The organism is Acidobacteriota bacterium, from assembly GCA_040754075.1.
Taxonomy (GTDB): Bacteria; Acidobacteriota; Blastocatellia; order UBA7656; family UBA7656; genus JBFMDH01.
This window is the reverse complement of record JBFMDH010000042.1, coordinates 1-57671: the sequence shown is the minus strand read 5'-3', so window position 1 is coordinate 57671 and position 57671 is coordinate 1. Positions and strand designations below refer to the sequence as shown.

General features: G+C 46.2%; 38 protein-coding genes and 1 other RNA gene (1 of these 39 running past the window's edge). 6 read left to right on the top strand and 33 right to left on the bottom strand.

From position 1 onward, the window contains the following. The 11 genes from AB1757_28545 to AB1757_28495 form a co-directional block, all read right to left on the bottom strand. Positions 1-862, bottom strand: part of the annotated coding region (locus AB1757_28545; protein ID MEW6131014.1) for a hypothetical protein (this coding region is incomplete at its 3' end). The annotated region extends 2070 nt beyond the left edge of the window; 862 of its 2932 annotated nt are in view. A 169-nt stretch (positions 863-1031) separates the two neighbouring features. Further along, complete coding sequence (locus AB1757_28540; GenBank protein ID MEW6131013.1) at positions 1032-2561, bottom strand: hypothetical protein; 1530 nt, start codon at positions 2559-2561, stop codon at positions 1032-1034. A 517-nt stretch (positions 2562-3078) separates the two neighbouring features. After that, on the bottom strand, positions 3079-6618 hold the full coding sequence (locus tag AB1757_28535; GenBank protein MEW6131012.1) for a sigma 54-interacting transcriptional regulator: 3540 nt from the start codon (positions 6616-6618) through the stop codon (positions 3079-3081). Between the two features lie 353 nt (positions 6619-6971). Continuing rightward, positions 6972-7982, bottom strand: coding sequence for a YCF48-related protein (locus AB1757_28530; protein ID MEW6131011.1), 1011 nt, complete (start codon positions 7980-7982; stop codon positions 6972-6974). Between the two features lie 34 nt (positions 7983-8016). Continuing rightward, positions 8017-9549: a benzoate-CoA ligase family protein gene (locus tag AB1757_28525; protein MEW6131010.1), complete on the bottom strand. Its 1533-nt coding sequence runs from the start codon at positions 9547-9549 to the stop codon at positions 8017-8019. Between the two features lie 129 nt (positions 9550-9678). Beyond that, positions 9679-10623, bottom strand: a complete 945-nt coding sequence (locus tag AB1757_28520) for an MBL fold metallo-hydrolase (GenBank protein ID MEW6131009.1) — start codon at positions 10621-10623, stop codon at positions 9679-9681. Positions 10624-10747: 124 nt separating this feature from the next. Continuing rightward, positions 10748-12532, bottom strand: coding sequence for an acyl-CoA dehydrogenase family protein (locus tag AB1757_28515; protein ID MEW6131008.1), 1785 nt, complete (start codon positions 12530-12532; stop codon positions 10748-10750). 168 nt (positions 12533-12700) lie between these two features. After that, positions 12701-13879, bottom strand: a complete 1179-nt coding sequence (locus AB1757_28510; protein ID MEW6131007.1) for an acetyl-CoA C-acyltransferase — start codon at positions 13877-13879, stop codon at positions 12701-12703. Positions 13880-13950: 71 nt separating this feature from the next. Further along, positions 13951-16356, bottom strand: a complete 2406-nt coding sequence (locus AB1757_28505; GenBank protein MEW6131006.1) for a 3-hydroxyacyl-CoA dehydrogenase/enoyl-CoA hydratase family protein — start codon at positions 16354-16356, stop codon at positions 13951-13953. 119 nt (positions 16357-16475) lie between these two features. Continuing rightward, on the bottom strand, positions 16476-18296 hold the full coding sequence (locus AB1757_28500; GenBank protein ID MEW6131005.1) for a long-chain fatty acid--CoA ligase: 1821 nt from the start codon (positions 18294-18296) through the stop codon (positions 16476-16478). Between the two features lie 31 nt (positions 18297-18327). Beyond that, the gene (locus AB1757_28495) at positions 18328-18936 is read right to left on the bottom strand and encodes a TetR/AcrR family transcriptional regulator (protein ID MEW6131004.1); all 609 of its coding nucleotides are present in this window, start codon (positions 18934-18936) and stop codon (positions 18328-18330) included. A gap of 134 nt (positions 18937-19070) precedes the next feature. Here AB1757_28495 and AB1757_28490 point away from each other — a divergent pair, with 134 nt between their 5' ends. From AB1757_28490 to AB1757_28470, 5 genes are all read left to right on the top strand, one after another. After that, on the top strand, positions 19071-22115 hold the full coding sequence (locus AB1757_28490; protein MEW6131003.1) for a VWA domain-containing protein: 3045 nt from the start codon (positions 19071-19073) through the stop codon (positions 22113-22115). A 218-nt stretch (positions 22116-22333) separates the two neighbouring features. Continuing rightward, positions 22334-26893 carry an HYR domain-containing protein gene (locus AB1757_28485; protein MEW6131002.1) on the top strand — a complete coding sequence of 1520 codons (4560 nt, stop codon included), beginning with the start codon at positions 22334-22336 and terminating at the stop codon, positions 26891-26893. Between the two features lie 66 nt (positions 26894-26959). Then, entirely contained in the window at positions 26960-27493 is a 534-nt protein-coding gene (locus AB1757_28480) for a hypothetical protein (protein MEW6131001.1), read from the top strand. A 45-nt stretch (positions 27494-27538) separates the two neighbouring features. Continuing rightward, complete coding sequence (locus AB1757_28475) at positions 27539-28723, top strand: serine hydrolase domain-containing protein (protein MEW6131000.1); 1185 nt, start codon at positions 27539-27541, stop codon at positions 28721-28723. 38 nt (positions 28724-28761) lie between these two features. Continuing rightward, entirely contained in the window at positions 28762-29553 is a 792-nt protein-coding gene (locus AB1757_28470) for an AMP-binding protein (GenBank protein MEW6130999.1), read from the top strand. A gap of 44 nt (positions 29554-29597) precedes the next feature. Here AB1757_28470 and AB1757_28465 read toward each other — a convergent pair whose 3' ends face one another. From AB1757_28465 to AB1757_28405, 13 genes are all read right to left on the bottom strand, one after another. Continuing rightward, positions 29598-30323, bottom strand: coding sequence for a carboxypeptidase-like regulatory domain-containing protein (locus AB1757_28465; protein ID MEW6130998.1), 726 nt, complete (start codon positions 30321-30323; stop codon positions 29598-29600). A gap of 59 nt (positions 30324-30382) precedes the next feature. Further along, complete coding sequence (locus tag AB1757_28460; protein MEW6130997.1) at positions 30383-30796, bottom strand: hypothetical protein; 414 nt, start codon at positions 30794-30796, stop codon at positions 30383-30385. A gap of 16 nt (positions 30797-30812) precedes the next feature. After that, a complete protein-coding gene (locus tag AB1757_28455) occupies positions 30813-33014 on the bottom strand; it encodes a VIT domain-containing protein (protein MEW6130996.1) in 2202 nt (733 codons plus the stop codon). A 282-nt stretch (positions 33015-33296) separates the two neighbouring features. Then, positions 33297-33719: a (4Fe-4S)-binding protein gene (locus AB1757_28450; protein MEW6130995.1), complete on the bottom strand. Its 423-nt coding sequence runs from the start codon at positions 33717-33719 to the stop codon at positions 33297-33299. A gap of 45 nt (positions 33720-33764) precedes the next feature. Then, positions 33765-34646: a hypothetical protein gene (locus AB1757_28445; protein ID MEW6130994.1), complete on the bottom strand. Its 882-nt coding sequence runs from the start codon at positions 34644-34646 to the stop codon at positions 33765-33767. 125 nt (positions 34647-34771) lie between these two features. Next, on the bottom strand, positions 34772-35578 hold the full coding sequence (locus AB1757_28440; protein MEW6130993.1) for a DUF4184 family protein: 807 nt from the start codon (positions 35576-35578) through the stop codon (positions 34772-34774). A 20-nt stretch (positions 35579-35598) separates the two neighbouring features. Continuing rightward, a complete protein-coding gene (locus AB1757_28435; protein ID MEW6130992.1) occupies positions 35599-38229 on the bottom strand; it encodes a SpoVR family protein in 2631 nt (876 codons plus the stop codon). A 16-nt stretch (positions 38230-38245) separates the two neighbouring features. After that, positions 38246-39409: a sporulation protein YhbH gene (gene yhbH / locus AB1757_28430; protein MEW6130991.1), complete on the bottom strand. Its 1164-nt coding sequence runs from the start codon at positions 39407-39409 to the stop codon at positions 38246-38248. A gap of 76 nt (positions 39410-39485) precedes the next feature. Further along, the gene (locus tag AB1757_28425) at positions 39486-42767 is read right to left on the bottom strand and encodes an LAGLIDADG family homing endonuclease (protein MEW6130990.1); all 3282 of its coding nucleotides are present in this window, start codon (positions 42765-42767) and stop codon (positions 39486-39488) included. A gap of 159 nt (positions 42768-42926) precedes the next feature. Continuing rightward, on the bottom strand, positions 42927-43871 hold the full coding sequence (truB, locus tag AB1757_28420) for a tRNA pseudouridine(55) synthase TruB (GenBank protein MEW6130989.1): 945 nt from the start codon (positions 43869-43871) through the stop codon (positions 42927-42929). Between the two features lie 26 nt (positions 43872-43897). Next, positions 43898-44680 (bottom strand): histidine phosphatase family protein, encoded by a 783-nt coding sequence (locus tag AB1757_28415; protein MEW6130988.1) that lies wholly within the window; start codon positions 44678-44680, stop codon positions 43898-43900. After that, positions 44681-46867, bottom strand: coding sequence for a tetratricopeptide repeat protein (locus AB1757_28410; GenBank protein MEW6130987.1), 2187 nt, complete (start codon positions 46865-46867; stop codon positions 44681-44683). Positions 46868-46875: 8 nt separating this feature from the next. Beyond that, the gene (locus AB1757_28405; protein ID MEW6130986.1) at positions 46876-48573 is read right to left on the bottom strand and encodes an alkaline phosphatase family protein; all 1698 of its coding nucleotides are present in this window, start codon (positions 48571-48573) and stop codon (positions 46876-46878) included. A 213-nt stretch (positions 48574-48786) separates the two neighbouring features. On the opposite strand from AB1757_28405, the gene AB1757_28400 reads away from it, so the two are divergent. Then, the gene (locus AB1757_28400; protein MEW6130985.1) at positions 48787-49788 is read left to right on the top strand and encodes a VWA domain-containing protein; all 1002 of its coding nucleotides are present in this window, start codon (positions 48787-48789) and stop codon (positions 49786-49788) included. Positions 49789-49846: 58 nt separating this feature from the next. Here AB1757_28400 and fusA read toward each other — a convergent pair whose 3' ends face one another. From fusA to ssrA, 9 genes are all read right to left on the bottom strand, one after another. After that, positions 49847-51931 carry an elongation factor G gene (gene fusA / locus AB1757_28395; GenBank protein MEW6130984.1) on the bottom strand — a complete coding sequence of 695 codons (2085 nt, stop codon included), beginning with the start codon at positions 51929-51931 and terminating at the stop codon, positions 49847-49849. 278 nt (positions 51932-52209) lie between these two features. Continuing rightward, the gene (locus AB1757_28390; GenBank protein MEW6130983.1) at positions 52210-52728 is read right to left on the bottom strand and encodes a hypothetical protein; all 519 of its coding nucleotides are present in this window, start codon (positions 52726-52728) and stop codon (positions 52210-52212) included. A gap of 65 nt (positions 52729-52793) precedes the next feature. Beyond that, positions 52794-53318 (bottom strand): GNAT family N-acetyltransferase, encoded by a 525-nt coding sequence (locus AB1757_28385; GenBank protein MEW6130982.1) that lies wholly within the window; start codon positions 53316-53318, stop codon positions 52794-52796. Between the two features lie 53 nt (positions 53319-53371). After that, positions 53372-53833, bottom strand: a complete 462-nt coding sequence (locus AB1757_28380) for a ferritin-like domain-containing protein (GenBank protein ID MEW6130981.1) — start codon at positions 53831-53833, stop codon at positions 53372-53374. 29 nt (positions 53834-53862) lie between these two features. Further along, positions 53863-54915 carry an MBL fold metallo-hydrolase gene (locus tag AB1757_28375; protein ID MEW6130980.1) on the bottom strand — a complete coding sequence of 351 codons (1053 nt, stop codon included), beginning with the start codon at positions 54913-54915 and terminating at the stop codon, positions 53863-53865. A 32-nt stretch (positions 54916-54947) separates the two neighbouring features. Further along, positions 54948-55685, bottom strand: a complete 738-nt coding sequence (gene rph, locus AB1757_28370) for a ribonuclease PH (protein MEW6130979.1) — start codon at positions 55683-55685, stop codon at positions 54948-54950. Beyond that, positions 55682-56536, bottom strand: a complete 855-nt coding sequence (gene murI, locus AB1757_28365) for a glutamate racemase (protein ID MEW6130978.1) — start codon at positions 56534-56536, stop codon at positions 55682-55684. Before murI ends, rph begins: the two co-directional genes overlap by 4 nt. 89 nt (positions 56537-56625) lie before the next feature. Continuing rightward, positions 56626-57024: a hypothetical protein gene (locus tag AB1757_28360; GenBank protein ID MEW6130977.1), complete on the bottom strand. Its 399-nt coding sequence runs from the start codon at positions 57022-57024 to the stop codon at positions 56626-56628. Positions 57025-57126: 102 nt separating this feature from the next. Then, positions 57127-57484, bottom strand: a transfer-messenger RNA (tmRNA) gene (gene ssrA, locus AB1757_28355). Between the last annotated feature and the right edge of the window lie 187 nt (positions 57485-57671).

Here is a 57671-nt window from a genome sequence, read left to right as displayed (position 1 = left end):
TTTCGCCGGTTACACCGGTCGTTCCCGGAGCGCCGCCACCGAAATTCCCGGCATATGCGCCATTGACGTTGCCGAAGGAACCAAGGTCAGCCACCGGGTTTACGGCTAATCCGGTAATCGTTACCTGATCATCCGAGTTGATCGTGCCAAAAGCATTCAACACTGTCGGCAGGTTGATTTGCAGCAACTGGTCAACTCGACCATCGCCAGTGGTGTCTACACCGACCCACACATTGCCGACTGAATCGCCATAATAGAAAACGTTTTCGGCAAATCCGTTGGCAACGGTGTGCTCGGAAATCGCCGCTCGCGTCAACGAAAAATCAATGTCCGGTTCAATCCCGGAGAAATCGTCGACTTTTTTGGAGCGATCCGCGACACAATCTTCGCGACCATCCCAATCCGCCAGTAACGCCACTTCGCTGAATTGCGTGTCGCGTCCACCTTCGGTGGTGATTAAGGCTGCCGAGAATGCCGCGTTGCCAGCCAAAATTTCCGGTTCACCGGCTTGCGGTGAAACCGTGGCATTGTCCGCGCCGCCTTTGATTCGTTTAGCAATTTTCGCACTGGCTGCTGCCTGGTTTTTCACTTTGCGAATTCCCAGAGCATTCAGTGTTTCGCGTGAGGCTCCCGCCGCATCACCTGCGGCGCGAGTCGCATCTTGACGTTGTGGATGAGCACTGAGATTGCTGTTGCCGGCTTCCGCAGTTGCGGCAGCCACCGGTTCGGCAGTCACAGCGGTCTTAGCAATCGGCGTCGTCGACGGGGCTGCCGCGCGAGTTCGCATACTCGCAATCGGCAACGCCAACGCTACGGCTGCGATTGCCACCACCATTATTATTACCGCTCTTTTCAAACTCATAAATTCTCTTCTCCTTATTTTCTAAAAGAGTGAGGCGAAACTTACCCTCAATACCAGAAAAAATCCTGCAACTGAGGGAAATCTTATTAGAATCATTTAATTCAATAACTCTTCCAAGACAAACCTCAGAAAACTGTTTGTTAGTTGGAAAATACTATTCCAATTCCGATTACCGCAGAATATTGCAAGGTCTGCGGATTGTATTCATTAAATTGCTCGCTAGAAAATTCCCACTGGATACCCAATCAATAAACAAACTCGACCCGCTTAAAAGGCTATCTCCCTCACGAGGCTTGATTAACATTACTGCGCCTTCTTGGATGACCTGCCCTTCGGCATCAACATTCTGGGCTTTTATACCCACAAAACTATTGCGCGCAGAAAAATACGCCATCTGGTCAAGAGTTGAATCTACCTGACCGAGTGAACCGACTTTAACGGTATCAACTCCCGCACTCAAATCTGCGACAAAAACTTTACCCAGATATGAGTAAAAGTAGGCTTTATTTGAATCCTGAAGCAAAAGGCTCACGCCTTGTTCGCCAATGAAGGTTTCAGATATTTCGGCGGTTTTGGTCACTCTATTCTTCTTCCCTAATTGGGCAAAGGCAACCGCTCCATCTTCCAGGGTAAGATGCAAATTAGCCGGGCGAGTAATTTGTCCCAAACGACCACGACGCCCGTTTGCCGGACGGGTTATATTGGCGGGGCGGGTGATAAATTCCATGAAGCCTTTTTTAACAATGGTCAGAATTCGGCTCCCGCGTTCTAAATTTATCTCAACCGGGTCCATCACTTCGCGTGAACTATCCTGGACTAAGTTATTAAAGGCGACCAATTCTTCAACCGTACTATCGCTGTTTCCGTCAAATTTGAATTGATAAATTTTACCGTCGGTGCCGGTAAAATAGGCGATGTCTACAGGGCTTTCGCGGTCGGCATCCCAATTGATAATGACATTACTGCCGGTGGCAATCGAAACCCCTGAAGGAAATTCAGCAGGTAAAATTCTGCGCCTCTGGGTTAAGGTCCCACTCTTATCTACACTAAAAAAATAGAGGTCTGAAAAATGTGACCAACTTTCCTCACCGGTTTTTTCCTTAGTGTTGACCAGGACAGTCAGGATATTCGATTCTTCATTCAATCCCAAATAGGCAATGGAAGATTTACCTGAGTAAAAATTATCGGCAGTAACAAAATCGCGTCGAAAGATATATGCCTGATTAAGATTGATAGTAAAGACCGACGCGCCATTTGAACAAACCAGGATTTCACCTTTTCGCCCGACTAATAAATCATCCGGCGCGTCCAGTATGGACTCTTCTTCAAATCCTCTGATAGGAACGACCACTGATGAGCCGAAAATCGGTTTACCATCGTCATCCAAATTCACCTGTAAAAAAACAATGACTGCCTGGGCTTCATATTCGCCCGGAAATTCCTTACTTTCAAAAATCTGCGTCGCCCTGACGAAAGCCATTTCCGCTTCCGGGCTATAGTACAACTTGGTCGGATAGTAGCAATTTCCAAGGTCAGCGACTACAGGCTGGAATTTGGTCTTTTTGGTGTCAATCAAGTAGAGCTTGTTATTATCTAATAAACTTAAATCGGTGGAATCATCAACGGTAAAGGATGGCGACCTTTGAGCTAAAAAGATATAGCGGTCAAAGGCAAATTGAATATTATTATCTGCTGCCACCCCCTGTATCGCCCAAGTAGTCACCACAAAATCGGAGGAAACCGCAAACGAGTACGAAGGAATCAAAAGAGCCAACGATAAAAGCAAACACCCGCCTAAGGTTAGGAACCGTTTAAAATCACTCATTTTTCTTACCTTCATTTAAGTTATTCCAAAAATCGAATAAGTTGAATTGCCAAACTGTCAGATAACCAGTTTCCAAATGGAGGCTGAACCACGGCAACTATTTGCACAATCTATGCCAAATAAGTCATATTTCAACCAACTCTAAGGAAAATAAATCCAATTGAAAATAAATAGGTTACGGACTTGCTCCCCCTCAGATAACTGCTCAGGTTTAATCAGTCCATCGTTTTTCATGGATACAAAGTTGCCATTTTGGTGATAACTCCGTATCTATGGAACCTGAATTTACACATTTGGTCGCAAAATGGTGATGCTATTTTGCTAATTTTGAAGACACGATAATATTTTTAAATTGGGCGACTGTCAACCGCTTTGGGGGAAAATATCTTTTTTAATTCTCATCTTTAGAAATTCCCAGTTGGACCAGTTTCAATCGCAGTCCTCTTCTGGATAAGCCTAAATCGAGCGCGGTTTTTGAAAGATTATTTTTATTTTTATCCAACGCCGTTTGAATGATTTTTTTCTCCAGTTTTGCGGTCACCTCTTTTAATTTCAACGTCCCGCCTGGCGACCAGTCAAAACCATTACTGTTTGGCTCAACCGGTTCCCGTCTCTCCTCTTTTTTCGGGATATTAACGCTCAAATTGAGTTCCTCGGATTTAGGAGTTTGCCCTCTAAACTGGTGACGTTTAGGTGAAGATACTTCCGCCGACAAGTCATCGACAGAAATCATCGAACCTTCATAGGCATAAGCCACTGATCGCTCAACTTCGTTTCTCAATTGGCGAACATTTCCCGGCCAATCATAAGCTGTTAAGGCATCGATGGCATCTTGAGTTAGCCTGATACCCGGTTTACCTGACCGTGAGGCAAAGTGCTCCAAAAAGTGTGACGCAAGGATGGGAACCTCCTCTCGTCGCTCTCTCAACGGCGGCACGTGGATGCGGATGATGTTCAATCGATGAAAGAGGTCAGCGCGAAATCTTCCATCATCGACGGCTCTTTCAAGCTCAGTATTGGTAGCCGCCAGCACCCGAACATCCACGCGAATAGGTCGGGTTTCCCCTAAGGGTTGGATTTCCGATTCCTGAAGAAATCGCATTAACTTAGGCTGAACTTCCAGCGACAGGTCACCGATTTCATCGAGAAAAAGGGTGCCGCTATCGGCAGCCCGAATAATTCCCGGATAATTATCGGTGGCGCCGGTAAAGGCACCTCGACGGTGTCCGAATAACTGGCTGTCGATAATTTCTTTCGGGGTTGCCGTACAATTAAACGGTAAAAAAATGGCTCGCGCTCTGGCAGATTCCGCATGAATGTATCGCGCCACCAACTCTTTGCCGGTTCCCGATTCACCGGTAATGAGAACCGTAACATTACTCGTGCGGATTTTTTGAATCTTGTCAATCACATCGAACATCGGCGCGCTGCCGACAATAAATCCGGGCATGACGGTTTTCACCCGTTGTTCAACATCAATGGTTACACCGCCTCTTGCCGCAACCCGTAATGAACAGGTTTCCAGCCCTAATTCAGCCTGTTTCAATAACGGCATCAACCGACCACTTTCAAGCACGGTTACGGCGCGAATAAATAATAAAACCGGGGATTTCAAATCATCACAAATTTTAAACACTTGCCAGTCATTTACTCGCTCACCTTTTTCAATGCCTCTGGGGTCGAAAGCGGATAATAAGGCATCCAATTCGCCACGGGTCACGCCCTGAAACGAGAGTGGTTCGACATCCAGATTATCGACAAATTTAGAGACGATAACGCCGGTCACCGGAAAGTTATCATAAATAATTGCTGCTAATTCTCTAACCAGTAATTCGCTCGAAGCCGATGCCTCAATCAATCTTTGCATCAACAAAACATCATTGGGGAGAATGGTGTGAAAAATTTTCGGCTCATCAACTGCGGTCTTCGTGACCGCCGCCAGTTTTTTATTGGTGGCAATAATATCGGGTTTGGCTCCCAGACGTTCAAATATCTCTTTTGCCTGCACCCAATGACCTTGTGCCCCTTTTATATCATTCGAGCGTTTTAATAACCGCCCCATCTCATAATGACTTCTTGCCAATTCATAGGGGACATCTGTAGTTGTAAAAACCGAGATGCTTTGGGCGATATGTTGTTTGGCTTCGGCAAAGCGTTGCGCTTCGGATTCCAGTTGCCCGATTAATCGTTGCACCAATCCCGACATATATAACGACTTTTCTTCTTTCAATCGCCCCTGTGCCAGTTCCAGATACTCCCTAGATTGGTCGAAATTTTTCTGAAGGAAATAACATTCCGCCAGCGCGATTTGCGACAGCGCCACCCCATGCAGATCACCGATGGATGTCGATAGCTGTAACGAATCATTGAGCAAATGTAATCCCGCGTCGATTTGACCTTTGCCTTTTTGAACATTCGCCAACAGCCTCAGAGCATTACTCTCCAGCCATTTATTTTCATCCTTGCCAATCAACGACAAGCCTTTGCGCAAATGCTCTTCGGCTTCGTCAAATTCGCCCTTATCGCAAAGCAATTCCGAAAGCGTCAATCGGGCGGTCGCTTCATAATTGGGCTTCGCATAGGTCTGCGCAACCTCTATGGCTTTTCGTAAACTGGTTGTCGCCTTATCCCAAAACCCGCTGGCGCGTAAATTATCTCCAAGATTGTTATAGGCGAGGGCGAGGTAATCTTTGTGCCCTCCCTTTTCCAGATAACTGACGGCAAGCTCTAAATATTCAACCGCGCGTTTTTTCTCTTTCGCGACCTTGTCCTGCTCGATGACATAATCATCCAGAAAAGCCGCCCCGAGATTGAGATAAATCATGCCGATTAAATTGTGATTGGTTGACCCATCGACATAGCCCAAAGCTTTGAGCAGGTTTTCCTTCATACTCGCAAACGAGCCTTCTGCAAAATCAATGGTTCCGAGGCGCGAATAAATTCTGGCTAATAACTCTTTATCAATCAGTTTTCGTTGAAAACTGATGGCGGTCAACAGGTGGTCACGAGCGATACGCAATTCGTTAATCTCAATGTAGGTTCGACCGATGGCGTAATGCGCTTCGCTCACCCCCGCATCAATTTGTAAATCCAGAAATATTTTTTTGGCTTCATTAAAGGCGGCAATGGCCTCAGGATAATTACCGAGCCAACTCTCAGCCCAACCGATGCGCAGACGGACGCGGGCGCGGTTTTGCGGCGAAAGATGGGTTAATAATTTGGGGTCTTCAAATTTGCGAATCGCCGTATGGGCTTCTTCATAGCGGCTCAACTCTTCGAGCGCCTGACTGAGTAAACAACGGATATTGGCTTCATCCTCTAATTCGATAATTCCTTCTTCCAGAGCAACCTGGAAATGGGCAACCGCCTTTTCATATTCCGAATTTTTTAATGAAGCGATTCCATATTGAAAATGTGATGCGACGGCAGTGTTGGAATGGTTTTGGCTCACTGAATCTTTCTCGTTTGGGGATTTTTCCTGCTGTTCAGTTAATAATTCTTTTTTCAGCAATTGCCGAACCGTCACGTGACTGATGCGTTCGACAATGCCCTTGGACACCGCAAAATCGGCTAGTTTTTGCGGCGTCCACTCTTTGTAATTCAACCCGAAGGTTGCCGGGGTGGATTTGGCAAGTTTGATGATCTCCTTAACTTGTTGACGGGTAAACGAGGGTCTGGGTCCACCCTGTGGCCCACGCTTTTTAACCGCTATTCCTTCAACGCCGTTTTCATTAAAATTGCGTATCCACTTTTTAATATTCGTCGGGTGAAATCCTAAAAAATCACTGATTTCGCCAATTGTTTTACCTTGAGAAGATAAAAGGATGACCTCTGCGCGCTGTGACTCTTCGCGAACCCTTGAAGCCGTGCATTCCAAAAGCGCCTCTTTTTCACTTGATGAAAGTGATCGAGCAAACAGAGGTTGATACATAGTTATCACTTAAAATTTCAAATCAACGATTGTGTTTTGACCTACCTTCGGATTTTCTTATCCGAATTATATGGATAATGCCTATCCACATTGCCTCAGGGGGAAGCCTGTTTTTTTCAAACCATAGGACTAACTAAACTTACAGTTTGTAAGTGAGGTTGTGAAAATATCAAAATCAAGCCTAGTTGGTCAACACAAAATTTCCACATATTTCAAGTCGGCTGGATACTCTGTGGTCGAAATTGAAATTTCAGCTTTGCACTTTGATTTATGTACTAATAAAAAAGGCTCCAAGTTGGAGCCTTTTTTTACCAGTCTTAATCGGCAATTTAATTTTATGAGTTAATCGCTATTTACCGTTTTTCAAAATATCGCATCACCACACCATCTCGCCCGATAGCAAAACCATGATTATCCCGGAAGGACACTGAAAACAGATCAATGGTTGTATTGCTGACCTGATCGACCCAGTGCAATCCCGCGTCATAAGTTCGTATGACTCTGCCCTGATAACCGACGACCCACCCGGTTTTTTTGTCGAGAAAACTGATGCCAAAAAGCGGTTCCTGAATTCCCGTTTCGACTTTCTGCCAGATGCTTCCGGCACTATCGGTTCGCAATAAAGTCCCTTTATCTCCGGTGACTAATCCCACTTTATCATTGATAAAAAATACCCGATTCAGGTCAACATCAACGCCCGACCGTTGCGGATACCAACTCTGCCCGCCATCATTGGTGTGAAGAATCATCCCGCCGGTTCCGACAATCCACCCTTCATCTTTTAAAAAACTCAAATGAAAAAGTTGCGCTTTGGTTCCACTCGCTTGAAAAAGCCAATTGCGACCGCCATCGGTAGTATGAATAATCAACCCCTCATCGCCAACAATGTATCCTTCATCATTGCTTTCAAACTCTACGGAATATAAATCCAGGGTTTTATCTTGCGGGACACTTAGCCCTTTTCGATTTGCATCATAAGTGGTTTTAGAAAAACTTTTGCCTTTATCCGTGCTCGAAACAATTAAACCGCCATCTCCGACAATCCATATCCGATCTTTGCGGGCGAACACATCATTCAACCCTTCTTTGACGCCTACATCAACCTCATTGAAGTTTCGCCCGTCATCCGTAGACCGCATCACCAGTCCATCGGCTCCAACTAACCACAGATTGTCGCCATCGTAGAAAACCGCATTAATCGTCGCCGGTTGATCGTTTTGTTTTAATGAAGAAATTTTCGTCCACCCTTGCTGAGCGGCTATCGAAATGGCAAATAAAACCATGCTGGTTACCAAGATGATACCCCCCCTTAAATCCCCAAGCGGTTTTTTAAGGGTGGTATAAAATAAAAATCGTTTTGACATTCATTCCTCCAAGTCGCGAACCCGTCCCTTAACTTTAGTCCAACTTTCTCAACTTAAATCGTTGAACCTTTCCGGTTGTGGTTCGTGGCATTTCGTCAATAAATTCATACGCCGTAGGAATTTTGTAAGTCGGCAATCGGTCACACATAAAAGAAATGATTTCATCCGCTGTTAGAATTTCCGCTTGCTCTTTTCGGATGACTAAAAAAGCTTTTGCAGTTGCCAATCCCGTTGCGGTCGTGCCTGCGATAACCGCAGCTTCCACAATCGCCGGATGCTCTAAAAGCGCCGATTCCACCTCTATCGGTGAAACCCACAACCCTTTCACCTTAAAACAATCGTCGGTTCGTCCGATATGGTAAAAGTAATTTTCATTATCCCGACGATAAACATCGCCGGTTTTTACCCAATCATCCTGAATAACCTGTCCGGTCAAACCCTCGCGTTGCCAATATCCGAGCATCGCGCTATCGCCTTTCACATAGAGATTCCCCGTCCCTTCGCCTGCCAATTCATTACCCTGTTCATCAACCAGTTTGGCTTCGTAACCACTGACGACCTGTCCACTCGAACCGGCGCGCGCCTTGCCTGGATGATTCGAGATAAAGATGTGGAGCATTTCCGTCGAACCAATCCCATCAAGAATTTCCATACCAAACTCATGTTTCCATTCGTGGAAAATTGCGGCGGGCAGCGCCTCACCGGCAGAGACCCATAATCGAATATTAGCGACATTCAATCGCTCAATAGATTGATGAAAATCCAGTAGGGCGCGATACACCGCAGGCACGCCAAAAAACACCGTCGGCTGTTGTTGCTTGAATATCTTGGCAATCAGGGGTGGCGTTGGACGCTCAGGTTCAAGTATCACGGTGCATCCGGCTCCTAATGGAAATGACAGGCTGTTTCCTAATCCATAGGCAAAGTAGAGGCGAGAGGAAGAAAATATTTTATCGTTTTCAGTCAATCGTAAAATGTTTTTCGCATAGGTTTCTATCGTAAAAATCACATCACGCTGCCGATGAATCGCCCCCTTGGGCGTCCCTGTGCTGCCGGATGTATAAAGAATAAATGCCGGATTTTCAGGTTTCGATTGACCTTGAAATCCTTGATGTTTTACTGGCTGTTCAAGTTGAAGCGACCGGGCAAAACTGACGGATTGATTCACATCCAGACTCAAAACTTCAAGGCTCCCCGACAGCGTGTCAATTCCCTTAACGATTAAGTCATGATGGGCGATTAGGAATCTCACGCCTGCATCTTTTAGAATAAATTCAATTTCTTTTGCCGGAATGTAGGTATTTATCGGAATGGCTATCGCATCAATGGAGATGACGGCTAAAAAGAAAACGATGAAATCAGGAGAATCATGCAGCCATAATCCCACCCGATCCCCCGGAAGAATTCCTTTTCCGAGTAAAAACTCACCTGCGGAACCGATGGCTTCAGTCAATTCGCCGTAGGTTATTTTCTGGCTTCGATATTCAATCGCAATCCGGTTTTGAAGGTTTTGATTTTTAGTTTCACTAAAAAAATAGTGGGTCAGGTTGATAGCCGCATCAGTCATCGCCGCCGATTATATGACAGACCATATCATCCATCAAATTCACCCAAACAATTCGCCCTTCGCGCCACGCAACTCAATTCATACAGAAGCGAGATGTTGTCAGAGAGATGTCAACGACGAAATTCCAATCTAAACGTGAAAGTAATAATCTTTGGCATCGTGGGTTTGTAAGGTCAGTTTTTGGTCGGAAACCGCGAAATCGAGATGGGCTACAGTTTCCGATAAGGCAAGGTATTTGTGATAGCCTTTGGCATCGGGAAATAGTTTTTCAGCAGCCTCCCAGGCGGTTGTGCCGCTTTTGGGAATCAGTCCGAGAAGTTTATTTTGTCTGAGTTGGGTAAAGCGATAGAGGCGATGAAAATGTTCATCATAATCGGTCACATCATCGCCGTGTCCTCCTCGCAGCAAGGTCGGTGATAACGAACGGAGTCGCGCCATTGAAACCAGATATTCTCCCAACGATTGAAAGCGTTTCCTCTCATCAATCGGGTCAGGGCTTAAAACCGGGTTGGGAGTGATATTTTTCAGCACTGTGTCGGAAGCGAAAATTTCCCGATTACCCATTCTTGCCAAACAAATCGAACCGGGTGTATGACCGGGCGTGTGGACGACGGTCAGGCTGCCTTTTTCAAATAGAATTTCGTCTTCGTCTTCAAGGGTTTCAACCGCATCAATTTGATCAACCCAACCTAAAAATTTAGCCTGTCCCGCTTCAACTCTCTCGATGGTTGCTTCGGGAACCCCTGCAACGCTTAACAGGTTTCGGTAGGCAGCAAAATTCGCGGTAGCCAACACCGCCGGCGCATCCCACGAATGTACATGGATTGTCGCGCCGCTTTCTTCCGCCACCGTGCGCGCCAAACCATAATGGTCGGCGTGCGCGTGAGAAATAATAATCCGTTGAATATCCGATAATTTGTGACCCAATCGAAATAGCCCGTCGCGTAAGGCTTTTAAGGATTCATCACTACGCGGCCCGACATCAATCAAGGTGAGCGGGTCTTCCTGAATCAGATAGACATTAACCGGACCCACATAAAATGGCGTCGGCACGATAATGCGGTGAACTTTCATATTGCGGATTGCAGATTGCAGATTGCGGATTGTTATCTCACTAACGGCTTGCGACAAACGGATTGGATGAACCACCAAATTTCATTTGCCATTCCGCATTTCACAATCCGCAATCCGCAATCGGTTAGAGATTATATTTTCCGGCTTCGGTCATCGCTTCAGCAATTCGCCGACGCGCCGCTACGGTGTTATAGGGCGTGAATTTCATATAACGGCGGACGACTGCCATCATCATTCTGAGTTCATCGCCATCGCTCATTGCCGCGAATGCCATTTTTGCCCGCTGTTCAATATGTTGAACAGCCTCGGTAGCGAAAATTTTGGTCGCATCGATTTGTAAACCGCAATTGGCTTCGCCTTTTGCGGCAACCAGTTTTTCAGTTCTGAGGATGGCGCTTTCCATCGCATAAACATCCATCACCATTTCACTCGCTGCGCCCAACACCTCCTGCTGCTCCTGCGCTTTTTCGCGGTATTTCAAAGCGGCGGTTCCTAGTACAGCGATTACCGCTTTTTTACAGTTGGTCAATGCCGCTCGTTCTTCGGCAAATAGAGAGTCAGGAAGTTCTTCGGGCATGGATGGCGTGAGCATCTCTTCCTGCAATTTTTTCGCATAGGCAAATAAAGGATTTTCGCCTTTCATTGCCCGACGCAGTAATTGCCCGGAAATAATCAATCGATTAATTTCATTGGTTCCCTCGTAAATACGGGCGATTCTCGCATCTCTGTAAGCGCGTTCAACCGGATAATCGCTCGAATAACCATTGCCGCCGAAAACCTGTACACCTTCGTCAACACAGTAGGCGAGATATTCGCTACAGGCAGCTTTGAGTATCGAACATTCAATCGCATAATCTTCGATGGCTTTCAAAGCCTCTTTCGGAATATTGCGATCAACGGTCGCCATCATCTCTTCAATCATCCCAACCGTGCGATAAATCATGCATTCGCCGACATAAGATTTGACCGCCATCTCACCAAGTTTTTGTTTGATCAATCCGAATGAAGCGATTGGCACACCGAATTGATACCGCTGCTTGGCATAATCCGTAGCAATGGTGGTTACCCGTTTGGAACCGGCGATTGAACTGACACCGAGTTTCAATCGACCGATGTTCAATATATTGAACGCGATTAAATGACCTTTGCCGATTTCTCCGAGTAAGTTTTCAACCGGAACTTGCGCATTATCAAGATTGACTGCGCAGGTCGAAGAACCATTGAGTCCCATCTTGTGTTCATCGGGCGAGGTCGAAACTCCCGGAAAGTTTCGTTCAACGATAAACGCCGTAAATTTATCGCCATCGACTTTGGCAAAGACGATGAAGACATCGGCAAATCCACCGTTGGTAATCCACATCTTCTGTCCATTGAGGATGTAATACTTTCCATCTTCGGTTAAGGTGGCTGTCGTCTTAGCGGCAAGCGCATCGGAACCCGACCCCGACTCAGTCAATGCATATGCGCCGACCAGTTCGGCGGTTGCGAGTTTCGGCAAATATCTTTCCTTCTGTTCTTCATTACCGAAATAAGCAATCGGTAACGTCCCGATGGTGGTATGCGCACCGACGGTTCCTGAAAACGAGGATTGCAAAGATATGTTTTCAGATGCAACGAGCGAACTCAGTAAATCCAACCCTGCCCCGCCATATTGTTCGGGAATATCTATGCCAAGCAGTCCCAGTTCACCGGCTTTTCTCAATAGCTCACGGTGTACCGCATAATTTTTCTTTTCGATTTCTTCATCGAAAGGCAGCACCTCTTTTTCGGAAAACTCATAAGCGGTCTGTCCGATTAACCGATGTTCATCGCTCATATCTTCGGGTGTGAAAATATCTTCGGGCTTATGGTCTTCAAAAAGAAAACTCGCCCCGCGCAATACATTTTTTTGTGGTGAAACGCTACTCATGATAATCACTCCTTTGTTTGATGGAATTCAGGAGTCAGAATATCGGAAACGATGAAGTCTGGATGGTGAACGATGAGCATGTTTAAAACATTTGTTCAGCCTTCATCATTCATACTTCATCCTTTTTTTGATGCTGACTTTTGACTCCTGAATTCTGACTTGGTTAATTTATAGAAGTTCAAAAATCCCTGCCGCGCCCATGCCGCCGCCGACACACATCGTCACCATACCGTATCGCGCATTGCGACGCTGCATCTCATTTAAAATCGTTGCGGTGAGTTTCGCGCCGGTGCATCCCAAGGGATGACCAAGCGCCACGGCTCCGCCATTCACATTTAATTTATCCTGATTGATACCGAGTTCTTTAACGACCGCGAGCGCCTGCGCCGCAAACGCTTCGTTGAGTTCGAGCAAATCGATTTGCTCAAGCGAGAGTCCAGCGATTTTCAAAGCTTTCGGTATAGCGGCTACGGGTCCAATGCCCATATAATCCGGCGCGACTCCTGCGGTTGCATAGGCAATCAATTTGGCAACGGGTTTGATGCCTAAATCTTTGGCTTTATCAGCGGACATCACAATCGCTGCGGCTGCGCCATCCGAAGTTTGTGAAGAGTTGCCTGCAGTGACCGTGCCTTTTGCATGAAAAACCGGACGGAGTTTGGCTAATCCCTCTTGTGAGGTATCGGCTCTCGGACCCTCATCGGTATCGAAAACCCGCTCTTTGGTTTGAATCTTTCCTTTGCCATTCAATTCGTTGGTCTTGATGGTTATGGGAAGGATTTCATCTTTGAATTTGCCTTCAGAGATTGCCGCGAGAGCTTTTTGATGACTGGCTAAAGAAAAAGCGTCGGCTTCTTCACGGGAGATGGAATATTGCTGAGCTAAATTTTCCGCCGTCAGTCCCATGCTTAAAAAGTAATCGGGCCAAGTTTCAACCAACGTGGGATTCGGACGAATGACATTGCCGCCCATCGGAATCATGCTCATGGATTCAACACCGCCCGCGACAATGCAATCGCTCCAACCTGTGAGAATTCTCTCGGCGGCAAAAGCGATGGCTTGAAGTCCTGATGAGCAAAAGCGATTGATGGTAACCGCAGAAGTTTCCTTTGGAAGTCCCGCAAGCCAAGCTGCCTGCCGCGCCACATTCATTCCCTGCTCGGCTTCGGGCGTCGCGCAACCCAAAATCACATCTTCGACCAATTCGGGCGAAAAGTTATCGGTCTGTTCGATTGCAGCTTTGATAACCGCACCCGCCAGGTCATCCGGTCGGGTATCTTTCAAACTGCCGCGCGGCGCTTTGCCTATTGCAGTTCTTAATGCTTTAACGATTACTGCTTCTCTCATATTTTTGCTCCGTTTTTATTCCTCACATTTGAAATCAAATTCCCGCTTATTCGAGTGCAAATTACAATGGCTCAATTCCTCAGCGGTTTGCCGGTCTTGAGCATATGCATGATGCGCTCTTGGGTTTTGCGTTCGCCGCAAAGCGATACAAACGCCTCACGTTCAAGGTCTAGCAGGTATTGTTCGCTCACCAGGGTCTTTCTTGACAGATTACCGCCAGTGATAATGTACGCCAGTTTTTTGGCAACATGCGCGTCGTACTCCGAAATAAATCCGCCACGCTGCATCATATGTATCGCCAGCTTTATAGTCGCCAACGCCGGTTCGCCCATCACCGGAATATCGCTTCGCGGATGCGGCTGCACGTAACCTTCTTGCACCAACGCCAGCGCTGTCTGCTTGGCGTCTTCTATCAAACGGTCACGGTTCATGGTGATGTGGTCGGTGTCACGCAGAAACCCTAATTCCTGCGCCTCAACTGCCGAGGTCGAAACTTTGGCTGTCGCAATGGTTTCTGAAACTTTGCGAATGCGCGGGAATAAATCTTCATCAGGAGTTGCGCCCTCTGTAGCTCGTAAAACCAATTCTTTGACACCACCGCCGCCGGGAATCAACCCGACACCAACCTCCACAAGCCCAATGTAACTTTCGGCATTGGCGCGCACTTTGTCGCCGTGCATGGTGATTTCACATCCACCGCCGAGCGCCATCCCCGCGGGCGCGACGACAACCGGTTTTGGCGAATATCGCAAATGCATATTGGCGTTTTGAAACTGGCGCACAGAAATAGCGATCTCATCCCATTCCCCTTCCTGTATCGCCATCACTACCATCATCAAATTAGCGCCGACCGAAAAATTATCGCTTTCATTAGCAATGACCAGAGCTTCAAAATTTTCACTAACTTCCTTAACCGCATAATTCATCATCGCAATGGTATCGCCGCCAATTGCATTCATCTTTGAATGGAATTCCAAACAAGCTACACCATCGCCAATATCAATCAACGAAGCACCGGCATTTTTCTTGATGATTTTGTTCTGCTCTTTGAAGGGTTTTAAAATCAACACACCGGAACGCGCCGGAACCTCTTTATAAGTTGCGGTCGCAAAATCATAGAACAGGTTTTTGCCATCGCGTTTTTCGTAAAAATTCTTATGACCTGCGGCAATAAATTTTTCGATGGATTCGGGAATCTGCATCCCCTCTTCACGCATTCGCGCCACCGATTTTTCAACGCCAATGGCATCCCATGATTCAAAAATCCCCAACTCAAAATTGAATCCCCATTTCACTGCGCTATCTAAGTTGACAATGTCATCGGCAATTTCAGGAATTCGATTCATCGCATAAATCAGATTGCGGCTCAGGGTTTTCCATAAAAACTGACCAACCCGGTCATCGTTATAGATTAACGCTCGCAATCGCTCAGCCGGGCTTTCCAGTTGTTTTGCAGCTTCAATAGATGGGCTGCTGAATTTCTGTGAGGCGCGATATTCAAGGGTTTTATAATCCAAAACCTGGTACTCGGGTTTTCCACCTTCGCCTCTCACCTTTTTATAAAACCCGCCGCCGGTTTTATTACCGAGCATTTTGCGTTTGACCATCTCACGCAAAAAATCCGGTGCAACCAGCATCTCGCGTTGTTCGTCATTGGGAACCGCTTTATAGAGATTGTCGGCAACATAGAGCGAAACATCGAGACCGACAATATCCGTCGTTCTGAAGGTCGCGGATTTCGGACGACCGATCAGTTGCCCGGTCATGGCGTCGATTTCTTCAACCGTATAATCGCCCTCCATCATGGTTTTGATGGTATTAAATGAACTGAAAGCGGCGATGCGATTGGCAATAAAATTGGGCGTATCTTTGGCGAGAACAATGCCTTTGCCGAGTTTGCGGTCACAAAAATCGCCGATGAACTTTACGACTTCAGATTTAGTGTCGGCGGTCGGAATCACTTCAAGCAATTTGAGGTATCTTGGAGGATTGAAAAAATGTGTGCCGAGAAAATGGGCTTTGAAATCATCCGAACGTCCTTCGCTCATCGCTTGGATGGGAATGCCCGAAGTGTTTGAACTGATAATCGAACCCGGTTTTCGCAGTTTATCGACCTTTTCATACAATGCGGATTTTATTTCAAGGTTTTCAATGACCGCTTCGATTACCCAATCGCACTGGTTAATTTTCGCCAGGTCATCTTCAAAATTTCCAATTGAAACTAAACTGGCAACCGAGGATGAAAAGAATGCTGCGGGTCTGATTTTTTTGGCGGTTTCCAATCCCGCATTAACAATGCGGTTTTTCACCGCAGGATGGTCAAGGGTTAAGCCTTTCGCCGCTTCACTCTCGGTTAATTCTTTGGGAGCGATGTCCAATAACAACACTTCGATTCCGGCATTGGCGAGATGTGCGGCAATCTGCGCCCCCATCGTCCCTGAACCCAGCACTGCAACTTTTTCAATTCGATAACTCACAGGCAGTTCCTCCGAAGACTATTAAATTCAAAGAAGAAATAATAAAAACCCGAATCAATAAAACTGAAAATTTAAACAATCTTTGTTAGAGAGCAATTTTTTTATTTTAAATAACCAACCTAGCCGACGAACGCTTTGCTTTCCGATTCAGCATAAAGCGCATCAATCACCGCAGCATATTTTTTTTCGATGATGGTTCTACGCGGTTTCAAGGTTGGAGTTAATTCGCCGGACTCTGCCGTCATTTCATTTTCCAGAAGCGCGACTTTTTTGATGCGCTCAAACTGCGCCACATCCGGCGTCGCTTTATCAATCTGACGTTGAATTAAATCCAGAATCCTGGGATTTTTTAATAAATCATCAACGGTTTGATAGTGAATATGCTTCAACTGCGCGTAGTTTTTCAGCAGTTCCAGATTCGGCACGACTAACGCCGAGGCGAATTTGCGATTATTGCCGATGACCACCACCTGAGAAATAAAGCGACTCGATTTGATTAAACTTTCGAGCGGCTGTGGAGCGATATATTTTCCGCCGCTGGTTTTAATCAAATCCTTTTTGCGGTCGGTGATAAATAAAAACCCGTCTTTATCGAAATGCCCGATGTCGCCTGTGTGAAACCACCTACCATCGGAAAACGCTTCGGCATTGAAATCCGGTCGTTTGTAATATCCCTGCATGATGATTTTTCCGCGCGCCAGGATTTCGCCATCGTCGGCAATTTTCACTTCGACATTATTAATCACTCGCCCTACTGAACCGAAACGGTTGGCTTCTTCCGTATTGCAGGTGAGCGACGGTGAGGTTTCGGTTAAACCGTAACCTTGTAAAATCATCATCCCCGCTCCCGCGAAAGTGTAAGCGATTTCCGGGGCAAGCGGCGCACCGCCTGAAATCAAGGTTCGGATTCTGCCGCCCAATGCTTCACGCCATTTTTTAAATACTAAGGCATCGGCAATTTTATGTTTTAAATTCAAAGCGAAACCGATGGTTTCCTGCTTATCTCTCTTCTCAGCCCAACGTTTACCAATATCCAGCGACCATAAAAATATCTGGCGTTTGGGAAAACCTTCAGCCATCCCCTTGGCTAAAATCCGCGCATAAATTTTTTCAAACATGCGCGGAACACTGGTCATCGCAGTCGGTTTAACCTCGGCTAAATTTGCTGCGACCTTATCCACACTTTCAGCATAGGAAATCAACGTTCCGCAATGCGCATACAGATACCAGACAGCGCGTTCAAAGATGTGCGAAAACGGCAGGTAGGTTAAGGCTTCGTCCTTTCGCCCATCCAACTTTAACCACTGAACCACATTCAATACATTCTGGGTTAAATTTTCGTGCGTGAGCATCACCCCTTTCGGGTCGCCGGTCGTCCCGGAGGTGTAAATCAAGGTCGCGAGGTCTGCGGGTTGCGATTCCCGCCACAATCGCTCGTAGAGTTTCGGGTCGGCTCCATATAATTTTCGTCCGCGATTAATCAATGCTTCGGCACTTAAAACCGTTTCGGATTTATCCGATTCCGAAACCGCGTCGAACGAAATGATGAACGCTAATGAAGGAACGCGCTCGCGAAATTGCATCGCTTCCGTAAGAAAATCGTTGGAAACGAAAATCGCGCGAGTTTCCGAATTATTTAAAATATATTCGATATGCGAGCGCGCCTGTGTGGTATAAACCGGAACGTCAACCGCGCCTATAGCTAAAATTGCCAGATCGGCAACATTCCATTCCGGTCGGTTCTCTGCCCACAGGGCAATTTTTTCATCGCGTCGAAATCCAATATCATATAGCCCCAAAGCCAGTTCGCGAACCCGACGGGCAACCTCACCATAGGTAAGTTTTTGCCAACTGCCATCCTTTTTAAAATTTAAAAGCGGCGCATCGCGTCGGCTTTCGACTGCAAAATTAAACAGTTGATTTAAGGTGGTTGGGGTCATAAAGCAATGGTAGTCGTTTCAACCCAGGCAATCAGGTTTGCGAAACGCCATGTAAAAACACATCAAATAACGGCTCGGAAGTTGAAACCAGATTGTAGCGTTTATGTGTAAGCACCCAGTTGGTCACCATCTCGTCGAGCGCGCCGAACAGAATTTTGGCAGTGATTTTTGGATTGAGGGTTTTACGAAATACGCCTCGCTTCTGTCCGTCTTCAATAACTCTGCCGATTAAATCCAGATACTCTGTGACTTTGGTGGCTGAGAACTGTTCCATAAATTTTGTCGAAGACCGCAATTCAACCTGAAAGACAATCGCCAGGTCTCTATCTTTGGCATACATTTCCAGGTGGCTTTCAACAATGCGTCTCAATTTTTCAACCGGGTCATTGATTTCCGAAAGCGCCGCGCGACCACGTTCGAGCGCCTGTTCGGCGATGGAATTAAAGATAGATACCAGAATGTCATCCTTATTTTTAAAATAGAGATAAACCGTGCCGTCGGCGACACCTGCGGCTTTCGCCACATCGGCAACCTTGGAATTAAAAAAGCCATTTCGCGCAAATACCTTGATGGCGGCGCGCAAGATGAGTTCATATTTCCCGTTGGCTTTTTCTTTTATCGCTTTACGTGTCGTTGCCATGATTTTGCTGATTGTTTAATGAATGAATGCTCATTCATTTTCTACTCCAATTCATCGCCAATATCAAGTTCTTTTCAAAAGAATCATTCAAAAAATGCAAAAGCGCGCAGGGTTTTGCTAAGATGATTCCTGAGATGGCGAGTAAAGAGACCGAATTAAAAGAGAAATTAAAACAAACCTTGAAAGATGCCGCCGGTTCGACGGTTGAAAGTTTAATGAATCGTACCAGTTCCCTGCCTTATGAAGCTGTTTTGCTAACCACTGAATTAGGAATTTCAATCGCTGCCACCAATTTACGGGCTTCGGTTGAATTTCTCAAAGCCGTCCCGGATGTTGCAAAACTAATCGACGCCAGCGACCTTCGCATCTGGGGCGAAGCCGGTAAACGCATCGCTACCACCAGCGCCGATACGGCGATTGAATTTTTTCAATCCAGCGCCAAAATTATTACCGCAATTCCGCCAGGCTCGCGACCTTATGTTTTGAAATTGATTAATAAACAGGCGGCGCTTTCTGCCAATACGGCGGTTGAAAGTTTCAAAACATCACCTCAAATTATCTCTACTATCAATGATGCCGAATCGATTGGCAAAATCCTTTCTATCTGTATCGAAATGGCGCGTCATTCGGTAAAACACAGCAACGATTTGTTGCAGTCCGCGCCTAAAGTGATTGCCGATTTAAAAGCCGCAGGTGAACATTGCGGTTATTCATTGGTTGACCGGGTTTTATCTCTGACTTCGGCGTTCGCCTTCCGTTCGGGTGGCACCGCTGCGGAATTTTTTATCGATTTGCCGAACGCCATTTCGACCTCTGACCCCAAAGCCGTTACTAAATTATTTGATATAACCGAAGAATACCTCGAACGCTCGGGCGGCGTCGCTTTGCAGTATTTCAAAGCCGCCAGCCGGGTGCTGAAAATTGCCGACGAATCGGCATTCGACCGTTGGACCTCGCTTGCCAAAAAAGTCGCGCTGCAAGGCAATGCTGCAAGTTATCATTTTATGAAAGCCAGTCCGCAAATCATTGCTGACCTTGCCGCAAGATTTGGCGCAGAGCGCCGGGCACAAGTCATTGCTTCGGTGTTACAAGTCGTCGAAGAAATTGCCGAAAGAAATACCACGGCGGCTGTCGAATGTTTTAAGGCGAGTCCCATCGCCTTGCGCGCCGCAAGCCTTGGGCAATTTCGCGCCTGGGCACTCAGAGGAATTGAAAAACCCGAAGAAACCTCCAGAAAAATCCAAGCTTATTACGCCTTGGAATCGAAAGCCAGTCAAGAGGCGCTGTTTAGAATCGAAGGTGGCTTGACGCTTGATGCCATCGCGCAAACTCTCAGGCTTTATGTCGAAGGGCTGACCGGAAAAAGTTTACACATAGCCCCGCTAAGCGCCATTCCTGATGAAGTGAGAATCAGCGATGGCAAAACTATTTACTTACCTTCGGTCGTTGCCGAGTTTGAAAGTGAAGCGGAAAATTTCCGCTTGTTTAAAGTGCTTGCCGCGCACGGCGCTGGACAGATTGAGTTTGAAACCTATTCGGAAAATACCGAAGGGTTGAAAGCCGCGTGGAATGAAGTTCGAGCGTCCTTTAATGGGCAAAAGCAAAAATCTAAAACCTCACAAAAAATCCCCGATTCGATTGGCTTTTTAAATGTGCTGGATGAATTTCGCAATCAGGACATCGCTTTAAAATTATTCACCACGGTGGAAAATGGTCGCATCGATTTTTTACTCAGGCAGGCTTATCGTGGAATCCGTCGGGATTTGGATTTCGTGCAATCACGCCTGCTTGAACGGCGTCCCAAGATAGAAGAATTAAGCGAAGAATATGTTCCCTTTGAACTGCTTTTCCAAATCGCGCTTTGCGGGGGCGCAACCCCGGAAGCTCGCCAGGTTTATCCGACGATTGTCGGGCAACTTGAAAGCATTTTCGCAGCATTCATATTTAGACCCGATGCATCAGTTGCCGAATCACTGATTGCCACTCGACATATTTACGATTTATTCCTCGAACAACCACGCGCTTCTGACACCCAGAGCAATGATTCATCGCAAACCACCGATGAAGGTGAAGGCGAAGGTGAATCTCAGGGTGAGCAGGACGAAGGCGCAGAGGCACAACAAAAACAACCGGCAGAGGCACAACCCGACCCATTCAGTTTCTGGGCAGCCAATCAAACCCAGGAAATTACCGCCGACCAGGAATTATTTAATCAATGGAATAGCCGTGAAACCAGCGAACAGGATTTGGAAAAAGGCGACCGCGCCTTTTTTTATGATGAATGGGATAGAGAACTTGGTGACCACCGCACGCGCTGGTGCCGGGTAATCGAACGCCTTGGAGTTCGCGGCGCGCGTGGCTTTGTTGAATCGGTTCGCTCAAAATATGCGGGAGTCATTTCATCGATTCGCTATCAATTTCAGTTGATGCGACCTGAAAATTTACAAAAGATTCGCGGCGAAGTTGATGGCGAAGATTACGATTTACAAAAGGTCATTGATTACGCGCTTGATAAACGCAGCACAGGATTGATTGATGAGCGATTATACATCCGCAAGCTGCGCCGTGAACGCGATGTTGCCGTCTCATTTTTATTGGATATGTCGAGTTCAACGGCGCGAACCATCAGTCGATTGCCCAACCGCCCATACACCCAGCCCGGTCAACGCATCATTGATATTGAAAAAGAAGGCTTGGTATTGATGAGCGAAGCTTTGGAAGCCGTAGGTGATGCTTACTCAATGCAAGGGTTCACCAGCGAGGGACGTCGCAATGTGAAATTTTTTATCATCAAAGATTTCGATGAACGCTATTCGCCGGATGTTGAAAAACGAATTGGCGGAATTACTTATCAAAATAATACTCGGCTTGGCGCAGCGATTCGCCATGCCATCACCCGACTTGCCGCGCAGGATGCGCGAACCAAATTGTTAATCGTATTATCCGATGGCAGACCTTACGACCACGATTATGGCGATAGCCGATATGCCCGCGAAGATACGCGCATCGCGCTCAGGCAGGCGCGAATCGAAGGCATCACGCCTTTTTGTATCACCATCGACCGTGAATCCGAAGACCAATTGAAAGATATGTACGGCGAAGTCGGTTATACGATTATTGATGATGTGTTGAGTTTGCCTGAACGTATGCCCGGCATTTACCGACGGTTGACCACTTGAATCTAAATTACAAAAACCAAGTGAACATTTAACATTATCCCTTTACGCCTATACGGAAATTGCGTATGCTCCCTGCGAATGAATTAGATGTAGCCGTAAATCATGGCATTCAAGGTTATCAATAAAATCAGTTGATAATTCCAGTCTTAATAGTATTCGTCATTATTTACTTATTCGTTGATTTTTTACCGATAAAAAGACTCCTTGAAAGGCTCGCCATGAACAGAACCAGCGCCCTCACCTTATTGATTCGCTTCGTCGTAATCGCTACCAAGCGCCTTTGCTCAAAAACCCGCCTCGGTTTTATCCCCATCATACTTTGTGTAATGTTTAGCCATCCGGTGTCTCAAGCTACAGGTATAAAACAAATATCAACGCCCGTTTCATTCAGAAATCAACGCGCCCAATGGTATCAATCCAACGATGCGCAATTCCGAAATTTGCTAAACCGGCGAATCGCATTAAGTGGGGTTCGGGATTTATTCTTCGACGACTTTGCCGACTCCGAGTTTTCAAGCCAGTTGCCAACCAGCGAAGCGCAACCCCTGGCTCTCGCTGCCAGTGATTTCGATGAAGACGGCACACCTGATATCATCTGCGGCTTTGCGACCTCAACCGGAGGAAAATTAACTTTACATAAAGGGAATGTGGATGCGGTTTTTCCGAATCACCCAGAAGCGCAACTGGGAAAAATGGAAGGCATTTTCAGTGACGCGCCTTTTTTGGCAAAGGTCACGACTTTTGCAACTAACGAAGCGCCGGAATTTCTTGCAACAGGCGATTTCAATGCCGACGGTCACATCGACCTGGTTATTGCCAATCGCAACTCAAACGTCTTGCATTTCCTGCTCGGTGACGGACAAGGCAACCTCTATTCGGAACTCGCCAAAAATTTACCCGGATACGTGACGGCGCTTGTCAGTGGCGATGTCAATCGTCGCAATGGCTTAGCTGATCTGGTTATCGGCACTCGCTCATCAAGTGGCGCAAAGTTACTTATCTTTGAATCAATCGAAGGCGCGATGAATGCAACCCCCGAAGAGATGAATTTTCCGTCAGCCGTATCGGCATTGACCATCGCGGAATTGAACGGCGACGCGCTGATGGACATTGCCGTAGCCGCTGGCAAAACCGTATCGGTGATTGCTGGGCACAACAGGGATTGGCGATTTAAAAACTCAGCTATTTCGCCAAGCCTACCCCTTGAGGTTTATCAGCACACCTTTGATTGTAAAATCCGCTCAATAGTCAGTGACCAATTTCACCAAACACGCGGACGAGAATTGGCATTGCTAACCGAAGACGGCTCCATTTATATCTGCGAAAAATCACCGGCAAAAGCCAATCCATTAATCAATATCAGGGTTTTAGCATCCCGTCAGTTCCCTACGGCTAACCATTTAATCAGCGCGCCAGTATCCAGTCATTCTCCCGTAAATCTAATGGTTTTGGATTCGACCGAAGATAAATTACAGGTTATGGCATCCGACGAAATAAATGAGAATCAACCGAATCAGCAAATCAATTTTGAGTCTGACGCCTCTTGCGAAATCGCATTTGCAAGCAAACCAATCGCGGTTTTGCCAATGCGATTGAATAATGATGGATTGAGCGATCTGGTCATTTTGCGAGAAGGAAAAAACTTTCTGAGCGTTGCCCCATCAGCGCCTCAAAGCGTTTTCACAGTCACCAACACCAATGATAGCGGAGCGGGGTCGCTTAGACAGGCAATCAACAATGCCAACGTCACGGCTGGCGCGGATGTGATTATCTTTAACATTGCCATCGGGCCACAAAGCATCGCTTTGTTATCGCCGCTTCCTTCACTTTCAGAAACCGTTGCCATCGATGCAACGACGCAAATCGGCTTTGCCGGGAATCCGATTATCGAATTGAATGGGGCGGGCGCAGGCGCGGGTGCTTCGGGATTGACAGTGTCCGCAAGTAATTGCACGGTGCAAGGGTTGGTCATCAATCGTTTCAGCGCCGCCGGAATTACCATTACCAATATAACCGGCAGCATCATCCAAAATAATTTTATCGGCACCAATTTGAGCGGCAACGCTGCCATCGGCAATTTTATCGGCGTCGGGTTAAATGGAGCCTTAAATTCAATCATCGGAGGGACGACATCCAATGCCCGCAATATTATTTCCGGCAACCTTGGTGATGGTATCGCTTTAAGCGGTGACGCAACCTTTACGCAAATTCAGGGCAATTTCATCGGTCTTGATGTGACCGGAACGCTTGCCATTCCGAATGTCAATGGGGTTCAAGCATTCAATTCGGGAAATAACCTTATCGGCGGAACTAGCGCCGGAGTGCGAAATATTATTTCCGGCAATAGCGCTGAGGGAGTTTTCTTGAGCGGGGCACTGGCTTCGGGCAATTTGGTGCAGGGCAATTTCATCGGAACCAATGCCAGCGGAAATGCCGCAATATCAAATAATCTCAATGGCATTCGCTGCGATGCTGTGACTGAAAATACCATCGGGGGAAATACCTCTACCGCCGGAAATCTTATTTCCGGAAACCCTAACGGAATCGTGCTGCTCAATAACGCAGCCAATACTTTTATACAAAATAATCGGATTGGCACTCAGGCTAATGGCATTGCGGCGCTTCCCAATACCAAAGACGGCGTAGCAATTGTTAATAGCTCGAACAATACAATCAATAGCAATATCATCGCGTTTAACAATGATCGTGGAGTTAATTTATTAAGCGGGACGAGCAATCTCATTCAGAACAATTCGATTTTTTCTAATAACGCTCTTGGCATTGACCTCAATAACGATGGGCTTACCGCCAACGATGCGGGAGACCCAGACGCCGGAGCGAACACCTCACAAAATTTTCCGGTCATCACCTCAGTTACACTTGGCGTGAGTAGCACAACTATTATCGGCTCACTAAACAGCACGCCAAACTCGACATTTCAAATTGATTTTTATTCCAACACCGCCTGTGACCCCAGTGGCAACGGTGAAGGTCAGAGGTTTATCGGTTCAACAAACGTCTTGACCGATGCCGCCGGTAATGCGCCAATCAATGCATCATTTCCTGTCGTCGTATCATTAACCAGTGTGGTGACGGCAACCGCCATCGACTCACTGGCAAATACCTCGGAATTTTCGGAATGTACAGTCGTCACCGTGCCTCCCTGCGATATTATCTGTTCTCCGGGTATGGTCGTATCAGCTTCGGAAAATCAATGTGGCACAGTCGTCAATTATCCTCTACCAACGGTTGTTGGCGTTTGTCTGACAATTACCTGCACCCCGCCGACCGGTTCGGTTTTCAATGTCGGCAATACGCAAGTTGATTGCATATCCGAAGTGGGACCCTCGTGTTCATTCTTTGTCACTGTGGTTGATCAAACACCCCCAACCATCACCTGCCCGCAAAATATCACTCAACTTGCGGAATCAGGAAAGGCGAGCGCAGTGGTCAATTATTCCCTGCCAACGCCCGCCGACAATTGCCCGAATCCGACGATTAACTGTACACCGCCTTCGGGAACAGCGTTTCCTTTAGGCATTACCGGCGTGGTTTGCCAGAGCCGTGATCAATCCAATAATTTATCAACCTGCGCTTTTTCCATCATAGTTACGGATAACCAATCACCAATCATTCAATGTCCGCCGAATCAAACCGTGAATGCGGCAAGCGGACAAACTTCGGCAACCGTAACTTACCCTGCGCCGCAGGTGTCAGATATTGACACGAAAACCACAGTTACCTGTGTTCCGCCATCCGGTTCATCTTTCGCACTCGGCATCACTATAGTTACCTGCACAGCAACCGATTCGGGGGAAAACAAAGCGAGTTGCAGTTTTACGGTTACGGTAATCGGGGGCACGCCGACGCTTTCAATAACCCCTCAGCCTCTTATCTTCGGCGTGCCGACGCCTTTGACCGTCAAGCGCAAACCGATTAAGGAAAAAAATCTTTCGTGTCAGGCATTCACTATTGAAAATCGCGGCTTTGTTTCATTGACTCTCTCTCTCGAATCGATTATGCGAATTGGCGCGGATGTCACCAATCGCAAAATCACAGACCCGAGTGAAGGCAATCTCTATTCGATTACCCAAGTGAATGCAGATGGCAGCCAATCAATTTTGCCAATCGGCACGACAATGGCTTTTGCCATTGGGCAACGAAGGAATTTTTGTTTAAGGATAAATCCGGTGATTCCGGCAGTCACAACCATTAAAACCGGATTGAGCGCACCGCAGGCTTTACCCGACGTCATCAATTCACAAGTGAATTTCCGCATTGTCGGAGGCGGATTGTTGACCCTCAACGTCACCGCGCAACTCTCAACCAAAGTTATTTTGATCAACGGCAATAATCCGCGACTGCCTGCCGAAACTATTTTTGAGCGAGCCGGTGACGAATTCATCGTGACCTATTCGGCATATGATTCCAACCTTGACGTGAATAAAACCCGTTATGAATTTCTCGACGCCAACGGCAACCTCGTCGGCAATGCCATAGAGGTTGATTTGCGGCAGTTTTTAAGTGACGCCAATTTGGTCAGAGGGCAAAGTTTTACGGTGATTCAACGATTTTCCGGCGCGCAAAGTAATCCGCAAGTGGCAAGCGCACGGGTAACGGTTTTTGACGCGGAGACCAATGCCACCTCACCTTTAACAACTATGTTGCAATCGCAAAACCATATGACTTGGGCATCAAATCCATTTAAAATCACGCCGATCAACGCCGAAATCAAAAATTCTTTGCACAACCGGCGCAAAACATCGCAAAATCCATAATTCGCTGGTTGAAAATTTTTTGATTTCTAAATCAAATTAAAAATTTACGAAATGGAGAGCATCGTTATGAATAAACCTAAAATCCTTTCTGCTTTGTGTGGCGTGATTTTATTTTGCGGCATGAGTTTTTCCCTTAACGCACAAACGCCTTTGAAGGTTTGCCCCAACCCCAATGCACCTTGCAAAAGCAAGCACAGAGAATTTTATCCTTATGATTTATCTTTTGTATTACCGGCTAAAGTAAAAAATAACACACCATATAAATCGGAAGTTTTTTTTGCAATCATTCTCAAGAGCACTATTAAATTATCGGAAAACGAAGAATGTGATGGCGGCGAATTTTCCACCAAGGTTGAAAACGAACGCAAGCAGGCGCAAAAACTATTTCCGCATAATAAAGTTTTCGCCTCGCATCAATGCCCGGATATGGGCGCGCTTTCCTATGAAATAAACGGACAACCGTTAAATGAAAACTTTATCGCCGTATATGGCGGGACGAATATGTTGGAAGCCGATACTATCTTAGCCGATGCCAAAGCCAAATATCCCAAAGCCGTTGTAAAAAAAATGCGTGTGATATTTGAAAATATCGTTCAGTAACCCGGACTAAAATGCTCAAAACAATCAAAGGATAATTTACTGACTATGAATAAATGCCGTTCTGCCCGTTACTCGTCATTGGTTGTTTCGCTGTTGATTTTCTTTTTCTTTACGCCACTGATTCACGCCCGACAAAATTCTGCCAAACCCAAAATCAATCTTGAACGGGTGATTTCGCAACTCGAACCGGAAATTCAACGGACATTAATCGAAGGAAAAATTCCTTCGTGTTCGATAGCTTTGGTTGCCGGAGATGAAATTATCTGGTCAAACGCTTACGGCTATGCAAACCTCTGGGCGAGAACCCCTGCGGTTCCGAATACCGTTTACCTGATTGGCTCGACCTTTAAAGCGATGGCGACGGTCGCTTTATTGCAACAGATGGAACAGGGAAAATTTAAACTCGATGACCGGGTCAATGATTATTTAAGCGAGTTTAAAATTGAAGGCGAGGATGCGAAAAATCCCATCACTTTTCGCCATTTACTAACTCATGTTTCAGGGCTTCCGGCGGCATTCGGTCCCGTACTGGTTTGGGGAGATGGCGGCGTGCCTTCGCTGGAAGAATACCTGCGCAAAGATTTGAAAGTTGCACGACCGCCGATGGAGAAAGAGGAGTATTCAAATCTGGCTTATACGTTGATTGGCTATCTCGTCCAAAAATTTTCCGGCGTGCCATTTAAAAAATATATGCAGGACAATATTTTCGCGCCGCTTGAAATGAATAACACGGCGATCAATTTACGACCGGACATGGATGAACGGTTGGCGGTGCCTTATGTGGTTGATGAAAAGACCGGGAGCCAGATGCCGACTGAACGCTTGAAAGCGATGGTATGGCCTGCGGGGATTGTATACGGAACGGTGTTGAATCAAGCCAACTGGTTAATCATGAATTTGAATGGCGGCACGTTTAAAGATAAGCGCCTGTTAAGCGAAGCCACACATAATCAGATGCTCACCCGTCAACACGATAAGTTCAAAGGCAAAGTTGAAGGCTTATGGGGCGGCGATGAAGCGGGGTTTGGACTCACCTGGTGGGTTGAACGGCGCAACGGCGAATTGTATTTCGCGCACAGTGGCAGTGTTCCCGGTTACACAGCCTTTTTGCAAGGCAATCGCGACAAACGACTGGGGTTTGCCATTTTAACCAACGGCAATCGCGCCCACCCGCACCTGATTAAACTCGCAGATAAGGCATTGGATTTAATGAAAGCGAATATGCAGTAGCCGGGTCGGGAACCGTTCACCGACTCCTGAAGAACACAATGAATGTCGCCGAACTGTTACTGAGAAAATATGAAGATGCGGTTTTCCGTATTGCGCTACAGGAAGTCAAATGCGCAGGCATCAACACCTATACCTTCGGTGGACTGGATTACCTCTCGGATAAATTCGCTACTATTTTGAAGGCAAGCGGTATCGCGCAAGGCGATGTGGTCGCCGTAGTTTTGCCGCAATCTGCGGCTTTTGCTGTTGCCCATCTGGCAATCTTAAAAATCGGCGCGGTGGTATTACCGATCAAAACCTCAACAAAACTCACACACATCAAACCGATGCTCACTAAAGGACAGGCAAAGTGCTTGATTGTTGGCGATTCCAATTACAAAAAATTTCGAGGCATTCAAAATAAAACTCCTGAAATTGAAAATGTATTTATCGCCTGCGATATCGTCAGCAAAAATGATTTCGGTGAAGGATTGAGAAGTTTCTGGTTTGAAATCAATTTCGCGGATGCAAATTTTACAATTGTCGAACCACTTGTAACTCAGCCTGCTTACCTTTTTTCTGAACGCGACCCGCAGAAAAAATTCATCAAGCATCCCGTCAACTACGGAGATATTTTAAATTCACTCAATGAATCTGAAATTGAAAAGCCGAAAGCTCAGACGGTCTGGACAACCAGGGACTGGACGGAACCTGAAATTATTTTTGAGATGATTTTCAAAATGTGGGCTGGTGGCAACGCCATTGCCACCTACGATTCGACTTTCACTTTTGAGTTGCCCATAAGGGAATACTATGACCATTTAGGTTATAAAGAATACTTTCAGGATTGAATCAAAAGTCGAGAATAGTTTGATTACGCAAATGGCGCTTTGCGTTATGGCAAGATACGCCTTAAAAAATTTCCCAGGTCTCTAATTGGTTGAGTTATTTTTTCAGTGAATTTTTCATAAAGCGATGGTTGCCCACCGACATAAACTACTTCCCCTAAACTTCCCACAAGCAAAGTTATATTCAAAGTATCAAGGGTTCCTGCCTGAATTGGAAACCAATTTTTTCTAAAGGTTATAAAGCCCCGGCTTTCTATTTTTATCTTGTATAACCCTTCAGTCAGACTGGCAATTTCAAAAGCTCCTGCTTCATCCGTTTTAGTCGTAAACACTTGTTTGTTCGATAAATTTTGGATCGTAAGTTCTGCGCCAACAATCACTGCTCTACTCTGGACATAAACTGTTCCTCGAAAGGTTGCTGTCTTGATTAACACGTCCTGTTTTTCGGTTGCCCGCTCAGGTTGCGAATCGATTTGAATGGTTTTTTGAGATTGATTTGCTTTCAAGGATTGACCAAAGGCGTTTTGGTATAAAGTCAGCGTAGCGGTCAAAACAGCGGTCGCAAATTTTGAAGCCTGAAATCTTGAAAAACCTCTCACGGCTTTTGTCTCTGCGGTTATGACTGAATCATCTGCATCGCGAATCACTCTGGCGCAAAATCGCCCGCCGGTCAGTTGTACCAGCGATTCGATTTCGCGCCGGGTCATGGTTGAAAAGTTATAAACCTCTTTCTGACATTCAGAGCAGAAACGCATTCGTTCATCGCCGGTCATGCCCTCCCAATCAAATGTGCAGGGCTGTGTGACTCGAAGGTGATCGAGATTCAGCCGTCTCATCTGTCGCGATGCTCCTTTCGCCAAACTTTCTCGGCTTTTCTACAGGCGTCACAATAAACGACCTCCGCATGCGTTGGTGAATTATCGGTAATGACGCAGCCGCCTAAAACAGACAGATTCGAGTTTGGAAACGAAGTCTTTTCGGCATTCATAAAGGCTTTATCATACACAGGCATCCCGTAGTTAATTCTGGCAATGCCCAATTTCATTGTCTGGTTATGGATTTCGCACCTTGCACCGATTCGCGCGCGTTCATCCGCGTCTAAAGGTTGCGCCTCTTTTCTCTTATTCTTTCCCGTCATATGAGGATCAACAACCGTTTTTTCAGGAACGATGGTTTGAGAAGTTCGAGCAAAAAGATCGAACGCCGGTATCAGCAAAATTATCATTAACAAAACCTTTTTACGCATCACCTCTTACTCCTGCCTAAACCACTTTGTAAACTTTGCCCTTGTAAATGACAGTGACTTTTTTGCCGAGTGAAAAGTAATCGGCAAGTTGCGGTTCTTTGCCGATCAAATTAAAGAATTCGTCACTGCCGAATTTCAATTCAACCACCGGCAAGTTCGCAGTGTCTTTGTACTGAGTATCCATCCAGATTTCGTTTTGTAATCTGAAGGTCTTATCGCCAACGGTGCGAACGGTTGAGATATAATCATCCAGACGTTCGTCTTTGTCTGATTCTTTCAATTTCTTTTCGGCTTTACTATAAACCACCGCTCCTTCACCGACTCCTTTACCGGCTGCCTGTCCTCCAGGCGCACTTTCAGGTCTTCTCGAAGCAATTGATTCAACCGAAGCCAAAGCCTCAAAGCTTCGCCCCTGCTCTCTTGGCATATCACGCATCGATACTTTTACATTATCTTCGGTCACCAGATATGAAGTGTACGGCGTAACGATGCCGAAACGGGTGCCGAGCGCAATGATTTCATCTTTTAACTCTTTGTTTTCGCCATTCAAGCGAATCTGTTCCAGAAGATACCCAACTCGTCGTGTTGCCCAGAGTCTTGGCAGGAATTTGTTTTCATCCTGTTCATTGGGAAAAATCTGATTGCCGAATGTGAAGGTCGCATCGCGCCCTGCAAGCTTACCACTTAAACGAATCGTCGCATCTTTTACTGAATTCTTATAACGACCGACCAGAACGATTTGAGAGTTTTTGAACAAATCGCCAAGCGTTCGGGGATACATCAGTTCCGCTTCAACACCACCCAAATCCAACTTCAAATCGGAAAGCACCGGATAATTCACCCGCGCAAAAAAGTTCGACACCTTCACTTCAAGGTCTTCCTGTGGCTCGATGTAATCGCTCGAACCTCGATTATCTGCCGAAAGTTTATCGAGCAAATTGGTATTGACATCATAACCGACGCCGAAAGAAAACAACCGAACATTGGCTTTATTGCTGTTTGCAACATTTTTAACAATCTGTTGCACAACGGTAATCCCAACCGTTGGCAACCCATCCGTCAAAAAAACAATCATTCCCGGACGCTCGCTTGATTGAAATTGCTTGAACGCCATTACCAATGAATCGTTGATATTCGTGCCGCCTTCGGCTTGCAGATTTTCGATAAATTTCAAACCGGCTTGCTTACCATCTCTGTCGGCTTCAATCAAAGAAGCTTTCATCAAATGCTCTTCACCGGAAAACGAAATGATATTGTAGCGGTCACGCGGGGAAAGCGATTCAACCCCGAATTTCAAAGCCGCTTTGGCTTTATCTATTTTTTCACCGCTCATCGAACCCGAAGTATCCAGAACAAAAACGATGTCCTTGGCGACCCGTTCTTGCTCGCTGATATTTGATTTCGGGGAAATCAACATTAAAAAATAGCCGTCTTTTCCAGGTTCCCGATGAGTGATTAGTGAAAGACCAAAATCTTTTTCCGAAAGCGCGTAATAAAGCAGAAAATCTTTTTGCGTGTCTGTACCTGAACCTTCAAAACTTAATCGAGCCTTTCTCTCACCATCTTTTGAAACCGAGATTTTATGGGTCGGCGAATAAATATTTTTCAAATCAATCGGTGAAGTAATTTCGATACTTGCGGCAATCTCTTTAACCGGTTGTTGTTGAATACGACGCCCCGAACCGAGTTCATAACGGTAACCTACGGTTCCGCCTTCATTTTTTAAAACCTGCGAGTAGGTGAGTTCTATTTTTTTGGTACTGCGCGGCTCAATCGGAAAAACATTTGCTTGAAATAAATCTTTACCGACATATTCCAATAACCCCGGGTCAATTTGTCGGCGCACGATTTCATTATAAATCTGCCTGGCTCTGGTTTTTTCCATCACTTCGCCCGATAGTCGTTTATCGCCATCATAAATAGCAAAATCCGATAGCGAGGCGCTTTCAGGAATGGGGAAAAAATAAGACCCTTCGAGCCGATAGGGCGTATCATTCTCGAATACCTGTTCAACTTTGGTTATCGCTACCTGTGAATTTATTTTTGTCGTAATTTTAACGGATTTGATCTGTAAAACTCTGGGGATGGGCACCGGTCTTGGAGGTCTCGGAATAGGCGGGCAACGATGACATTCATCGGGTATGATGACACCTTGTCCAAATGCAGCGCCACAAAATAGTAAAATAAACGCAAAAATCCCACTGATCCTTAATTTCATCGCATATCTCCTTCCGGCGCTCTTTTTCAATGAGCAAAAAGTTCTGAACTCAACATTGACGGTTAATTTTTTTATGTTTTGCAGTCCAGGCGAATAACCGTTGTCTCAAAACGATCACATTCAAAATGAATGCGGAAGACTCACGGTATTTTATTGCTAAAATTCCAGCCCGTGCTCTGGTTGAGTCTTCCGCTATTTCTTTGAACGCGGGAAATTACAATTGCTTGCAATTTTTTTCAATTATTCAAAATATTTTTTACACACCCTGATTAACCCTCTTGTTCAGTCATCCTTAAAATTTGCTGCCCTATGCGAACCGTCGCAGAAGGGCTTGTTGTGTGATGCGCCACAACGGCAGAAGGCAGTTTTAGGCGCGCGTTTCGATTCATTCCCATCGATGCCTTTGATATGCAGGCTTCCGTGAACCACCAACGGGCCATCGGGTAAAACCTCAACCAACATTTCCACGCTTACATTTTCAGAGGTTTCGTCCACGGCATTCCTAAAATAGCTGAGCGCGCCTGATGGGCATCGTTCAACCTGTGCGATGATTCGTTCACTCGTTGCGCCCTGCATATTCACCCAAGGTCGCGCCTGCGGATTAAAAACCTCCGCGAGACCGTTGACACAATTGGTTGAATGAATACAGAGGTCTGGTTTCCAGCTTACGGTGATGTCGCCATTCGTATAATTTTTCTGCGCCACTTTCTTACCCTCTTGACCAGAAACTAATTTCAACTTCAAGGCTGATTATTTGGAATCAATCCAGGCGGTGTACCAGAGATTTGCCAGCATTTGCGAACCGACTGCCAGGCGTTTAACGACAAACTGTTTCGATTCAGGTTTGGTATTGGCAATTTCCCAACGAGCTGTTTTATCCATCTCATAAAGTGGTTTCACTTCCTTAAATGAATCCAGAAGATATTTCATGGTATCAGTGAACGGGTCTTTTAATTTAGAGGCGGCATTCACCAGCGAAGCGAAATCTTCGGCTTTGATTTGCGCTTTCACATACTCGCCTTCAAATCGCCAGTGAAGCGGTTCGCGCGTCAAATAATCCGGGTTATCGCTGCCGCTCCAGCCGTTGTAATGTATGGTTGTGTGCAAGGGATTGGCTCCGTCACCAACATAATGCCCCAGAACTCCTGCATAATAGATAATATTTTGCTCGATCTGTTCCCGCTCTCCGGCATTGCGCGGATCACGCCATAAACGGAACAGCACCTGAATTTTTTCATACCACTCAAGAATTGAATAAGGAAGATAGCCAATATCTTTCGGGTCTTTACCCTGTGCGTGTAACCAGTCGCTATATTTGTAGCGGTCATTGGGCAGGCTTAAAAAATTTTCCGGTTTATCAATGTCGATGAAGTGGTCTGGAGCATTGACCTCCCGTAATGCCGAAAACAATTGCCGGTTATCCCGCCAGCGATCCGGTTCAGGACCCAGAAATTCAAGTCTTGCGGCTGCATCTCGAAAGAATTGTGGCATATCTGATGGTAATTTTTGTGCAGCGTTGCGATTGATAAAGCGATGTCCTTCATCACCCCATCCGAATACTGACGGAACCAAGGTCAAAGTAAGCGATAGCAATACGATCTGTGTGATGGTTTTATTAGGTTTAAAATTCATTTTTCCCCCTTGCAAATATTAAAATGGCGCAGCGGAGTTTATAACGATTTTTTCCGGTTGTTAAAAGGTAAATCCGGTTATTCAATGCGGGTATTTTTCGTACAACCTTTCAAATGAACTCCTGGTTAATTCTCTTCTCCCATTACCGCTTTTTTATTATCCATAATTGATACCGTCAAACCGAAAATTATCAAAAACATAGTGAAAGCCATCAACATTCCAATGCCGGTCTGAACAACAAAAATTCGTAATCCCTTGCCTATTGAAAACGGCGCTATTCGCCAAATACCGATTAAAATACCTATAAAAATCGACAGCCATCCGCCTGCCAACCAAAACTTGAGTTTTTGGGTCTCACTGAATCGTTGAAAATTGCGACTCTCTTGTCTGGGCGTTCGTTTTATCCAACTTTTGAGCCAGAAAAATATAAACCACACTCCTAAGAATGAACTCGCATGTTGCAGGAACTTGTACAATCGCAAATCATAAGAATTAATTTTAAGAATTGAGACCTTCAGTAAGGGGATACTCTGAACTGCCAACCCTGTGCTATGAGTAAATGAATCCCAAATGCTATGAGAGCTGGCACCCAGGATGATGGCTAAAATCACCGCGATTATTTTTTGCCAGGAAAGCTGTTCAGTTTGAATTTGGGTTGGGTTTATTCGGTCGTTGATAAAGCTTGGGAGCAATTGAACCAAGGGCTTTTTAATCAGGAAATGAAATATGAATAATCCCAATAACGAAACCGGCAGGCAAAATAAAATTAGACCTTCAAGGGAATGGCTGAAATCTCTTAGCTCAGGTGAATAAACCGCATAACGGAAATCCGGTGAAAAACTCCCGATGATCAGCGCAGAAAGGGGCAATCGCTTTTTAAAAATTTTCCTAATCGGATAAATTGCAGCGGCGTGAGAAAGCGTAAACGGCATGACCTGGCTCAACAAATCAATTAATCTTCGGTATGTTCTTCTCCGTCAAAATGCAGAACCAATGTTTCCCCATCAACAATGGTCTCAAGGTGAACATCGCGTCCCCATAGTTGGTAAACATATTCGAGCGTTTTATGGGCATATTTCATATCCAATTCGACGCCTTCATAGCGATGCTTTAAATATAACTCGCGGTTGCGGTCGTAATCGCCATCTAAAACTTCAATGTATGGGAACCCGAAATTGGTCATGTTGGCGACCAGTTGATTCCGCACTTTTTCCCAACGTTTTTCCGTAATCGTCCATTCCTCTTCATCCACCAGTTCGTAAACGAACAGGTCGAGTTCTTCACATAACTCTTCGGTCAGGTAGTTGCGCAAAAAAGAAATATCATTTTCGGTTTCGCGCACCTCAAAAATTTTCTCGCGTCCTTCTCCACCTTTCAAACCGAGTTTATGGCGATCTTCTTCCGAAGGGTTATTCCAGCGCTTTTCAATATCTTCCCAGATTTTATAGCCCAGATAATAAGGATTTAATTGTCCGCGATGCGGAGACACCACACCTGAATGAAGTTCAGCAAATTCCAGATGGTCTTCATCCGGCAAATCCATTTCGCGCATAATTCTTGAATGCCAGATTGAATTATGATTCACAAAACCATTTGCAACGTAGGCGTGCTTTTCATCAACCGTTATATCGAAAACATCTTCGCAACCTTCCTCAATGGCTATAATTTCATCAGTCCTATCTTCAACCTTAAACCACAAATGAGAGGCAATATATTGCCGCAACGCCTCCTGTTTTCGGGTTAATGAAAACCCGATTTCATCATAGAACCGTTTGGCGGATGCCCCGGTAATCTCTAATTGCAAACTCTCACCCCTATCCAAGCTTTGAGTTGAAAGAATGCCAAAATTTAATAGAACTATCTGCACCGTGTGAATAAAATCTTTACTTGTTGATGAAAGCCGAATGCCTTCCTTTCCGGCATCGGCATCGGCATCAAAATACCCTCGCAAAAATGCAGAAACCACCTCTTTCGGCGAACCTAAAATCAGTTGCGGAATTTTTTTATTTCGCGCTTTATCTTCTAGGTTCAGACCAATGGCTTCCAACAATGCTTTCGATTCTCGTGAATGAACAATAACCCGGTAACGTCCGCCTTTTTCCGTAGCATCCCATTTGATTTTTGGTTGTAACCCCAATGAAGTTTGAATGACTTGTGATAGCAGTAAAGAAAGTTCCTGATCTGCGCAGGTCAAACAGATACCTGATTTGGTCTTATTGCCATCCCCAATAAAATATCCGAGTAACCAGGCTAACGATTCATCCAATGCGCCAGTTGCATTTACTCTCTTGCGTGTCGCTAATATTTTTCCTTTGTTTTCAGGATTATGAGTCGTGGCTTGTATCACCGACTCAATCACCGCATCGCTCCTTGTTACCCGTCCTTTCAGATAGCGATGAATCGTCGCCGTTGAAACGCCGGTTAATCGGGCAATATCACTCATCATTGTTGAGGGCGCAGTAAATGAACAAGGCAGTTCCGGCTTCTCTTTCGCCCAAACATTCGACCCACATTCAATGGCGACCCGGTCACCAATTTTTACATCTTTCAAGTAAGCCCAACTACCATCAGCTTTCAAAAGGCGATGTTTCAATGCGCCTTCAATGGTCATTCCTCTACGGGTGCGAATACGCAGGGTCGGGACTTTCGTTTCTTTATGGAAATCGGTTATTGAGTGGATTTCCGCTGTGCCGCCACTTGCAACTTTTATCTTGTTGCCCTGTTCGATTAACCGGTCAAAGTAGATAAATCCATTTTCAGTCAATACCAAAGCGTCTCTTGTCGCGCACGCCCATCCCTCATTCATGATCTTGGTCTGCATTTGCGGGACGAAATATTCCATCTCCTGATGCAACATCGAAATCACATCCCGCTGCCAGTCTTTTAATATCGGCGAGTTCTGCATGATGAAATAGACCAAATCTTTTTCGGGAACCTGAAGTTTGGTTTGATCATTGGCGTCATCTTCGTCGTTTGATTTGATTCCCAATTCTTCGGGTGTGAATAAATCATCGAAACGCCCCGTTGTCCTAATGATTTTTTCTTCACCTTTACCCGATTTGTCGCGCTGCTTTTTAATGTAAAAATTAGGGTCGATATGCTCTTCGATTGAAAGCACCGCATCGAGAAATTCTTCGACAACCTTGCTGCCATATTGAAACTCATACTCATTCATGCGGCGGGCGTGAATCGCCGCTTCATCAACCATCCGGCGGTTGGTGTGGGCGAAATAGGCATTATGTTTGAAGAAATCGACATGACCTAAAACATGAGCGATGACCAGTTTATTTTGCAAAATGGAATTGGTTTCGAGTAAAAAAGCGAACGAGGGATTGGAATTAATCACCACCTCATAAATTTTTGACAGACCAAAATCATACATCATCTTCATCCGATGATAGGCTTTGCCGAAAGTCCAATGTGAATAGCGACCGGGCAGCGCATATGAGCCGATCTCATACATCACGGTTGCCGGAACGATTTCAAAATTGGTCGGGTAGGGGTCTAGTCCGAATTTATTTACGGCAATATCCCAGATTTGCTCTACCGCCCGCTCAAGTTCTTGCACCTCTTTGTCTGTCATATTCAACTCCGTCGCTTTAAACTTCCACACCGCGTTTGCCGAAAAATTGTTTTAACGCCGGATAGACATCTTCTTTTTCATCAATGCGCACGCCGACGAAGCGTTCCTGATTCTTTAACCGGTCGGAAAAAATCGAAAGCAAAGCCCCCGAAGAACGCCGATAACTCGACATTCCTTCTTCGCCGATTTCCCCATAACCGAAAAGATTGCAGGTGGCAATCAATTCATCGGCAAGCCGCACGGCTTCATCATTATCCGAGTAATAATTATCGCCATCCGAGAAATGAAAGGGGTAGATATTCCAATCCCTTGGCGGGTATCTTTCGGCAATGATTTCGAGAGCGAGTTTATAAGCCGATGACACCACCGTGCCGCCCGATTCACCCTGGGTAAAAAATTGCTCTTCGGTTACTTCTTTGGCTTCGGTGTGGTGGCTGATGAAAACGATTTGAACCTGGTCATATTTGGTTCGCAAAAACCGCACCATCCAGAAATAAAACGACCGGGCAATGTATTTTTTAAACTCACTCATTGAACCCGACACGTCCATCATCGCAATCACCACGGCATTCGATTCGTAGCGGATTTCTTCTTCCCACGATTTAAATCGCAAATCCTCTTTTTTGAAATTGCCGATTTTCGCTTCGCCGGTTTCGCGCGCATTACGTTTGATGTTTTCGTATATCGAACGCCGTTTATCGAGGTTCGCCATAATCCCCGAACGGCGAATTTCCGTAAATTTAGTGGTCTTTGATTGCACGGCGGTCTTGGCTTTTTCTTCGAGATACGGCAGGTGTAAATCTTCAAAAACCAGTTTGGCTATCTCATCAATTTCGACATCAGCTTCGTAATAATCCTGTCCGGCTTGATCGCCTGCCTGCGGGCCGCGACCCGCCCCTTGCCCTTGTCCGCCTTCGCGGGCAATGACATCGCCAACATTTGAATTGCCGTCTCCGGTGCCCACCTGTTTTTTCTTGCGGTAGTCAAAACGGAATTTATATTCATCAAGCGAGCGAATGGGTACTTTTACGACTCGTTTTCCATCCGAAAGAATGATTGATTCATTGGAAACGATTGAACCGAGGTTTTTCTTTATCGCGTCTTTTACGCGAGCCTTATGCCGTTCCTGATCTATTTGCCCTTTACGTTGCAGCGACCAATCATTACGTTGAACAGCCATAATGTTTTCCTAAAATGATGCCCGCACATTCAAAGGAACGTGCGGGCTTGTTAATGGAGACAAACCGGCACTGCTGCTACCTTGACAGCAGCGTACCGACATAATTGAGAAGTTCGTTTGCGCTATCCACGGTGTAACCGTGATGAGTAACCAGGCGGTCAATCACCTCATTAATACGGCGCAACTGGTCTGCGTCCGGCGTTTTGACAGAGGTTGTAATTTTTACAACATCTTTCAAGTCGGCAAAAATTTTCTTCTCAATCGCTTCTTTCAAACGCTCGTGAGATTGATATTCAAAGGGCTTTCCTTTCCGCGCATAGGTCGAAATGCGGATTAAAATTTCCTGGCGGAAAGTATTTTTGGCATTTTCACTGATGCCGATTTGCTCTTCGATAGACCGCATCAATTTCTCATCCGGTTCCATCTCTTCTTCAGTAATCGGGTCTTTCATGCGTTCTTTGTTGCAATAGGCTTCGACGTTATCGAGATAATTATTGCAAAGCCCACGCGCCATCTCCTCAAATGAATAGACAAACGCCTTTTGCACCTCTTTCTTGGCAATCTCATCATATTCGCGTCGCGCCTGCGAGATGAGATTCAAATAACGCTCTTTCTGGTCAGGAGAAATTCCGGTGTGCTGGTCGAACCCGTCTTTGATTGCCCTCAGCGCATCAATCGGCGAAATGAACTTCACGTTATCTTTCACCAGAGCATTCGACAAACGGTTGATAATATAACGCGGGCTGATGCCATCCATTCCCTCGCGAATAGCTTCCTCCTGCAATTCGCGAACGTCTTTTAACTTGAATCCTTCAACATCTTCGCCGTCATAAAGTTTCATCTTTTTGACAATGTCGATATTGGCGCGTTTGGGTTCTTCAAGTCGCGTCATCACGGCAAACATTGCCGCAACCTTCAAGGTATTCGGTGCGATGTGAATGTTTTTCAAAACTTCAGATTGATTCAAAAGCTTTTCATAAATCCGCTCTTCCTGAGTGACCTTCAGGTTATAGGGAACCTTAATCATGATGATGCGATCTTGCAGCGCTTCGCTTTTGCGATTTGCCACAAACGAACTGTATTCATTTTCATTGGTGTGCGAAAGAATCGCTTCATCGGCATAAATCATCGCAAACCTGCCGGTCTTGATGCTCTGTTCCTGACTGAGGGTGAGCAGGCTATAGAGAAACTTCTCATCGCAATTATGATTGACAAAACCATTAGCGATGTAAGTGTGCCCTTCGGGAACACAAAAATCCCAGAGGTCGTCATATCCTTCGCTGATGTCCTTAGCTTTGTCATAGAAGAAATAGGTGTCTATGCCTTCGTGAATATCTACAGGAATATCAACAAAAGGCTTAATCGCATCAACAACGGATTGCGCTGCGGCATAAGAAGGAACCGCCGCACCGCTGGAAAATCGCCAAAGCTGTTCATAATTGGTATCGCCAATAATTTGCCGAACCCCTTGCCGTTGATGATAGGTTACGCCGGTCGTAGCCTGCGCGGTTGCCGCAAACGCTTTCAAACCTGAATGCAAACCCGCCCAATGGGGCTGAGTATTTGGCAAACCGTCGCGGTGTGCGGTGCGTTTTTTTTCTAACAACCGTTTGGCAGCATTCTGCTTCTGAGCGATGCCAAAACCGATTTCACGAATAAAAATTTCCGCGTTTTTGCTGTCAATTTGTACAGCAAAGTAGTCGCGTTGGTATTTTTGATTAAATACCTTTTGGCGTTTGGAAATTATCCCGTAATTTAACAACAGCAACTGCAATTGCTCGGCAAGAATTTCACTAGCCGTCGTGCAACTAATCAAATTGGTCACTGTTCCATCCCCATCAAAGTAGGCTCGCAGAAACGCTGAGACAATTTCTTTTGGCGAACGACGAATAATTTGCGGGATATGTTTTTCGTTGGCGCGGCGACCAGTCACTCCAAAGTTGTGGAATAGTTCAACCAGTTCGTGATTCCAGATGTGCCACCTTCCAGTTCCGCCGGAAACCAGATTCAGTCCAAGAGCGGCAGCTATCTTTTGTAAATCATCGGCGACTTCGGGGCTTTGGTTGGAGATACCGATTCCGTAATCTTTCCCTCGTTCGCCTTTCAGGAACCAGCCTTCGGCAACAAAGTAGCCAAGCAATTTGGCTAAATTATCATCCATGAATTTCGGGAATGTCTTCTGCAATTTTCTGCAATCATTTGGGAAGTATGCCTCCAATGCAGGCGACACCTTTGCCCAAAGGCTATTACGGCTCAAGCAAATTTGTTCTCCCGATACAATATCTTTTAGGGCTTTCCAATCCAACTTACCTGACTCGTCGCGCACCAATACCCGGTGCTCCAGAGCGCCTTCAATCACATAACCTTTTTGAGTTCGCAAGCGAATAGTCTTTGCTTTGCCGTTGTAAATAATGTGTGAAGTCTGTTGCACGCCGAACCGGGTCTGCAACTTCATCTCAAAAGCGAAGTCCTGATGATGCACAGGCGTAGTTGGAGCAATCTCGCCAATCTGTAATAACCCCTGTTCGGTGGCGATGTAGGCATTCGGCGTCACGCATTTGAGCATTTCCACGAATTCCATTAACCCGCGATTGGCGATATTCAATTCACCATCGAAGCGATAAGCCCGCGGGTCTGATTCGACACCGACTTCGCCAATGGTTGACAGGTCGATTGACCCTGTGAGTTCGGTAATATCTTGCGATTTTGGATCCGATGGCGCGAATGTGCCGATGCCGATTCTCTCTTTTTCCGAAAAGATAATCCGGTGAACCAACATATCTTCATGCCGCCCCTTATAAACATTCTCAAGGTTATAGCGACATTGTGGGCAAAGTTCACCTTCGATATAGATGCCGTAGTGTTTGGCAATTTCAGGCCGCAGTTCCGCAGGAATCAAATGCAGCGGTTCTTCATGCATTGGACAATCTTTAATGGCAAAAATCGCCCCCTTTTCAGTGCGGGTATATTGCTCCAATCCGCGTTTTAACAGCGTCACAATCGTCGATTTACCGCCGCCAACCGGTCCCATTAACAGTAAAATACGCTTACGGACTTCCAACCGCTGTCCCGCCGATTTGAAATATTCGACAATCCGTTGGATCGGCGCTTCGATGCCAAACAACTCTTCACTGAAAAAATTATATCGGATGATTTCATCTCTCGAACCTTCATTTATCTTTTCAAAGCCGGCATCCAAAATCATGTCACAGATTCTTGCGTGCGATAATTTTGCAAGAATCGGGCTTTGGGAAATCAATTCAAAATAGTCTCTGAAGGTTCCTTGCCAGGCCAATTTATCTCGGTCCCGACGATGCGCTTCTAGCAATTCACTGATATTAAGTTTACCTTCGCCCATAATACACCTCCGTCCCGTTTCTGGGGTCAGAAGCCGCTAACTTCACGGGGCAAACAGAGTCACGGCTTTAATCGTTCTTGCCTAAGAGAAGGGATTTATTCAACCACCTAAACCAAATTTATTCTGGCTGGATTATAGCACGCCACGCAAGCCCATCTGTCAACCTCCTGCAAACTGATTTTGTTCGAGTACAACGCGGGGTTTAATCTTTTCACCTTCCACATCATATTCACAGATGGCAAGCAAACGGTTTTGCTTATCACACGCCCGAATAAAAATCTCTTCGGCTCCACTTTCCCATTGGTTTTTCAAAACTTCTTTTGGCACAACAACCTCCCTTCCATTTAATAAAGGAGGAATTGCCGATTCATCAAGAACCCATTCCGGCAAATGACTCACCGTTTCAGATGGTGATTTTAAAATCAAGGTTCCATTACGCTTTCTTGCCTCCACCTCATCGAGCGTTAAACTGTCCTGCAATTCAAAATCGCCAACAGCCGTTCGTTTTAATGCCGCAAGGTGTGCGCCGGTTCCAAGTTTCTCTCCCAGGTCATGCGCCAATGTCCTGATATAAGTACCCGATGAGCAGCGCACGAATATATCGAACTCTCTGGTGCCATCCGGGTTGTTTCTGATTTTTTCATCCATTAATTCCATGTGAAACACTTCAATTTTAACAGGCGCTCTTTCGATTGTTTTTCCGGCTCTGGCAGCTTTATGCAAAACCACGCCTTCCACTTTTTTAGCGGAAAACATAGGAGGTATCTGCATTTGAATGCCAATCATTTCTTTCAAGGCGAGCTTGATTTCATCCGTTCTCAACGCATCGGATGATTGAAAAGGTGTAATAGGTTTCCCGGTTAAATCCTGCGTATCGGTGGCAAACCCTAAACGAACGGTTGCCTCATAGGATTTATCTAATCCCACGAGAAATTGTACGAGTCTTGTCGCTTTGCCAACACAGACCACCAACACGCCTGTGGCGAAAGGGTCGAGCGTTCCGATATGCCCGATTTTACGGGTCTCCAAGATGCGCCGGAGTTTGGCAACCACATCGTGAGAGGTCCAGCCTTCCGGCTTATTGATAATTAATGAACCCTCCATAGCTGCAATAAAGAGTAGAGAAAAAATTATTTTGGAGCAATAGGGATGTCTTTTTTCGTGGTCACAGGTTCCCCCGCTTCCTTGAGGTGAGAAATCGAGTTGTATAAACGTAACGCCAGTTTTCCTTTTTTACCGAGTGTCCTATCGAACTCATATGCAGTAACCGAACAGTTGGCAATATCTTCTTTCCGGTCATCTGCAAGAATTTGTTCTTCAGATAATCGTTCAAACAGGTAACGGAAACAATTCACTATCACCTGATGCGCAACGATTAAAACCCGTTCGCGGCGATATTCGCGGGTAATCGTATCAATGACACTGCGCAGCCGCAGAATCACATCACACCAGCTTTCGCCCCCCGGCGGTCGATAATAAAATTTGCCGAGCAAAGTCCGAGTCTCAGCCTGCTCAGGGTAAAGTTGATGAGCGCCATTTTTAGTCAGGCGGTCGAATATCCCGAATTCTTTTTCACGCAACCGTTCATCAATGACAAAAGAAATGTCTTTGATGTCGATACTTGAATTCGCCAAAACCAGATTCGTGGTTTCGCGGGCGCGAAGGTAAGGAGAGGTTAAAATCACTGTCGGCTTTTGCTTATCAGGAAGCGTGGCAAACCATTTACCGAGGGCGATGGCTTGCCGTTCACCAAGTTGCGAAAGCGGCACATCAATCTCACGATGCGCCAGATTAATGTATAAATCGCCCTGAGCTTCTGCCTGATCTCTGGCGATATTACCGGCGCTTTCACCGTGCCTTACGAGCCATATCACGTTCGGCCATTTTTGCGGGTTTTTATTTTCGCGCGCCATCTACTGCTGCCTCAGTTTTTCATCAAGTCCGGTTAGCGACCCATTTAGTTTTTTATAAAGCACTTCGATTTGAGTTTTTCTAACCTTTGCGGTCGGCGCTGTCGAATCATAACTCGCGATATAAAAATCCAGAGCATTTTTTTCGTCGCCAACATCTTCAGTAACCACCGCAAGGTGCCAAAAGGCATTCTTCCTTTCAGCACTCGGCAAAAAAACTTCAACAGCTTTGGTCAAGGCTCCGATAGCTGCACGCTTTTCACTCTTTTTATACAATGCCCAACCGAGCGCATCATAAGCTCGCCCTGAAAATACCGCTCGCCTTCCGTCCCTATCGAGAATCGGCGCATCGCGCATCGAATTATCCGGTTCGGTGGCGCTTTCGGCTAACGCGAGTCCACGTCTCGCCAATTGTTCCGCAGCATCAAGCGCGATATTGGCTTCGGTAAGTTTCCTGGCAACCCAAACCATACGAAATGCCTGACGACCGTCATCAAGTGAAGTGAATGTCGTAATCGCCTTTAATAACTCGGTCATTCCGGGAAGCGTCGCATCCGCCCCGGCATTGAGCGGCGCATTCGGGTCATCTTTGGCTTCAGTTGTTTTGCGCGGACGGGTGACGTTGGTTAAATCTTGCTGAACGGGTTTATTGGCATTCGCGCTCGCTTTACCAGACGATGAGTTTTTTTTCTGTCCCGCCTGTTTTTTTGCGTCCGTAGCCATTTGAACAAATTTATCGATTCGTCCCAATGCCTCGGCAAGTTTGAATTGCAAAGCCGTCGTCGGGCTTTCGTTTAAAAACAAAACCGCTTGTCTTTCGCGTTCAATCAATAAATCGAGGCGTTGTGAACGCGCCTTGGCAACCCCGCCAAGCACGGTTTCAAATTCGCCTTCATTAGTAACGGTAAAATTCTTTTTCATCACCTCGATGGCTTGATCATAGCCATCAACCATCATAAATCCTTTGACGACCTCGAAATTCAAGGTCGCAAATTGTCCGAGTTGTTGGGCTTGCAGAATGGTTGCGAGCGCATCACCGAATTTTCCTTCCTGTGCATCAGCATTGGCTTTGGCAATAAATGCCCAGGCGAATCGCGGCACCAGTTTTGCCGCCTGTTCAATAAACGGTCGCGCCTGCGCCGGCTTCTTTTTATTCAAATAGAAAAATGCCTGTTGCAGCATGATCGAATAATTGTTCGGGTCATATTGCAAAGCCATTTGCAACATTCGATTTGCCTGACTCTCCTGCCCCTGAGCCAGTAAGGTAATCGCCAGTCCTCCGGTTGCCTCTGCGTCCTCGGCTTTGATTTTCAAATGCCTGCGGTAAAAATCCGCCGCCCTTTCATAGTCGCCAAAGGCGCGTGATAAATGCGCGATACCGAGATTGGCATATTCATCATTGGGATCAAGTTCAATTGCCTTTTCAAATTCCGCCAACGCATCATTCAATCGTAAATTGATGAGGTAAGCATTGCCGAGCGCATTATGAACGCGATGATCCTGTGAAGCCAGTTTTACCGCCTGTTCCATTACCCGTACAGATTCCAGTGGCGCTTCGATTTGCACATAAAAAAAGCCGATTTGCACCAAACGGTTGGCGTCGCTCTCAAAACGTTTTTCAAAGGCTTTCATCAAATCAACCGACTCTTCTCGATACCCAAAAGCGCTCATAGCGACGGGCATCGGAAAAATAAACTGGTCGAATAATCTATCGGTGATGGGTTCAGGGGCGTTTCGCAGCACCGCTTTAAAATCTTTGGCGGCGAGTTCCGGGCTGCCCTCCCTTAACGATTGTTCGCCCCGCAAGGCATACTCGCGCATCAACAGTTCCCGCGCCTGTCCTTCGACCGGATTCCCTTTTTGGGCATTGATAAATTTTTCAAGCGCCGCGATACGTTCCGGTGCGGTTGGCAAGGCGCGAATTTTATCTAAGGCATCGGGACTGGAAACATCCAACGTCACCGTATCGACCGGCGGTTTTTTAACCGTAGTGGTTGCCGGTGCTTTGGTCGCGGGTTTGGTCGCGGGTTTGGCAGGCGGTTTCGCCGCAGGTTTTGCCTGCGGCTTTGATGCGGGTTTAGTTGCTCCTTTTTTATTTTGAGCGACTGAAATAAAACCCGTGAAAACGATTATCATCCACAAAATAGCGGATAAAACTTTTTTGCTGGAAAGGCTCATTTCTTTATACATCCTGAATACTATTTATCCTGCACAGGCAATACCCGTCCAACCCGATTTGAGGGCATTTCGACGCCAAGGATTGAGGCAAGTGTCGGAGCAATATCCGAGGGCGCGCAGTCGATTGAAAAACGTCCTTTTTGAACGGATTTGCCCCAGAAGATAATCGGCACATGGGTATCATAGTTGTATGGTGAACCGTGTGTGGTTGGCAATGTGCCTTCCATAAAAAAATAAAATGGTTTGGCAATAATCCAGACATCGCCTGAACGTTTGCGATTGAATCCGTTCATCACCCGCCGACCAATGGGCGTGGTCGGCAAGTCGCCTTCTGTAATTTGGGTGCGCGTGAAAAAATTCACCACACCGGGCACGGTGATTGCAGCTTCACCGGCGCTTCGCTCAACTTCGGACGCATCAGCTTTATATTGAGCGATAACTTTCGGGTCGAGATAAAGCTGGTCATTCACAAAAGCCTGTACCCATTTCCCTTCACCAAATTTTTTGGTCAAGGCTTTGTTCACCGTTTCAATCAACCGGGTGCCGGGAATGCGGTCGGCATCAAAGCCGACGGATTTGGCATATTCAGGGACAGGACAAACGCCGTGGTCGCCGGTAACGGCAATCACGGTGTTGGCGAGTCCGACTTTGCGGTCAATGAAATTCAACAATCCGGCGATAGTTTGATCGAGTCGAATATAGGTATCGACAATTTCACGGCTGTCGGGGCCAAATGCATGACCGATTAAATCAGGTGAAGAAAAACTGACGCTCAATAAATCGGGGTACTCGTCCTCGCCCAATTTCTCTGCGTCAATTGCCGCTTCGGCAAATTCTGCGAGATGTTCCGATGCATAAGGCGAATATTCAAATGCCGAATAAAACTTGCCGGTCGGTTTAGCTTCTCCGGCATTCATCGCATAGGGAAATTTATCTCCGAGCGGCGATTTCTGTATCGGCAGATTTTGCGACTGCGCTCGGCTGTAGATTTCCGGCTTCGCAGAAAGTTCCCATTTCATATTGAAATATTTATCCGGGCGGGTATTGGTGTTGAACGCTTTGACCCAAGCCGGAAGTTCGCTTGCATAATAATCACTGGTGATAAATGTCCCGTCGCTGGCTTGATACCAGAAAGCGCCGTTCGGCTTTTGTCCGCCGGGTAAAATGGCGCTGCGGTCTTTTTGCGAGACTGCGATGACCTTCGATTTGAAATTATTCGACAAGCGTATCTGGTCGCCGATAGTGGTGCCGATTAACACTCTTGGACTGAAAGAACCTGGGGTTTCGGATATGCCTTTCATCGTAACCGAACGGGCATTGAGGTCGGAAACCATCACACGATTTTTTCCGGTTTCACGGTCGAACCAATTATTGCCGACAATGCCGTTTTGCGCGGGAACCGAACCGGTAAAAATCGAAGCGTGTCCCGGCGCGGTATAAGTTGGCACATAATCATAATTGGCATTGGTAAAAAACGCCCCGCCTTCAATCAATCGGCGAAACCCATCTCTGCCCAAAAGGTCTGCAAACCGTTCGAGAAAATCGTAACGGAACTGATCAACGACAATCACCAAAACCAGTTTCGGTTTAGCCGAAACGACTGTAGAGGCTCTTTCATTGGCTCTTCGATTTTGGGTTGCGAGTGAAAAATTGGAAACAACAAAAAGCGTGATGAGCAGTAAGCTAACCAACGAGGCGTAAGTTTTTTTATTCATCATCTATCCTGAATTTGAATTTAAATGATTAGCGATTAACCGTAATTCACCGATGCTTGGCATGTCAACCTGACGCCACTTGAATCAAACGGTGATGATTCATCGTTGACGGGTTGCGGATTTGACTCTTACACTTTTTGACCTGTAATGACGTTTTAAGGAATTTTTCGTTCTTGAAGTCCGCATCCCATTTCAAGTTTCAGCAGGTAGCATTCGATGAAACGCATAATTTCAATCAGCCTTTTTCTTCTCATCTGCGTTTATCAAGTCACATCTCAGTTGGCTTTTGGTCAATCAACTGAGCAATCGATAAAACTCAGCACCGAACTCGTGGTGCTTGATGCGCAGATTATCAATAAAAAAACCGGAGTGAGCATTGCCGACCTGAAAAAAGAAGAGGTGACGATTTATGAAGACGGCGTAAAACAGGAAATCACCCATTTCAGCCAAGATTTATTGCCGCTATCGATTTTAATCGTCATCGATACCAGCGGGAGCGTCTGGGACATCATCAAGGAAATGGGCGATGAAACCATCGAAGCGTTGAATCAATTAAAAGAGAGTGATGAGGTCGCGGTGATGGGAACAGCTTCACGGACAGAGTTAATTCAGGGTTTCACCACCGACCGCAAGTTGATTGGCGAGAGAATTCAAGCCATCGATAAAAAGAGTTTGGGACGCGATGGCATTTTACTGCACGAAGCGTTGTATCAAGCCGCTTTGTTGTTTAAAAATGCCAGTAATCCCGCGAGTCGTCGCGTCATTCTGGTGGTTTCCGATAATCTTTCAACGCAAAAACTCGGACAGGGACATTCCGAAAAAGAGGCGCTCAACGAAATTTACGAATCGGGGAGTGTCGTGTGTGGAATTAATGTTTCAAGTCTCAACGAAACCATTTTGAAACTCGACCCATTCTTTTATGCGATGAAACCTTTTTTATTTCGCGGCGACATAAAGAAGTACGCGGAAAAAACCGGCGGCATCGTCAGCAAAACCGGGAAAAAAGAGATTAGCGAAAAACTGGCAACCCTGATTAACCAACTCCGCAACCGTTACGCCATCGGCTACGTTTCAACCAATACCCAAAAAGATGGCAAGTATCGCAAGATTAAACTGCAACTTTCACCCGATGTCGAAAAACGCGAAGGGCAGGTCGGAATCGTTACAAGAAAGGGATATTACGCAAGTAAAGCTAAGGATATATCAACACTAAAATAAAAAAGAGGGCAGAATTAATTGCCCTCTTTGATTTCCAATCTCAACAAAATGTAAGTCTTTAATCTTCCTCAACAACCTTGATGCGGCCTTCTTCCTGAGCTTTCTGAACGATTTTTTGAGTCAGGGAAGCCGGGACTTCATCATAATGGTCGAGTTCCATCGTATAGGAACCGCGCGCGCCAGTGATGGAATTCAAGGTTGATTGATAGCTGAGCATTTCCGACAGCGGCACCTGCGCTTTGACAATCGCGTTGTTGCCCTTTGAATCCATACCCTGAACGCGACCGCGACGCGAGTTGATGTCTCCGAGAATATCGCCGGAATTTTCCTGCGGCACGGTGATTTCCACATTCATCACGGGTTCAAGCAACACGGCTTTCAATTTCTCTTTCGCCTGACGAAACGCTTTACGACCGGCAATCTGAAATGACAAATCGTCCGAGTCAACCGAGTGATATTTGCCGTCAATCAATTCGACTTTGAAATCCACCACAGGATATCCGGCAATTGCGCCGAGCGCCGCCGCGTCTTTAATTCCCTTTTCAACCGCCGGTCGCCAGTTTGAAGGAATCGAACCGCCGAAAATTTTATCGACGAATTCAAAACCGCTGCCTCTCGGCAAACCTTCAAATACACAGGTGGCTTCGCCAAATTGTCCGCGCCCGCCGGATTGCTTTTTGTGGCGACCGACAACCTCGGAGCGCCCTTTCAAGGTTTCAAGGTAGGCAACTTTCGGCGGATGCAATTCGACTTCAACCCCGTAACGTCGCTTCAATTTGGTCACCGCAGTTTCAATGTGAATTTGCCCGGTGCCGGAAAGCAAAAACTCTTTGGTTTGCGGGTCTCGCGAAAATAACAGCGCCTGGTCTTCTTCCAACATCTTGTGAATCGCCTGTGAAAGTTTATCTTCGTCGTTTCGTGATTTCGGTTCGATGGCAAAAGAGATTGCCGGGGTCGGCAGTTTCACCGGTTCATAAGCAATCGGGGTTGCCTTATCGCAGAAGGTATCGCCGGTTACGGTCTCTTTTAATTTGGTTACTGCGACAAGATCACCGGCTTTGGCTTCGCCAATTTTTTCAAGAGTTTTCCCTTGAATGGTATGCAGCGGACCTAAACGTTCCTGAGTATTTTTGGTGATGTTGTATACCGTGGCATCCGATTTCACGCTTCCCGAATAGATTTTGAATACGGTGATGCGCCCGGCAAACGGGTCAGCAATGGTTTTAAACACATAAGCTGAAAACGGCGCAATGTCTTTGACTTCGCGTTCAATCTCTTCGCCGGTGTCCGGGTGTTTGCCTTTGGCGGCGCCGAGTTCATCCGGTTGCGGAACCAATTCGACAATCGCATTCATCAATGCCTGAATGCCGATGTTTTGTGTGGAAGAGGCGCATAAAATCGGAAAGATTCGCCGTTCTTTTACGGCTGAATGAATTCCGGGAATCAAATCCTCATCGCTCAGGGTGCCCTCTTCAAAATATTTTTCCATCAATTCTTCGGAAGCTTCAGCAACCACATCAATAATTTTTTCGCGAGCAGAATTTGCCGCGTCTACCAACTCGGCAGGAATATCTGTGGGCTTGCCATCTGCCAGGTAAGCCTTCAAATGAATCAGGTCGATGACGCCTTTAAAATCATATTCTTTACCAATCGGAATTTGCAGTGGAACCGCCCGGCGTCCCCAGATTTCAATGACGTTATTTACCGCTGATTCAAAATCGGCGCGTTCTTTGTCGAGTTTATTAATGATAATCAAACGCGGAATGACCATTTCCTGGGCGTAACTCCAGGCTTTTTCGGTTTGGACTTCAACGCCACTGGTGGCATCAACGACAACGAGAGCGGCATCGGCGGCGCGCAGCGCGGTTTTGGTTGCAAGTATGAAAGCAGCGGAACCTGGTGTATCGATAATGTTTAATTTTTTGCCGTTCCATTCGCAATGAGCCAGCGAACTGTAAATCGTCATTTTACGCGCGATTTCATCTTCGTCGTAATCAGTGATGGCTGAACCATCATCCACGCGACCCAGTCTGGGAGTCGCGCCGGAGTCAAAAAGCATCGCGGACACCAGAGAAGTTTTCCCGCAGTGTCCGTGACCTACAATGCCAATATTTCTAATATCCTTTGTGTCGTACACCTTCATAGGGCTGTTCCTTTCGTCGAATGAGTTTTCGTAAAATTGCCAATTAGAGAGCAATATCTTGATGACTGCAAAGCGCTATTCATATCTCGGATTCAAGGTTTTTTCAAGGCAACTAAATAGTCTGGAGTCAAGCGTCAGGTGTCCGGCGTCGGGTTCAGGATTGTTGAAAATGTCATTATTCTTTGCAGGCATCCTGTAACTTTGCTCACAAACTGCACATCTGGAAGCGGGGGGATAACTTACCAAATCACACCGGACACCGGATTTCAGACCCGGAACTATTTTCCCAATGGCGTAAAACTTCTCGCCATGCGGTCTGTGAGATTACGTATGGTGTCGAGCACCCCGCGTTTCCCGGTAAAGCGCAACACCCAGACCGAATCACCTTCCTGAATATAATAAAAGGCGCTGGCGGTTTTGCGACCGCTGTCGGTGCTGAAAAAAGCAAAGCGCATCCCATCATATTTTCCTACGTCGAAATGTTCGGTCGAGACTCGTTCAAATCCAACCCGATAGATGCGCAGGTTTTCCTGCTCGGTATGAACTTTTCCGGTCAGCGTTTCACCATTCAGTTTTTCTTTGGTGATTTTTAATAATCCTTCGCTACGGTCTCCGTAAACAAATTCCGTACGGGAACGCCCGACCGCATCATCATAGGTAACGGGTTTCCAATCGCCGATGAGCGTAATTTTAAATCTTCCCGCCGCATCTTTAAATTCGCTGGTGGGTTCCTGTGCAGCAACCGGTATGGCAAATAACAAGATTAAGGCTAAACACCACAACTTCCTGTTTTTCATACAACCTCCACACAATAAAACTAGGCTGGAATATAAAATGATTTAATGCGAGATGAAATTATCTCTTAAATTTTTTCAATTGAATAGAGCACCAGTTGAATCTCAGGGTATGCCAATCCTAACTCGGCTCCGGTAGTTTGCCGGACAAATTTCATGCCGATTTTTTTCATGATGTTTATTGACGCGATATTTTCAGGGTAAGCAATCGCAACCAGTCGGTTAATCTTCAGATTTTCAAAGCTGTAATCTAAAACTCCGCTCGCGGCTTCTGTGGCAAACCCTTGCCCCCAGCAACGCCTGGCAAGCCACCAGCCGATTTCTATCTCGCCGGTGTTTGCCAAATACTGTATGCCGCTATGACCGATTAATCGGTTGGTTGATTTTTCAATCAATTTCCAGAATGAAAACCCCAGGGTGCGATAATTTACTATTTGCTTAGCAATCCAGCTTGCGATGCGCGCATCATCCCAAACCTGACCATTGCCGATGAATCGCATCACTTCGGGGTCAGTGGCAATGTAGCGAAATTCGGATGAATCATCGGGGTGCCAGGTTTGTAACCATATCCGACTGGTTTCAATGACCGTCATCTCATTCACCGATTCGCGAGAAGGGCTTGACTATGAGTAACAATCAGTTTTGTTTAAACTGAATAAACCTGAACATCGCCGGGGTTTCGCAGCATTTTATTGACTTCTCCGAGGTGCAATTCTTCTTCGGCGACCATTTGCCGCGCATATTCTTCGAGGATGATTGATTTGTCATGCACCAACTTGAGAAGCTTTTTGTAAAGCAATAGCCCTTCTTTTTCCATAGCGAGCGATTCAAGCAGAATGTCGTTAATTTCGTGTTGATGGGTTTCCAGTAATTTGCCCACCTTGAGCGATGGGTGTTCGCCGAGATGGGTAATAAATTCTCCGGCTTGATGGGCGTGCAGTAAACAGGTATTCGCTTCCGTTCGACACCACTGCACAATCGGAATACGATTGGGTCCAAAAATCATCAGCGAGTAATGGGTGTATCTCACGACACCTGCAAGTTCCATTTCTAAAATTTCATTCAATACGCCAACGACTGCCGGTTTATCAAAATCGTTATCAAACATTGTCCCTCCCAAAATCTATGACCTGAAAACTAGCCCAGTAAGGTTAAACCATGAGAATGGGCGTGCAAATCTCTGTCTAACCTAGAAGTTTTTTGTGAGGCGGGGAATGATTCTCCGGTCATCTCATTAAATACCTTTTCGACTTGTTCGGCTAACGTTCCGTTAGAAACGTAACGCGCAATTTGCCTGTTCGCCTTTAACTGGTCGCTGATTTGACCGACTGAATCTTTAATCTGTTGCGCCGACTTTTTGCCATTTACCAATTTGCCAACCGCTTCACGCAATGAAGCGAAAAAGGCTTGCTGGTCATTTAATAAGCTTTCGGTTGCGAACATCCCGTGCCCAGGGCAGATAGTTTTCGCGCCCAGTTTTTTTGCGGCATCGAGTGTGGCAATCCATTTTTCGACGTGACCATCGCCCGTGTAGTTATAGGGACCGTTTACGCAGACATCACCGGTAAACAGGATTTTTTCTTTGGGAAGCCAGGCAACCGCATCGCCATTGGTATGCGCAACCCCCAGATGCATTAATTCGACGCGATGTTTACCATCATCAAAAATCAATTCCTTGGGAAACAGCAGAGACGGCGGTTTGAGTTTTGTATTGGTTAAATCTTTCCGCTGTTTGGCGGTCTCTTCCCAACGACCCGGCGCATTACCGAACAATCCGGTTTCATATTTCTTCATATCATCAAGTACCCCGATATGGGCAAGCGGCGTCGCGCCCTGCTCCACCCACAGTTGGTTGGCATAAGCGTGGTCGCCGTGATGATGTGTGTCAAATGCGAACCGAATCGGTTTGTTGGTGATGGCGCGAATTTTCGGAATGATGATTTCCGCGCCGGATGGAAAATTGGCATCAATCACCAGCACATAATCTTCAAAAACGATCCAGCCATTGTTGCAATGGGTTAAAACGATATTGCCTTCATGAAAATAGACATCGGTTGCCAAAGTTTCGACTTTGCCGACTTCACGGGGATTGGCTTTCGCCGGTTTCACAACTGACTCCGAATCGGTGGCTGCCATGCCCAAAAGCGCAGCGCCACCCACCAACATATCTCTTCTGCTCACCTTACACATAAATGAACCTCCCGGTTTTCGAGTAAATAGATTTACCGCAAATCACCCAGTACCGCGCGTTGTTGTTCAATCAACTTATCAATGCCAATGGTTGCCAGTTCAATCAATCTGTCCATTTGAGGTTTATCAAAAGGTTTGGATTCGGCGGTTCCCTGCACCTCAACAAATTTTCCCGTGCCGGTCTTCACCACATTCATATCAACTTCGGCTTGTGAATCTTCTTCATAAGCCAAATCCAGCATCGGCTCGCCCTTGATGATGCCTACGGAAATTGCCGCAATATAATCGGTGACCGGTATGGGCGCAGCAATTTTCCCGTCGTTATAAAGTTTTCTAAGCGCAAACACCAACGCCACAAAAGCCCCGGTAATTGAAGCGGTGCGGGTGCCGCCATCTGCCTGAATGACATCGCAATCGATATAAACGGTACGTTCACCCAGGCGGTTGAATTCAACCACGGAACGCAATGAACGCCCGATTAATCGTTGAATTTCCTGTGTGCGACCGGAAAGATTGGCGCTGCCACGCCCTTCACGTTGCGTACGATTTTCTGTGGCTCTCGGCAACATCGAATACTCTGCCGTAACCCAACCTTTGCCGCTGTTCCTCAGAAAAATCGGCACCCGCTCATCAATCGAAGCGTTGCAGATTACCTTGGTTTCGCCCATCTCAATTAACACGGAACCTTCGGCATATCGGGTATAGCTCGGCGTGATTCTGACATCTCGCAAGGCATCATAACTGCGACCATATTTTCTCTTATAACTCATAAACTCCCCAGTACAATCGTCTCTAACGATTCAATATTTCTACCTAAAAAAATTTCTGCAACGCGACGGAAACGAACCGCCGAATCGGTAACATAAAATTGCTCTATGCGCGGTTCATCGCTTTTCCGCACAAGCTGCTTCTCTTCTAACATCTGCGCTACCACCTCTGCAACTGCTTCGCCGGAATCAATCAATGAAACTTCGTCGCCCATAATTTTTTGAATGGTATGGCGAAGAATCGGGTAATGTGTACACCCAAGCACCAGGGTATCAACCCGGCTGGCAATGAAATCCGCTAAATACTCTCTGGCGACCTGTTCGGTGACCGCATGAGTTGCCCAACCTTCTTCGGCAAGCGGTACAAAAAGCGGACAGGCGCGCGCGGTTATTTCAATATCATCGCGCAAATTTCTCATCGCCTTTTCGTATGCGCCGCTGGCAACCGTCGCTTCGGTGGCGATTAAACCGATATGGCGATTCTGGGTTTTGATTACTGCCTGTTGTGAACCCGGTCGAATCACGCCAAGCACCGGAACCGAACATTTTTCGCGCAGTAAGTTTGCGGCAAGCGCCGACGCCGTGTTGCAGGCAATGACAATCGCTTTGACCTTTTTGGATTCGATAAACGCGGCATCTTCGAGAGCATATCGTTGGACGGTTTCAACCGAGCGCGTTCCATAAGGCACCCGCGCCGTGTCACCGAGATAAATCAGACTTTCGTTCGGCAAACGGCGTTCGAGGGCGCGAAAAACCGTAAGTCCGCCCACACCGGAATCGAAAATGCCTATTGGGAGTTCGGATTGCGGATGGTGGATTGCGGGTTGCGGATTCTGGGAATCAGTTCGACTCATAGTCCTGGTTTCTCAAAAGCGGATTATCGATTGCAAATTTTTTTTCACAAAACCAATTCGCAATCTGCAATCCGCAATCCGCAATAGCCTTAGTGTCCGCGAGTAAAACGCGGTTTGCCTTCGATCATAAATTGCGCGAGGCGCTCAAAATCCTCTTCGGCATCATTCATGGATTCTTCAAAGCTTTCGGTCTCAAACGAAATTAATGATGCATCGCGGTCATTTTTATTGATTGCCAGACCGATTTTACGAATCTCATCTTCGAGTTTAATCACCTCCGCAAATGCCAGTTCGGTTAAATGTTCGGAAAGTAAATCAACCGAAGCGCGCAATTTGGTTGTGCGGTTTCCGGCGTTTTGTAACAACAATCGGACACCATCGAGGCGTTGCAAAATAGATTGACGATGGTTTTCGAGTTCTTCGATTTCCTGTGTGAGTTCAGCCAGTTTAATTGCGGAGGCTTGCGCGTTGGCGGGGTCTTTCATCAAATAAAATCTCTTTCCTTAAATAGCAGAAGTTCAACCTAAGGTGGAACCGGAAAAGGCAGAATGAGGTTTTCCCCCTTTAATCCGTATCACCTCATACAAAATAAGTGGAGGTGGAGAGAATCGAACTCTCGTCCGAGAGTCGTCAACGCTAGAATCTACATACTTGTTTGCTTCGCTATTGGGTTCGCCCGCCAGGACCGTGGAAGCAACAAGCATCCCGGAGGGCTAAATCAGATTGGGCTTAGTTGTTTAACTCCTGATTACAAGTTAAACACTGCAATCCGCTAAGTGACGTTTCCTCTCAACACGCGGATGATGAAGAGGGAAACGTGGCTGAACTAAGCAGCCAAAGCAAGTTCGCTATTCGCGATTATGTTTTTCCACAATTGATAACGCAGGTTATGGGCTGCGGTATGCATCTAACGCCTCAGAATGCCCCCGTCGAAACCAGTGCACCCCCGAAGCAAAATTCAGTCTAACGTAGCTTAATCAACAGAGTCAAGATATTGCTTATTTCCGACACGGCTGTAACAAAGTCTGAATTAGCGCCGCAAGATGAGCTTGAGCCCTTCAAGCGGTTGCGCACTATACTTTCTTCTCGCATCCGGCAGGTACTTGAAGCCTTGCCTTATGACTAAGCCGATGAT

Coding starts and splice junctions, on each gene's coding strand:
- AB1757_28535 (MEW6131012.1), bottom strand. CDS start 6,618: ATGTATCAACCTCTGTTTGCTCGATCACTTTCATCAAGTGAAAAAGAG.
- AB1757_28530 (MEW6131011.1), bottom strand. CDS start 7,982: ATGTCAAAACGATTTTTATTTTATACCACCCTTAAAAAACCGCTTGGG.
- AB1757_28525 (MEW6131010.1), bottom strand. CDS start 9,549: ATGACTGATGCGGCTATCAACCTGACCCACTATTTTTTTAGTGAAACT.
- AB1757_28520 (MEW6131009.1), bottom strand. CDS start 10,623: ATGAAAGTTCACCGCATTATCGTGCCGACGCCATTTTATGTGGGTCCG.
- AB1757_28515 (MEW6131008.1), bottom strand. CDS start 12,532: ATGAGTAGCGTTTCACCACAAAAAAATGTATTGCGCGGGGCGAGTTTT.
- AB1757_28510 (MEW6131007.1), bottom strand. CDS start 13,879: ATGAGAGAAGCAGTAATCGTTAAAGCATTAAGAACTGCAATAGGCAAA.
- AB1757_28500 (MEW6131005.1), bottom strand. CDS start 18,296: ATGACCCCAACCACCTTAAATCAACTGTTTAATTTTGCAGTCGAAAGC.
- AB1757_28495 (MEW6131004.1), bottom strand. CDS start 18,936: ATGGCAACGACACGTAAAGCGATAAAAGAAAAAGCCAACGGGAAATAT.
- AB1757_28490 (MEW6131003.1), top strand. CDS start 19,071: ATGGCGAGTAAAGAGACCGAATTAAAAGAGAAATTAAAACAAACCTTG.
- AB1757_28485 (MEW6131002.1), top strand. CDS start 22,334: ATGAACAGAACCAGCGCCCTCACCTTATTGATTCGCTTCGTCGTAATC.
- AB1757_28480 (MEW6131001.1), top strand. CDS start 26,960: ATGAATAAACCTAAAATCCTTTCTGCTTTGTGTGGCGTGATTTTATTT.
- AB1757_28475 (MEW6131000.1), top strand. CDS start 27,539: ATGAATAAATGCCGTTCTGCCCGTTACTCGTCATTGGTTGTTTCGCTG.
- AB1757_28470 (MEW6130999.1), top strand. CDS start 28,762: ATGAATGTCGCCGAACTGTTACTGAGAAAATATGAAGATGCGGTTTTC.
- AB1757_28465 (MEW6130998.1), bottom strand. CDS start 30,323: ATGACCGGCGATGAACGAATGCGTTTCTGCTCTGAATGTCAGAAAGAG.
- AB1757_28460 (MEW6130997.1), bottom strand. CDS start 30,796: ATGCGTAAAAAGGTTTTGTTAATGATAATTTTGCTGATACCGGCGTTC.
- AB1757_28455 (MEW6130996.1), bottom strand. CDS start 33,014: ATGAAATTAAGGATCAGTGGGATTTTTGCGTTTATTTTACTATTTTGT.
- AB1757_28445 (MEW6130994.1), bottom strand. CDS start 34,646: ATGAATTTTAAACCTAATAAAACCATCACACAGATCGTATTGCTATCG.
- AB1757_28440 (MEW6130993.1), bottom strand. CDS start 35,578: ATGCCGTTTACGCTTTCTCACGCCGCTGCAATTTATCCGATTAGGAAA.
- AB1757_28435 (MEW6130992.1), bottom strand. CDS start 38,229: ATGACAGACAAAGAGGTGCAAGAACTTGAGCGGGCGGTAGAGCAAATC.
- yhbH (MEW6130991.1), bottom strand. CDS start 39,409: ATGGCTGTTCAACGTAATGATTGGTCGCTGCAACGTAAAGGGCAAATA.
- AB1757_28425 (MEW6130990.1), bottom strand. CDS start 42,767: ATGGGCGAAGGTAAACTTAATATCAGTGAATTGCTAGAAGCGCATCGT.
- truB (MEW6130989.1), bottom strand. CDS start 43,871: ATGGAGGGTTCATTAATTATCAATAAGCCGGAAGGCTGGACCTCTCAC.
- AB1757_28415 (MEW6130988.1), bottom strand. CDS start 44,680: ATGGCGCGCGAAAATAAAAACCCGCAAAAATGGCCGAACGTGATATGG.
- AB1757_28410 (MEW6130987.1), bottom strand. CDS start 46,867: ATGTATAAAGAAATGAGCCTTTCCAGCAAAAAAGTTTTATCCGCTATT.
- AB1757_28405 (MEW6130986.1), bottom strand. CDS start 48,573: ATGATGAATAAAAAAACTTACGCCTCGTTGGTTAGCTTACTGCTCATC.
- AB1757_28400 (MEW6130985.1), top strand. CDS start 48,787: ATGAAACGCATAATTTCAATCAGCCTTTTTCTTCTCATCTGCGTTTAT.
- fusA (MEW6130984.1), bottom strand. CDS start 51,931: ATGAAGGTGTACGACACAAAGGATATTAGAAATATTGGCATTGTAGGT.
- AB1757_28390 (MEW6130983.1), bottom strand. CDS start 52,728: ATGAAAAACAGGAAGTTGTGGTGTTTAGCCTTAATCTTGTTATTTGCC.
- AB1757_28385 (MEW6130982.1), bottom strand. CDS start 53,318: ATGACGGTCATTGAAACCAGTCGGATATGGTTACAAACCTGGCACCCC.
- AB1757_28380 (MEW6130981.1), bottom strand. CDS start 53,833: ATGTTTGATAACGATTTTGATAAACCGGCAGTCGTTGGCGTATTGAAT.
- AB1757_28375 (MEW6130980.1), bottom strand. CDS start 54,915: ATGTGTAAGGTGAGCAGAAGAGATATGTTGGTGGGTGGCGCTGCGCTT.
- rph (MEW6130979.1), bottom strand. CDS start 55,685: ATGAGTTATAAGAGAAAATATGGTCGCAGTTATGATGCCTTGCGAGAT.
- murI (MEW6130978.1), bottom strand. CDS start 56,536: ATGAGTCGAACTGATTCCCAGAATCCGCAACCCGCAATCCACCATCCG.